General features: G+C 71.5%; 54 protein-coding genes and 2 pseudogenes (1 of these 56 running past the window's edge). 31 read left to right on the plus strand and 25 right to left on the minus strand.

The genetic code is table 11. The features are described from left to right. Nucleotides 1–239: biotin carboxylase N-terminal domain-containing protein (locus IE241_RS18640; RefSeq protein WP_308433712.1), on the minus strand; the 239-nt coding region annotated here is incomplete at its 3' end. A gap of 482 nt (nt 240–721) precedes the next feature. Here IE241_RS18640 and IE241_RS18645 point away from each other — a divergent pair. Then, a complete protein-coding gene (locus IE241_RS18645) occupies nt 722–1,162 on the plus strand; it encodes a hypothetical protein (protein ID WP_190022925.1) in 441 nt (146 codons plus the stop codon). A 14-nt stretch (nt 1,163–1,176) separates the two neighbouring features. On the opposite strand, the gene IE241_RS18650 is transcribed toward IE241_RS18645, so the two are convergent. The 4 genes from IE241_RS18650 to IE241_RS18665 form a co-directional block, all read right to left on the minus strand. Continuing rightward, nucleotides 1,177–1,932: an IclR family transcriptional regulator gene (locus IE241_RS18650; protein WP_190022926.1), complete on the minus strand. Its 756-nt coding sequence runs from the start codon at nt 1,930–1,932 to the stop codon at nt 1,177–1,179. Nucleotides 1,933–2,000: 68 nt separating this feature from the next. Continuing rightward, nucleotides 2,001–2,567, minus strand: a complete 567-nt coding sequence (locus tag IE241_RS18655) for a DJ-1/PfpI family protein (protein ID WP_190022927.1) — start codon at nt 2,565–2,567, stop codon at nt 2,001–2,003. A gap of 48 nt (nt 2,568–2,615) precedes the next feature. Then, nucleotides 2,616–2,873: a DUF397 domain-containing protein gene (locus IE241_RS18660; protein WP_190022928.1), complete on the minus strand. Its 258-nt coding sequence runs from the start codon at nt 2,871–2,873 to the stop codon at nt 2,616–2,618. Beyond that, entirely contained in the window at nt 2,870–3,703 is an 834-nt protein-coding gene (locus IE241_RS18665; protein ID WP_190022929.1) for a helix-turn-helix domain-containing protein, read from the minus strand. The genes IE241_RS18660 and IE241_RS18665 overlap by 4 nt, the downstream gene beginning before the upstream one ends. 123 nt (nt 3,704–3,826) lie before the next feature. Here IE241_RS18665 and IE241_RS18670 point away from each other — a divergent pair, with 123 nt between their 5' ends. Together IE241_RS18670 and IE241_RS18675 are read left to right on the plus strand one after the other, a co-directional pair. Then, nucleotides 3,827–4,255 carry a hypothetical protein gene (locus IE241_RS18670; RefSeq protein ID WP_190022930.1) on the plus strand — a complete coding sequence of 143 codons (429 nt, stop codon included), beginning with the start codon at nt 3,827–3,829 and terminating at the stop codon, nt 4,253–4,255. Between the two features lie 16 nt (nt 4,256–4,271). Beyond that, on the plus strand, nt 4,272–4,580 hold the full coding sequence (locus IE241_RS18675; protein ID WP_190022931.1) for a hypothetical protein: 309 nt from the start codon (nt 4,272–4,274) through the stop codon (nt 4,578–4,580). Here the strand turns inward: IE241_RS18675 and IE241_RS18680 are convergent. The 5 genes from IE241_RS18680 to IE241_RS18695 form a co-directional block, all read right to left on the minus strand. Then, a complete protein-coding gene (locus tag IE241_RS18680; protein ID WP_190023204.1) occupies nt 4,577–5,194 on the minus strand; it encodes a Maf family protein in 618 nt (205 codons plus the stop codon). The genes IE241_RS18675 and IE241_RS18680 overlap by 4 nt on opposite strands. Before the next feature lie 31 nt (nt 5,195–5,225). Then, a complete protein-coding gene (locus tag IE241_RS18685) occupies nt 5,226–6,689 on the minus strand; it encodes a peptidoglycan D,D-transpeptidase FtsI family protein (protein WP_190022932.1) in 1,464 nt (487 codons plus the stop codon). Nucleotides 6,690–6,787: 98 nt separating this feature from the next. Further along, entirely contained in the window at nt 6,788–6,916 is a 129-nt protein-coding gene (gene mmpB / locus IE241_RS34645; protein WP_268254417.1) for a morphogenic membrane protein MmpB, read from the minus strand. 127 nt (nt 6,917–7,043) lie between these two features. Next, on the minus strand, nt 7,044–7,253 hold the full coding sequence (locus IE241_RS18690; protein WP_190022933.1) for an acyl-CoA carboxylase epsilon subunit: 210 nt from the start codon (nt 7,251–7,253) through the stop codon (nt 7,044–7,046). A gap of 10 nt (nt 7,254–7,263) precedes the next feature. Beyond that, entirely contained in the window at nt 7,264–8,853 is a 1,590-nt protein-coding gene (locus IE241_RS18695; RefSeq protein ID WP_190022934.1) for an acyl-CoA carboxylase subunit beta, read from the minus strand. A 199-nt stretch (nt 8,854–9,052) separates the two neighbouring features. Here IE241_RS18695 and IE241_RS18700 point away from each other — a divergent pair, with 199 nt between their 5' ends. The 5 genes from IE241_RS18700 (at nt 9,053) to hutH (ending at nt 15,268) form a co-directional block, all read left to right on the plus strand. Further along, nucleotides 9,053–9,946 carry a biotin--[acetyl-CoA-carboxylase] ligase gene (locus tag IE241_RS18700; RefSeq protein WP_190022935.1) on the plus strand — a complete coding sequence of 298 codons (894 nt, stop codon included), beginning with the start codon at nt 9,053–9,055 and terminating at the stop codon, nt 9,944–9,946. Between the two features lie 91 nt (nt 9,947–10,037). Next, nucleotides 10,038–11,246 (plus strand): adenylate/guanylate cyclase domain-containing protein, encoded by a 1,209-nt coding sequence (locus tag IE241_RS18705; RefSeq protein ID WP_190022936.1) that lies wholly within the window; start codon nt 10,038–10,040, stop codon nt 11,244–11,246. Nucleotides 11,247–11,544: 298 nt separating this feature from the next. After that, nucleotides 11,545–12,339: an enoyl-CoA hydratase/isomerase family protein gene (locus IE241_RS18710; RefSeq protein WP_190022937.1), complete on the plus strand. Its 795-nt coding sequence runs from the start codon at nt 11,545–11,547 to the stop codon at nt 12,337–12,339. A gap of 157 nt (nt 12,340–12,496) precedes the next feature. Next, entirely contained in the window at nt 12,497–13,606 is a 1,110-nt protein-coding gene (locus IE241_RS18715; RefSeq protein ID WP_190023205.1) for a GGDEF domain-containing protein, read from the plus strand. Nucleotides 13,607–13,729: 123 nt separating this feature from the next. Next, nucleotides 13,730–15,268, plus strand: a complete 1,539-nt coding sequence (gene hutH / locus IE241_RS18720) for a histidine ammonia-lyase (protein WP_190023206.1) — start codon at nt 13,730–13,732, stop codon at nt 15,266–15,268. A 93-nt stretch (nt 15,269–15,361) separates the two neighbouring features. Here hutH and IE241_RS18725 read toward each other — a convergent pair whose 3' ends face one another. Further along, the gene (locus tag IE241_RS18725) at nt 15,362–15,646 is read right to left on the minus strand and encodes a hypothetical protein (protein WP_190022938.1); all 285 of its coding nucleotides are present in this window, start codon (nt 15,644–15,646) and stop codon (nt 15,362–15,364) included. 336 nt (nt 15,647–15,982) lie between these two features. On the opposite strand from IE241_RS18725, the gene IE241_RS18730 reads away from it, so the two are divergent. The 3 genes from IE241_RS18730 to IE241_RS18740 all read left to right on the plus strand — a co-directional run bounded on the left by IE241_RS18730 (nt 15,983) and on the right by IE241_RS18740 (nt 20,029). Continuing rightward, a complete protein-coding gene (locus IE241_RS18730; protein WP_190022939.1) occupies nt 15,983–17,263 on the plus strand; it encodes a L,D-transpeptidase in 1,281 nt (426 codons plus the stop codon). Between the two features lie 265 nt (nt 17,264–17,528). After that, a complete protein-coding gene (locus IE241_RS18735; protein WP_190022940.1) occupies nt 17,529–18,602 on the plus strand; it encodes a GNAT family N-acetyltransferase in 1,074 nt (357 codons plus the stop codon). A 176-nt stretch (nt 18,603–18,778) separates the two neighbouring features. After that, a complete protein-coding gene (locus IE241_RS18740; RefSeq protein ID WP_308433718.1) occupies nt 18,779–20,029 on the plus strand; it encodes a DUF2786 domain-containing protein in 1,251 nt (416 codons plus the stop codon). 78 nt (nt 20,030–20,107) lie between these two features. Here the strand turns inward: IE241_RS18740 and IE241_RS18745 are convergent, their stop codons facing one another. Further along, nucleotides 20,108–20,899, minus strand: coding sequence for an AraC family transcriptional regulator (locus IE241_RS18745; protein ID WP_190022941.1), 792 nt, complete (start codon nt 20,897–20,899; stop codon nt 20,108–20,110). A 54-nt stretch (nt 20,900–20,953) separates the two neighbouring features. On the opposite strand from IE241_RS18745, the gene IE241_RS18750 reads away from it, so the two are divergent. The 4 genes from IE241_RS18750 (at nt 20,954) to IE241_RS18765 (ending at nt 23,206) form a co-directional block, all read left to right on the plus strand. Beyond that, nucleotides 20,954–21,523 (plus strand): class I SAM-dependent methyltransferase, encoded by a 570-nt coding sequence (locus tag IE241_RS18750; RefSeq protein WP_190022942.1) that lies wholly within the window; start codon nt 20,954–20,956, stop codon nt 21,521–21,523. A 46-nt stretch (nt 21,524–21,569) separates the two neighbouring features. Next, nucleotides 21,570–22,082, plus strand: coding sequence for a hypothetical protein (locus IE241_RS18755; protein WP_190022943.1), 513 nt, complete (start codon nt 21,570–21,572; stop codon nt 22,080–22,082). A 140-nt stretch (nt 22,083–22,222) separates the two neighbouring features. Next, entirely contained in the window at nt 22,223–22,594 is a 372-nt protein-coding gene (locus tag IE241_RS18760; protein ID WP_190022944.1) for a DUF1330 domain-containing protein, read from the plus strand. 66 nt (nt 22,595–22,660) lie between these two features. Further along, a complete protein-coding gene (locus IE241_RS18765) occupies nt 22,661–23,206 on the plus strand; it encodes a hypothetical protein (RefSeq protein WP_190022945.1) in 546 nt (181 codons plus the stop codon). An 88-nt stretch (nt 23,207–23,294) separates the two neighbouring features. Here IE241_RS18765 and msrA read toward each other — a convergent pair whose 3' ends face one another. Both msrA and IE241_RS18775 read right to left on the minus strand, forming a co-directional pair. After that, nucleotides 23,295–23,957 (minus strand): peptide-methionine (S)-S-oxide reductase MsrA, encoded by a 663-nt coding sequence (gene msrA, locus IE241_RS18770; RefSeq protein WP_190022946.1) that lies wholly within the window; start codon nt 23,955–23,957, stop codon nt 23,295–23,297. A 38-nt stretch (nt 23,958–23,995) separates the two neighbouring features. Next, nucleotides 23,996–25,078: a hypothetical protein gene (locus IE241_RS18775; RefSeq protein ID WP_190022947.1), complete on the minus strand. Its 1,083-nt coding sequence runs from the start codon at nt 25,076–25,078 to the stop codon at nt 23,996–23,998. Nucleotides 25,079–25,221: 143 nt separating this feature from the next. Between IE241_RS18775 and IE241_RS18780 the strand changes: the two genes are divergently transcribed. Further along, a complete protein-coding gene (locus tag IE241_RS18780; protein ID WP_058045982.1) occupies nt 25,222–26,367 on the plus strand; it encodes a cystathionine gamma-synthase in 1,146 nt (381 codons plus the stop codon). A gap of 121 nt (nt 26,368–26,488) precedes the next feature. On the opposite strand, the gene IE241_RS18785 is transcribed toward IE241_RS18780, so the two are convergent. After that, nucleotides 26,489–26,989 (minus strand): MarR family winged helix-turn-helix transcriptional regulator, encoded by a 501-nt coding sequence (locus tag IE241_RS18785; protein WP_190022948.1) that lies wholly within the window; start codon nt 26,987–26,989, stop codon nt 26,489–26,491. 216 nt (nt 26,990–27,205) lie between these two features. On the opposite strand from IE241_RS18785, the gene ilvA reads away from it, so the two are divergent. From ilvA to IE241_RS18800, 3 genes are all read left to right on the plus strand, one after another. Then, nucleotides 27,206–28,498, plus strand: a complete 1,293-nt coding sequence (gene ilvA / locus IE241_RS18790) for a threonine ammonia-lyase (protein WP_190022949.1) — start codon at nt 27,206–27,208, stop codon at nt 28,496–28,498. A 126-nt stretch (nt 28,499–28,624) separates the two neighbouring features. Next, on the plus strand, nt 28,625–29,698 hold the full coding sequence (locus IE241_RS18795; protein WP_190022950.1) for an ATP-binding cassette domain-containing protein: 1,074 nt from the start codon (nt 28,625–28,627) through the stop codon (nt 29,696–29,698). Continuing rightward, nucleotides 29,695–30,555, plus strand: a complete 861-nt coding sequence (locus IE241_RS18800; RefSeq protein WP_190022951.1) for an ABC transporter permease — start codon at nt 29,695–29,697, stop codon at nt 30,553–30,555. The genes IE241_RS18795 and IE241_RS18800 overlap by 4 nt, the downstream gene beginning before the upstream one ends. A gap of 76 nt (nt 30,556–30,631) precedes the next feature. Here the strand turns inward: IE241_RS18800 and greA are convergent, their stop codons facing one another. Beyond that, nucleotides 30,632–31,129, minus strand: a complete 498-nt coding sequence (gene greA / locus IE241_RS18805; RefSeq protein WP_190022952.1) for a transcription elongation factor GreA — start codon at nt 31,127–31,129, stop codon at nt 30,632–30,634. Nucleotides 31,130–31,350: 221 nt separating this feature from the next. Then, nucleotides 31,351–31,761 carry a DUF4307 domain-containing protein gene (locus IE241_RS18810; protein WP_190022953.1) on the minus strand — a complete coding sequence of 137 codons (411 nt, stop codon included), beginning with the start codon at nt 31,759–31,761 and terminating at the stop codon, nt 31,351–31,353. A 125-nt stretch (nt 31,762–31,886) separates the two neighbouring features. Here IE241_RS18810 and mca point away from each other — a divergent pair, with 125 nt between their 5' ends. The 3 genes from mca to IE241_RS18825 all read left to right on the plus strand — a co-directional run bounded on the left by mca (nt 31,887) and on the right by IE241_RS18825 (nt 35,560). After that, complete coding sequence (mca, locus tag IE241_RS18815; RefSeq protein WP_190022954.1) at nt 31,887–32,756, plus strand: mycothiol conjugate amidase Mca; 870 nt, start codon at nt 31,887–31,889, stop codon at nt 32,754–32,756. Between the two features lie 4 nt (nt 32,757–32,760). After that, nucleotides 32,761–32,988 carry a hypothetical protein gene (locus tag IE241_RS18820; RefSeq protein WP_190022955.1) on the plus strand — a complete coding sequence of 76 codons (228 nt, stop codon included), beginning with the start codon at nt 32,761–32,763 and terminating at the stop codon, nt 32,986–32,988. A 508-nt stretch (nt 32,989–33,496) separates the two neighbouring features. Beyond that, the gene (locus IE241_RS18825) at nt 33,497–35,560 is read left to right on the plus strand and encodes a thioredoxin domain-containing protein (RefSeq protein ID WP_190022956.1); all 2,064 of its coding nucleotides are present in this window, start codon (nt 33,497–33,499) and stop codon (nt 35,558–35,560) included. A 182-nt stretch (nt 35,561–35,742) separates the two neighbouring features. Here the strand turns inward: IE241_RS18825 and IE241_RS18830 are convergent, their stop codons facing one another. The 3 genes from IE241_RS18830 to trhA form a co-directional block, all read right to left on the minus strand. Further along, a complete protein-coding gene (locus IE241_RS18830; RefSeq protein ID WP_190022957.1) occupies nt 35,743–36,366 on the minus strand; it encodes a TetR/AcrR family transcriptional regulator in 624 nt (207 codons plus the stop codon). Nucleotides 36,367–36,376: 10 nt separating this feature from the next. Then, nucleotides 36,377–37,915, minus strand: a complete 1,539-nt coding sequence (locus IE241_RS18835) for an MFS transporter (protein WP_190022958.1) — start codon at nt 37,913–37,915, stop codon at nt 36,377–36,379. A gap of 216 nt (nt 37,916–38,131) precedes the next feature. Beyond that, complete coding sequence (gene trhA / locus IE241_RS18840) at nt 38,132–38,899, minus strand: PAQR family membrane homeostasis protein TrhA (protein WP_373300712.1); 768 nt, start codon at nt 38,897–38,899, stop codon at nt 38,132–38,134. A 255-nt stretch (nt 38,900–39,154) separates the two neighbouring features. Between trhA and IE241_RS18845 the strand changes: the two genes are divergently transcribed. Further along, on the plus strand, nt 39,155–40,996 hold the full coding sequence (locus IE241_RS18845) for a phosphoenolpyruvate carboxykinase (GTP) (RefSeq protein WP_190022960.1): 1,842 nt from the start codon (nt 39,155–39,157) through the stop codon (nt 40,994–40,996). A gap of 186 nt (nt 40,997–41,182) precedes the next feature. Then, nucleotides 41,183–42,928: an Ig-like domain repeat protein gene (locus IE241_RS18850; protein ID WP_190022961.1), complete on the plus strand. Its 1,746-nt coding sequence runs from the start codon at nt 41,183–41,185 to the stop codon at nt 42,926–42,928. A gap of 47 nt (nt 42,929–42,975) precedes the next feature. On the opposite strand, the gene IE241_RS18855 is transcribed toward IE241_RS18850, so the two are convergent. The 4 genes from IE241_RS18855 to IE241_RS18870 form a co-directional block, all read right to left on the minus strand. Beyond that, entirely contained in the window at nt 42,976–43,395 is a 420-nt protein-coding gene (locus tag IE241_RS18855; protein WP_190022962.1) for an SCO4983 family protein, read from the minus strand. A 97-nt stretch (nt 43,396–43,492) separates the two neighbouring features. Continuing rightward, complete coding sequence (locus tag IE241_RS18860) at nt 43,493–44,704, minus strand: pyridoxal phosphate-dependent aminotransferase (protein ID WP_190022963.1); 1,212 nt, start codon at nt 44,702–44,704, stop codon at nt 43,493–43,495. Nucleotides 44,705–44,791: 87 nt separating this feature from the next. After that, nucleotides 44,792–46,429 (minus strand): N-acyl-D-amino-acid deacylase family protein, encoded by a 1,638-nt coding sequence (locus IE241_RS18865; RefSeq protein ID WP_190022964.1) that lies wholly within the window; start codon nt 46,427–46,429, stop codon nt 44,792–44,794. 220 nt (nt 46,430–46,649) lie between these two features. Continuing rightward, entirely contained in the window at nt 46,650–47,969 is a 1,320-nt protein-coding gene (locus tag IE241_RS18870; protein WP_229899491.1) for an amino acid deaminase, read from the minus strand. A gap of 286 nt (nt 47,970–48,255) precedes the next feature. On the opposite strand from IE241_RS18870, the gene IE241_RS18875 reads away from it, so the two are divergent. The 6 genes and pseudogenes from IE241_RS18875 to IE241_RS18910 all read left to right on the plus strand — a co-directional run bounded on the left by IE241_RS18875 (nt 48,256) and on the right by IE241_RS18910 (nt 52,762). Then, on the plus strand, nt 48,256–49,464 hold the full coding sequence (locus IE241_RS18875) for a sugar kinase (RefSeq protein ID WP_229899536.1): 1,209 nt from the start codon (nt 48,256–48,258) through the stop codon (nt 49,462–49,464). Next, nucleotides 49,461–50,231, plus strand: a complete 771-nt coding sequence (locus IE241_RS18880) for an IclR family transcriptional regulator (RefSeq protein WP_190022967.1) — start codon at nt 49,461–49,463, stop codon at nt 50,229–50,231. Before IE241_RS18875 ends, IE241_RS18880 begins: the two co-directional genes overlap by 4 nt. Next, on the plus strand, nt 50,228–50,632 hold the full coding sequence (locus IE241_RS18885; RefSeq protein WP_190022968.1) for a RidA family protein: 405 nt from the start codon (nt 50,228–50,230) through the stop codon (nt 50,630–50,632). The genes IE241_RS18880 and IE241_RS18885 overlap by 4 nt, the downstream gene beginning before the upstream one ends. Before the next feature lie 144 nt (nt 50,633–50,776). Continuing rightward, nucleotides 50,777–51,830: pseudogene (locus IE241_RS18890) on the plus strand (RNA-guided endonuclease InsQ/TnpB family protein). A gap of 124 nt (nt 51,831–51,954) precedes the next feature. After that, nucleotides 51,955–52,131, plus strand: a pseudogene (locus IE241_RS18905) (GntT/GntP/DsdX family permease); the annotation flags it as partial. A gap of 112 nt (nt 52,132–52,243) precedes the next feature. Continuing rightward, the gene (locus tag IE241_RS18910) at nt 52,244–52,762 is read left to right on the plus strand and encodes an RICIN domain-containing protein (RefSeq protein WP_190022970.1); all 519 of its coding nucleotides are present in this window, start codon (nt 52,244–52,246) and stop codon (nt 52,760–52,762) included. A gap of 66 nt (nt 52,763–52,828) precedes the next feature. Here IE241_RS18910 and IE241_RS18915 read toward each other — a convergent pair whose 3' ends face one another. Next, on the minus strand, nt 52,829–54,145 hold the full coding sequence (locus IE241_RS18915; RefSeq protein WP_190022971.1) for a M14 family metallopeptidase: 1,317 nt from the start codon (nt 54,143–54,145) through the stop codon (nt 52,829–52,831). A gap of 332 nt (nt 54,146–54,477) precedes the next feature. Here IE241_RS18915 and IE241_RS18920 point away from each other — a divergent pair, with 332 nt between their 5' ends. Further along, nucleotides 54,478–55,250: the 5' portion of a trypsin-like serine peptidase gene (locus IE241_RS18920; protein WP_190022972.1), read on the plus strand. It continues 100 nt past the right edge of the window; only the first 773 of its 873 coding nucleotides appear in the window; the start codon lies at nt 54,478–54,480; its stop codon lies beyond the right edge, outside the window.

Below are 55,250 nucleotides of genomic sequence, written 5' to 3' on the forward strand. Positions count from 1 at the left end.
CCGGGGTGAATGGCATCCGCCCCCGACTCGGCCGCCGCGGCAAGCACCTTGGCCACATCGAGGTAGCTCGTCGCCGGGGTGTCACCGCCCAGCGCATACGCCTCATCAGCAGCGCGGACATGCAGCGCGTCCCGGTCCGGATCCGCGTAGACCGCCACACTGGCAATCCCGGCATCCCGGCACGCGCGAGCTACGCGGACAGCGATTTCGCCACGGTTGGCGATGAGCACCTTGCGCACGATGGCTCCCTCCTTGAAACAAGGTGAGTTTAGGTACTGGCGACACTCTGTGCCGAGCCGACTCCCGAGGTGAGCTTGCCCACACGGAGCGTGAACCGGAGGCCGTGTGCGCGCCAAAGTCCCCAGTTCTCCCACGGTACGCCGGGTGTGAGGGTCTCTGCCGACCTTTGCATGTGGCAGAGCTCTCGACCCGCGGCGCCGGGCGGGAAAGAGCTTTCTTTGTCGAGTCCCTACGAAGGGGTGGCCCAAAGTTTGCGTGTGCGGGAACCGGCCCGGGGGCCGGTCGGCCGGGCTCGGGCCCCGAAGGGGGTCCGGAGGCGGATCCGGGCGGGCGTCCGGGCGGGCATCCGGCGCGGATCCGGGCGCGATCTCGCGCCGACCCCTTGCCCGTACTTCTACCCGTGAGTAGCGTCCTTCCAGACGTACGTACCCGCGGTAACTCGCGGCAATCGCCCGCGGAGGGGCGGGCGAGGGGGTGGCCGATGACCCGGTTCCGCAGACCTGTCGTCGGCCTCGCCGCGCTCGCCCTCGTCGTGGAGGGCCTGGGCATCGCCCTGATCAACTGGATCCTCGGCGTCGTCGTCCGCCGCCAGCACATGTCCGTCGCCGGCAGCGACCCCGGCCTGATGGCCCTCGCCGCCTGGATCGCCGGCGGGCTCTTCGCCCTCTACCTGCTCCTGTGCGCCGTCGTCGCCCTCCGCGCCGCCCTGTACGACCGCCCGCCGCGGGTCGCGGGAAGGATTCTGTTGATCACCTGCGGCGTCGTCCACGGCCTGCTGGGCGCCTTCTGCGTCGGCCTCGTCGGCTGGGGCGCGTTCGCGGCCGTCATGGTCGTCCTCGCCCTGATCGTGTGGACGCTGATGGCGTACGACCCGGACCGCTGGGGTCAGCCGCTGGAGGCGGCGGCCCCCGCCTCACGCTGACGCGCGGCCGACGTTCAGCGCCGGCGCGCCGCCAACTTCGCCGCCTCGGCCGCCACGTGGCGCAGCGTCTCCGTCAGCTGCCGTCTGCCCCGCCGGAAGTCCTCCAGCGGGAGGGCGGCCGACACGGCCGTCATGCCGCCGCCCGCGGCCCGCCCGCCCGGCAGGGCCGGTACGGGCACCGCCACGCAGGCCACTCCCGGCGCGCACTCCTCGACCTCCACGGCGACCCCCTCCCGCCGCACACGCCGCAGCTCCGCGTCCAGCCGGTCCGGCGAGGTGATCGTCCGCGGCGTGATCGCCCGCATCCCGGTGCCGGTCAGGTAGCGCATGCGGGCGGCCCGCGGCAGCGCCGAGAGCAGCACCTTGCCGTGGGCGGTCGCGTGCCCGTCCAGGTCCCGGCCCACGCTGAAGCCGCCTGTCGACGGCTCGGCGGCGTTCGCGGCGAGGACGGCGATGTCCCCGTTGCGGTACGTACTGAAGTACGTGTCCGCGCCCGCCTCGCGCCGCGCTTTGAGGAGAAGGGCGTGGACGGCGTCGTCCAGCTGCATCTGCCGGGAGAAGGCCTGGTGCAGGGCGGGGACGCGGTAGCCGAGGGTGTAGCCGCCCGCGGTACGGACCAGATGCCCGCGGGCGGTCAGCGTGCCGAGGATCTCGTACACCGTGGACAGGCCGCACTGCAGGCTTCTGGCCAGCGCCTTCGCCGTCACCGGGCCGGGGGATGCGGCGACGGCGTCCAGTACGTCGAGGGCGCGGTCCACGGACTGGGACATGGGAGGCTCGGGTTCCCTTCGAGGCTGGGCGGGCTGTCGGCGGACCTCCCAGCCTCGCACAGGAGTGGTCAGCTCTTGACCGGCGCCTTTTCGCGGAGCAGCTCCACGAAGGCCCGCATCCACGCGGGCTGGTCGTTCCACGCCCGCGCGGACACCATGTTCCCGTCGACGACGGCCTCGGCGTCCACGAAGGTCCCGCCCGCGAGCTGCACGTCGGGCCTGCACGCCGGCCAGGCCGCCGTGCGGCGGCCCTTGAGGACGCCCAGCGGCGTCAGGGCGATCACGGCGTGGCAGATGTGCGCGATGGGTTTGTTCTGCGCGAAGAACGACCTGATGATCCGCTGGAAGTCCGGATCCAGCCGCAGGAACTCCGGCGCGCGGCCGCCGGGGATGACGACCGCGGCGTAGTCCGACGGGTTCACGTTCGCCAGCGCGACGTCCGCGGGCCAGCTGTGACCGAGCTTCTCCGTGTACGTGTCGAAGCTCGCGACGAAGTCGTGCACGACGAACTGGAGCTGCTTCACGGTGGGGGCGGCGATGTCGACCTCGTAGCCCTCTTCCAGCAGGCGCTGGTAGGGGTAGAGGACCTCCAGGTCCTCGGCGGCGTCACCGGTGGTGATCAGGATTCTCGGCATGGCTGCGGGCTCCTCGGGGGTAGGAGACGTAGCCGGATGGCTTCCGGCCTACACCGGAATATGCGCCTTGACATGTCCGAGGAAACTTGCCCAGGTGGAGTGGTTGAGGATGAGGGTGGGTCCAGTGGGGTTCTTGGAGTCCCGTATGTGGACCGGCGCGCGGTCGGGACGTCTGCCGACTTCGACGCAGTCCCCGCCGCTGTCGTCGCTGTGGCTTGACTTGCGCCAGTCGAGGGCAGCTTCCAGGCAGTTGCCGCCACTGGAGTCGCTGTAGCTGGACTTGCGCCAACGCAAGGTTGCTCTCATAGCTCTCCCGCCAACCGCTCGATAAGGCCCAGCGATTCGTCCGGGCCGAGGGCTTGTGCGCGGATCTTCGCATAGCGGTGGAAGCGGCGGGTCACCTCGGGCGGGTCGCTGATCAGGTTGCTTGTGCCCTCCACCTCCAAATAGACCAACATGCGGTGGTCCGGAGTCTGCACGAGCTTCATCGGCCCTTCGGCGCCCGCGTGCTGTCCCCGCAGCCCGCGGTCCATGGGCAGTATCTGAATGTTGACATTGGGGCGTCGCGCGTACTCGGCGAGATGGTTCAGCTGCCCGCGCATGATGTCCCAGCTCCCAAATGGGCGGCGCAGCACGGACTCTTCGAGGACCATCTCGATCAGTGCCGTCGGATCGCGGTCGAATACCGCTTTGCGCTCCATGCGAGCCTCGACCAACTCGGACACGACGACCTCCGGCAGTGGTGGATATCCGCCGCCAATGAGCGCCCGGGCATACTCCTCGGTCTGGAACAGCCCGTCGACCACGAAGTTCTCGTACGTGCAGAGCGTCAGCGCCTCCCGCTCAAGGCGCGCGAAGTCTTTGAAATGCGTCGGGTACTTGTCCAGCCGCACATACTTCTTCGCCGCCGTGAAGATGCCCATGCCGCAGCCGATGACGCCCTCTAGGCGGTCCAGCATCTTCTCGTTCGCAGGCTGGGCGCCCGTTTCCAACGCACTGACCGCTGAGCCGGTGTAGCCGATCTGAGTAGCCAGCTCTTCCTGCGTCATGCCCGCCAGCTTGCGCAGCAACCGCACGATGTCGGACGTCAGTTGTGCCGCCGTTGACGCCCGGTCCTTGTTCTCCTGGCTCGCCATTCCCCGGCCCCCGCCTTCCACTTGACTCAACTACGGTCAAGGAACGTTCGACTGCGGCGCACTGTTAACAACAGTCCACGCTCCGTGATGGAAAACCTAGCGGCCATCAGTGATGCTCGTCACATGAACCAGCAAGGTCATGTGACCGAAATCGACTGGCTGCCTGCCACCGGTCACCAACTCCGCAAGACAGGCGTCCACTTCGACGCCATCCGCATCCGCGGCAACGACGGCCGCCGTCTGGCCAATGCCATGGCCATGCTCACCCGCGGCCGGCCCGGTCCGATCATCGCGGAAGCGAACAACGGCAAGGCCATGTGCTTCCTCATGAACCCCGGAAGCATCTCCGGCCGCTCGTGGCCGGAAGGCGTCGAACGGCTCGACTACGTACTCATTCCCGCGCTTTACGGGGCCACATGGCCCCTCTCGTGGTACTGCGTACCCACCCCGGACGGGCGACTCGTGCACACGCTTCTTCTGCTCAGTACCGCCCGTGCATTTCTGGGGTGCGCCCCCCGAGTGGCGGAAGGAATGGTGACCGAGGCGCCATGACCTCGTTGGGGCGGTCATGATGAAGCGCATTGTTGCCGCCGCCGCTCTGACCGGAGCCGCGTTCGCCCTGACCGCCACCGCCGCCACGGCTGCTCCCATGCCGCAACCGCCCACCTCGAACGCGGGACCCGTCATCGCCCCGCCGGCACCGGCGCCCGGCCCGCCCGGGGAGGAACCGGCGACCAGCATCTACCCCGGGGCCACGAATCAGCTCGGCAAGCTCGATCAGCTCAACCAGCTGAACCAGCTGGGTCAGGCCGGCCAGGCCCTCGACCCGGTCCTCGGGCTCCTCGCGCCGGTCACCGGGCTGCTGCCGGGGCTCTAGGCGCTCGCCCACAGCTCCGTGATCGACATCCCCAGCTCGGCGAGGAGCTTGCGGAGCAGGGGGAGGGAGAGGCCGATGACGTTGCCGTGGTCGCCGTCGATGCCCTCGATGAAGGGGGCGGAGCGGCCGTCGAGGGTGAAGGCGCCCGCGACGTACAGCGGCTCACCCGTCGCGACGTAGGCCGCGATCTCGGCGTCGGAGGGCTCCCCGAAGCGCACGGTCGTGGAAGCGGTCGCCGACACCCGGCGGCCCGTGGCCGTGTCGATGATGCAGTGGCCGGTCCGGAGGATCCCGGACCGGCCCCGCATCGACTTCCAGCGGGCGATGGCGTCCTCGGCGTCGTCCGGCTTGCCCAGGGCCTGGCCGTCCAGCTCCAGGACGGAGTCGCAGCCGACGACCAGTGCCCCGGCCGCCTCCGGCCGGGCGGCGACCGCGTCGGCCTTGGCCTCGGCGAGGACGCGGGCCAGCTCGGCGGGGGTCGGGGCGGTGAGCGCGTCCTCGTCCACACCGCTGACGATCACCTCGGGCCGCAGCCCGGCGGCCTTGAGCAGGCCGAGGCGGGCGGGGGACTGGGAGGCGAGGACGAGGCGGCGCTGAGGGGTCATGCCCGCCATCGTAGACAACCGCCGTCCCTCTTCCCCGGCGCTACTTGGTGATCACGGCCTGCATGACCTTCTTGGCGATCGGGCCGGCGAGGCCGCCGCCGGAGATCTCGTCGCGGTCGATGCCGGAGCCCTCGGGGTCGATGAAGACGGCGACGGCGACGGGGGAGCCGTCGGCCTGCTTGGCGTAGGAGACGAACCAGGCGTACGGGAGCTTCTCGTTGTTGACGCCGTGCTGGGCGGTGCCGGTCTTGGCGCCGACGGTGACGCCGTCGATGAGGGCCTTCTTGCCGGTGCCGTTCTGGGCGGTGTTCTCCATCATCTGCTGGACCTTCTTCGCCGTGTCGGCGGAGACGGCCTGCGACATGACCTCGGGCTTGTGCTTCTCCAGGGTGTTGAGGTTGGGGTCGCGGAGCTCCTCGACCAGGTACGGCTTCATGAGCTTGCCGTCGTTGGCGAGGGCGGCGGTCATCATCGCGATCTGCAGCGGGGTGCTGTCGAGGCTGCCCTGGCCCATGCCGGTGAGGGCGGTCTGCGGGCGGTCGAGGTTCTTGGGGTAGATGCTCTCGACGGTGCCGTTGGGGATGAAGATGTCCTTGTTGTTGAAGCCGAACTTCTCGGCGGTCTCGCGCATCTTGTCCTTGCCCAGCTTGTCGGCCAGGTCGAGGAAGACGTTGTTGCAGGACCACTGGAGGCCGGCCTTGAGCGAGCCGTTGACGCACTCCTCGGTCTGGACGTCGTTGCGGACCTTGGTCGTGCTCAGCGGCAGCGGGTACGGGACCGGGGCGCTGCCCTTGGCGTTGATGTCGGTGACGATGCCGTGTTCGAGGGCGGCCGCGGCGGTGAGGATCTTGAAGGTGGAGCCCGGGGGGTAACGCTCCTTGATCGCCCGGTTGACCAGCGGCTTGTCCTTGTCGGCCTCCAGCTTCTTGTACGCCTCCTGGTCCTTGAGCGTGTTGCCCGCGAAGACCGAGGGGTCGTAGGAGGGCGTGGAGGCGAGGGCGAGGATCTTGCCGCTGCGGGGGTCGAGGGCGACGACGGCGCCCTTGTACTTGCCGAGGCCCTCGAAGGCGGCCTTCTGCGCCTTGGGGTCGATGGTCGTCACCACATCGCCGCCGTGGGGCTTCTTGCCGGTGAGCATGTCGGTGGTGCGCTGCAGGAACAGCTTGTCGTCGGTGCCGCTGAGCAGCTTGTTGTTGACGTATTCGAGCTGGCTGTTGCCGTAGAGCTGCGAGGAGTAGCCGGTGACCGGGGCGTACATCTCGCCGTCCTTGAACGTGCGCTTGTACTTGTAGTCGCCCGTGGTCTCGCTGGAGCCGGTGACGGGCTGGCCGCCGACGATGATGTTGCCGCGGGGCTGGGCGAAGGAGGCGATCTTCACCCGCTTGTTGTCCTTGTGGTTGGACAGCTCGTCGCTGCGGACGAACTGGACCCAGGTCGCCTGGACCAGCAGGGCCAGGACCAGCACTCCGACAAAGACGGATATATGGCGCACGGGCTTGTTCATGGTGTGACGCACTCCCCGGTTCGCGGCATTTCACTAGCGATGATGCGGGTGGGGAGGGTTTGGTTGCAGAGGGCCCGTAACTGTGCGTTTCCTGTGGCTCAGCCCACGCCGAGGATGATGAAGGCGATCACCATGCCGATCGCGAGCACGAGACCGGCCCGGCGGAGCATCGCCTGCGCCTCGCGCAGCTCCTCGGGGGGTTCGTCGGACGGGTCTGACCACAGCATCCCCACCATGGTCCCGCCGGGGGGTGCGGCGCGCCTGAGTACGCGTACTCAATCGCCGGGGGCGGTGTGCCGCAAGGGCGCGTACGGGGAGCGGGCCGCTACTGCGGCCCGCTCCCTTCCGTACTTCTTATGCAGGCCAGTACGTCGTGCGCCACGCCCGCGGGCCCGCCTGCGGCATGCGCGTCGCGGTCAGGCGTCGCGCCGGCGTCGACCACTCCGGGCGGGCCTCGCCCGCCTCGGGCGCGGCAGCGCTCCCCGCTGCCGCGCGGGCCTGGACCACCGCCAGGGCGGCGGCGAGCTCCTCGGGGGTCGGGTTGCCCCGGACTACCTTGATCACCGACAGCCTCCTAGAGGGGGATGTTGCCGTGCTTCTTCGGCGGCAGTGCCTCACGCTTGTCGCGCAGCGCCCGCAGGCCCCGCACGATGTGCCGGCGCGTCTCGTGCGGCATGATCACCGCGTCGACGTAGCCGCGCTCGGCGGCCGCGTACGGGTTGAGCAGCGCGTCCTCGTAGTCCGCGATCAGCTTCGCCCGCAGCTCCTCCTGCTCCTGCGGGCTCTCCGCCGCGGCGATCGTGCGGCGGTGCAGGATGTTGACCGCGCCCTGCGCGCCCATGACGGCGATCTGGGCCGTGGGCCAGGCGAGGTTGAGGTCGGCGCCGAGGTGCTTGGAGCCCATGACGTCGTACGCGCCGCCGAAGGCCTTGCGGGTGATCACCGTGATCAGCGGGACGGTCGCCTCCGCGTACGCGTAGATCAGCTTGGCGCCGCGGCGGATGATGCCGTTGTACTCCTGGTCGGTGCCGGGGAGGAAGCCGGGCACGTCGACGAAGGTGAGGACCGGCACGTTGAAGGCGTCGCAGGTGCGGACGAAGCGGGCGGCCTTCTCGCTGGCGTTGATGTCGAGGCAGCCGGCGAACTGCAGCGGCTGGTTGGCGACGATGCCGACCGGACGGCCCTCGACGCGCCCGAAGCCGGTGATGATGTTCGGCGCGAACAGGGCCTGGGTCTCCAGGAACTCGCCGTCGTCCAGCACGTGCTCGATCGCCGTGTGCATGTCGTACGGCTGGTTGGCCGAGTCCGGGATGAGGGCGTCGAGCTCGCTGTCGGTGGGCGAGACCTCCAGGTCGGCCTCCTCGGGGAAGGCCGGGGGCTCGGAGAGGTTGTTCGAGGGGAGGTAGGACAGGAGCGCCTTGACGTACTCGATGGCGTCCTTCTCGTCCCCCGCCATGTGGTGCGCCACGCCCGAGGTGGAGTTGTGCGTACGGGCGCCGCCGAGCTCCTCGAAGCCCACGTCCTCGCCTGTGACGGTCTTGATGACGTCGGGGCCCGTGATGAACATGTGCGACGTCTGGTCGACCATCACCGTGAAGTCGGTGATCGCGGGGGAGTAGACCGCACCGCCCGCGCAGGGGCCGACGATCAGGGAGATCTGCGGGACGACGCCCGAGGCGTGCACGTTGCGGCGGAAGATCTCGCCGAAGAGGCCGAGGGCGACCACGCCCTCCTGGATGCGGGCGCCGCCGCCGTCGTTGATGCCGATGATCGGACAGCCGGTCTTCAGCGCGAAGTCCATGGCCTTGCCGATCTTCTCGCCGTAGACCTCGCCGAGCGAGCCGCCGAAGACCGTGAAGTCCTGGGAGTAGACGCAGACCGTGCGGCCGTCGACGGTGCCGTAGCCGGTGACGACGCCGTCCCCGTACGGGCGGTTCTTCTCGATGCCGAAGTTGGTCGAGCGGTGCCGGGCGAATTCGTCCAGCTCGACGAAGGAACCCTCGTCCAGGAGGAGTTCGATGCGCTCGCGGGCGGTCAGCTTGCCCTTGGCGTGCTGCTTCTCCACGGCACGCGCGGAGCCGGCGTGCGTGGCCTCCTCGATCCGGCGTTGCAGATCCGCGAGCTTGCCCGCGGTGGTGTGGATGTCGTATTCCGGCTCGGACATCGGGATGCGGCTCCTGCTCGTCCAGAGGTGGGCTGGCTGAGGATGAACTGAGGCTGATGAACTGAGGCTGGCTATGGGCTGAACGGTGTTATCGGCGCTATCGGTGCTACCGGTCCGTAGCGTATCCGCGCGGGTGCGCTGCGGCAGTGCGTCGTTGGCCACACCGTTTTGCCTCCACTTCCCTCCTATGGTGGCTCTTATGACGCCTCCTGATTCCTCTTCCGACACCCCGGGTTCCGGCTCTCCGGGCTCCGCCGGCGGCCGCTGGTCCGATCTCGACCGGCCGCCGCTCAACGCCACCGCGCTGCGGCGCGGGCTGCTGCGGCCCGGCGCGCTGTGGTCCTCGGTGGACGTGGTGGGGCGGACGGGCTCGACGAACACCGACCTCGTGGCCGCCGGCGGGCCGGAGGGGGCCGTCCTCGTCGCCGAGGAGCAGTCCGCCGGGCGCGGGCGGCTCGACCGGACCTGGACGGCGCCGCCGCGGTCCGGCCTCTTCTTCTCCGTCCTGCTCCGGCCCGGCCCGGACGTGCCCGTCGAGCGGTGGGGCTGGCTGCCGCTGCTCGCCGGCGTCGCCACGGCGGCCGCGCTGTCCCGGGCGGCCGGCGTCGACACGGCGCTGAAGTGGCCCAACGACCTGCTGGTGAACGTGGGCGGGGAGGAGCGGAAGGCCGGAGGGATCCTCGCCGAGCGCAGCGGTGACGCGGTCGTCGTCGGCATCGGGCTGAACGTCTCGCTGCGGGCCGACGAGCTGCCCGTACCGACGGCGGGGTCGCTGGCCCTGGCCGGAGCGCAGGTCCTGGACCGCGATCCGCTGCTGCGCGCCGTACTCCGTTCGCTGGAGGAGTGGTACGGCCGGTGGCGCGACGCGGCGGGCGATCCGGCGCAGAGCCGCCTGCAGGAGGCGTACGCGGCCGGGTGCGCCACGCTCGGGCGCCATGTGCGGGCCGAACTTCCCGGTGGCCGTGAGCTGGTCGGGGAGGCCGTGGCCGTCGACGGGGACGGGCGGCTGGTGCTCGCCACGGCCGACGGGGTGCAGCAGCCGGTGGGCGCCGGCGACATCGTTCACGTACGCCCCGCGCCGTCAGAAGAGTGAGCTACGGCACACCTGTCGTATCGTTGTGCCCAGAACCTAAGCGAGCAGTGATCGGCAGGGCAGTGCGCACGGATCGGACAGGGGGCGGGCGGTGACCGCCGACGGTGGGGGAACCTCCCGTGCCGTGAGGGCTACGGGCGAGGACGGTGCCGGGGCCGGCGCTGGTGACGGTGCCGTAGCTGGTGACGGTGCCGGAGCCGGGCCTCGTGCCGAGGCTGCGCCCGACGGCGTCGAGGAGGAGTACGGCGACGAGGGCGCCGACGAGGGCGGCGACCCGATCGCGCTCCAGCTCGAATCGCTGATCCTCGGCGCGGAGCGTCGTTACACCCCCTTCCAGGCCGCCCGCGCGGCCGGCGTGTCCATGGACCTCGCCTCGCGCTTCTGGCGGGCCATGGGCTTCGCCGACATCGGGCAGGCCAAGGCGCTGACCGAGGCCGACGTGCTGGCGCTGCGGCGGCTGGCCGGTCTCGTGGAGGCCGGGCTGCTCAGCGAGCCGATGGCCGTGCAGGTCGCCCGGTCCACCGGGCAGACCACGGCGCGCCTCGCCGACTGGCAGATCGACTCCTTCCTGGAGGGCCTGACGGAGCCCCAGGAACCCGGCATGACGCGGACGGAGATCACGTACCCGCTCGTCGAGCTGCTGCTGCCCGAGCTGGAGGAGTTCCTTATCTACGTGTGGCGGCGGCAGCTGGCCGCGGCCACCGGGCGGGTGGTTCAGGCCCAGGATGATGCGGAGATGGTCGACCGGCGGCTGGCGGTCGGGTTCGCCGATCTGGTGGGTTTCACGCGTCTGACGCGGCGTCTGGAAGAGGAGGAGCTCGGCGAGCTCGTCGAGGCCTTCGAGACCACTGCGGCCGATCTGGTGGCTGCGCACGGCGGGCGGCTGATCAAGACGCTGGGCGATGAGGTTCTTTACTCGGCGGATGACGCCGGGACCGCCGCCGAGATCGGGCTGCGCCTCATCGAGACCATGACGCACGACGAGACGATGCCGGAGCTGCGCGTCGGAATCGCGTTCGGGACGGTGACGACGCGGATGGGCGACGTCTTCGGCACGACGGTGAACCTGGCGTCGCGGCTGACGTCGATAGCGCCGAAGGATGCGGTGCTGGTCGACCAGGCGCTGGCGGAGGAGCTGACCCGGAGCGGGGATGCGCCGAAGTCGGAGGCGGATGTGGGTGAGGGGGACGAGGCGGCTGCGGGGTACCGGTTTGCGCTGCAGCCGATGTGGCAGCGGCCTGTTCGGGGGCTGGGGATGGTCGAGCCCTGGCTTTTGAGCCGTCGGGGCGGCCAGTCGTAGGGGCCGGCTGACGGCGCATGGTGCCGGTGCCGGGGGCTCCGGGGTGGGGGTCCGGGGCCGTATATTTACGGCGCCCTCAGCCCCGCCGCATGCGCACCCGGCACCAGGCGCCACAAATACACGTCAGCGCCCCGGACCCCCACCCCTGCGCCCCCGTCACCTCCCGCCGTCGTTCGCCCTCAGCCTGTGTGTTCCTTGCGTTCCTTGACGGGTGAGCGGGTGGGTATGGCTCTGCCGGGTGGCGCACGGCATGATCGGGTCCGGCACGTTTACCTGTGTTAACCCCGGAGGGTGAGCCATGAGTGAGCAGCGTTTCGGAGAATGGGTCGTCGTCCGGCGGCATGACCATGTGGCCGAGCTCGTACTTGACCGGCCCAAGGCCATGAACGCGGTCTCCAGTGAGATGGCTTCCCGGATCGCCGAGGCCACGGCTGTTTTGGCTGCCGATGATTCCGTGCGGGTTGTCGTTCTTACTTCCACCCATGAGCGGGCCTTCTGTGTGGGGGCCGATCTGAAGGAGCGCAACTCCTTCACCGATGCCGATCTGGGGCGGCAGCGGCCGCATGCCCGGGCTGCTTATACGGGTGTGCTGGAACTGCCGATGCCCACGGTCGCTGCCGTGCACGGGTTCGCGCTGGGCGGTGGGTTCGAGCTGGCTCTTTCCTGCGATGTGATCGTGGCGGACGCGACCGCTGTGGTGGGGCTGCCCGAGGTTTCGGTGGGGGTGATTCCGGGGGGTGGGGGGACACAGCTGCTGCCGCGCCGGGTGGGGGCTGCCCGTGCTGCCGAGTTGATCTTCAGTGCGCGGCGTGTGGAGGCCGAGGAAGCGCGGGACTTGGGGCTCGTCGATCAGCTGGTGGACGAGGGGCAGGATCGTGCGGAGGCGCTGGCCCTCGCCGCGCGTATCGCCGCCAACTCCCCCGTCGGGCTGCGGGCGGCGAAGCGTGCGCTGCGGCTCGGGCAGGGGCTGGACCTGCGGGCCGGTCTGGAGGTCGAGGACGCGGCCTGGCGCACGGTGGCCTTCTCCGCCGACCGGGCCGAGGGCGTGGCGGCTTTCAACGAGAAGCGTCGGCCGGAGTGGCCGGGTTATTAGGCGCGTGCCTGGTCATTGAGCACGTAAAGCGGAATGAGTCCAACATTCTTACGCTGGAGTGCAGGGTCCGTGCCCAGTAACGGAATGTGAGGCTCTGGTGGCAGCAGGCGGGGAGTGTGACGGTCGGCTGCGCGCCGTGGTGGAGCTCGCGCAGGCGATGGCGGCCGCGCGCACCCCGCTGGAGACCGTGTCCGCCGCCGCGGAGCGGGTGATGTCCGCGCTGGACGGCAGCTTCGCCGCGGTCTCCGTGTGGGAGCGCGAGCGCGGGCGGCTGCGCGTGCTGGTCAATGCGGGGGAGCTGACCGCGGGCGAGGAGCGCTTCCCCGAGGACGAGTCGTACCCGGTGCACGACTTTCCCGAGATCGTCGAGTTCCTCCATGAGGAGTGGGTCGGTGGTGGCGCCGAGCCCCGTGCGTGGGTCGAGGACATGGCCGCGGAGGGGAACGGCGTGGGCTCGGGGGTCTACCGGCACGAGCGGGTGGCGGCGCTGCGCCGCCGGGGCCGGGGCTGCTGCGTGGTCGCTCCCGTCGTGCTGCACGGGCGGGCGTGGGGGGAGCTGTACGTGGCCCGGCCGCCCGGCGCGCCCGCCTTCTGCCGTGCGGACGCCGATTTCGCGACCGTGCTCGCGGCCGTGGCGGCGGCGGGGATCGCGCAGACCGAGCGGCTGGAGGAGGTCCGGCGGCTGGCCTTCACCGATCCGCTGACCGGGCTGGCCAACCGGCGCGCGGTCGATGCGCGGCTGGACGAGGCCGTGGAGCGGCACCTCGCGGACGGTGTGGTGGTGAGCCTTGTGGTGTGTGATCTCAATGGGCTCAAACGCGTCAACGACACCCTGGGGCACGCTGTCGGCGACCGCCTGCTGGAGCGGTTCGGCTCGGTGCTGTCGCTGTGCGGCGCGATGCTGCCGGGGGCGCTGGCGGCGCGGCTGGGCGGTGACGAGTTCTGTCTGCTGACGGTGGGTCCGCCGGCGGACGAGGTGGTGCGCGTCGCGGGCGAACTGTGCCGCCGGGCGGCCGGGTTGGAGCTGGGCGAGGGCGTCGCGTGCGGCGTCGCCTCCACCGGGGACCCGATCGGGGCGGTGGGTACGGCCCGCCGGCTCTTCCGGCTCGCGGACGCCGCGCAGTACCGGGCGAAGGCGGCGCGGGCGGCCGGGCCGGTCGTCGCCGGGCGGGCCGGTGGTCCGGCCGACCCCGTGGTCAGGCTCGCGGACCATCCGCCGGCCGTGCCGGTGGCCGAGCGGCGGCGTTTCCGGGGGCGTCGGCCGTGACGGACACCGGGATCACGGCCCCGGTCCGGCATGCGGAACGGGTCCCTACGCGTTGTACCTGACAGGCCACCCATCGGCTATGTACAGGCAGCGATTCAGTCTCTAGGGTGCCTGAATATGGATATGCACACTGTGGTGGTGGGGACGGCCGGGACGACCGCGGAAGACGTGATCGCCGTGGCGCGGGGCGCCGCGCGCGTCGTCGTCTCGGACGAAGCGCTGGCCGCGGTTGCGCAGTCGCGCCGCGTCATCGACGACCTCGCCGCCAAGCCCGACCCCGTCTACGGCGTCTCCACCGGCTTCGGAGCCCTCGCCGTCCGCCACATCAGCCCCGAGCTGCGCGCCCAGCTCCAGCGCAACATCGTGCGCTCCCACGCCGCCGGCATGGGCCCGCGCGTCGAGCGCGAGGTCGTCCGCGCGCTGATGTTCCTGCGCATGAAGACCCTCGCCTCGGGCCGCACCGGCGTGCGCCCGCTCGTGGTCGAGACCATGGCCGCCATCCTCAACGCGGGCATCACCCCTGTGGTGCACGAGTACGGGTCGCTGGGGTGTTCGGGCGACCTCGCACCGCTGTCGCACTGTGCGCTCACGCTCATGGGCGAGGGCGACGCCGAGGGGCCCGACGGCACCGTCAGGCCCGCCGGTGAGCTGCTCGCCGAGCACGGCATCGAGCCCGTGGAGCTGCGCGAGAAGGAGGGCCTCGCCCTCCTCAACGGCACCGACGGCATGCTCGGCATGCTGGTCATGGCCTGCGCCGATCTGGGACGGCTGCTGACCTCGGCCGACGTCACCGCGGCCCTGTCGCTGGAAGCCCTCCTCGGTACCGAGAAGGTGCTCGCGCCCGAGCTGCACGCCATCCGGCCCCACCCGGGCCAGGGCGCCAGCGCCGGCAACATGCTGCGCGTGCTCGCGGGCTCCGGGCTCACCGGGCACCACCAGGACGACGCGCCGCGCGTCCAGGACGCGTACTCCATCCGCTGCGCCCCGCAGGTCGCCGGCGCCGGCCGGGACACCCTCGCGCACGCCCGCCTGGTCGCCGACCGCGAGCTCGCCTCCGCCGTGGACAACCCGGTGGTGCTGCCCGACGGCCGCGTCGAGTCCAACGGCAACTTCCACGGTGCGCCCGTCGCCTACGTGCTGGACTTCCTCGCCATCGCCGCCGCCGACCTCGCCTCCATCGCCGAGCGCCGCACCGACCGGCTGCTCGACAAGAACCGCTCGCACGGGCTGCCGCCGTTCCTGGCGGGAGACGCAGGTGTGGACTCGGGTCTGATGATCGCGCAGTACACGCAGGCCGCCCTGGTCAGCGAGATGAAGCGGCTGGCCGTCCCCGCTTCGGTGGACTCCATCCCGTCCTCCGCGATGCAGGAGGACCACGTCTCCATGGGCTGGTCGGCGGCGCGCAAACTGCGCACGGCCCTGGCCGCCCTCGCGCGCGTCATCGCCGTCGAGCTGGTCGCCGCGACCCGGGCCGTCGAGCTGCGCGAGGGCCTGACGCCGTCGCCCGCCACGCAGGCGGTGCTGAAGGCCGTGCGCGCGGCGGGTGTGGAGGGTCCCGGCGCGGACCGGTTCCTCGCCCCGGACCTGGCCCGGGCGGAGGAGTTCGTACGGGCCGGGAAGCTCGTGGAAGCGGTTGAACCCGTAACGGGTCCGCTGGCGTAGCAGGGTTGGCGTAGCCGGACAGGCCTTCGGCAGAAGACCGGACAGGCCTTCGGTAGAAGAGAAGGCGAAGAAGGTAAAGAAGGTAAAAGTTGGTCAGCGGTCCGCCGTGCGCGTCCTGCGCACGGCGACCGTCACCAGCGCTCCGCCCGCCGCCAGGAAGGCAACTCCCCCGAATACGTAGGGAGTGGTGTCGACACTGCCCGAGTCGGCCAGGGAAAGCTGCTGCTCAGAGCCCTGCGCGGCGGGTGCCGCGAGACGGGATTCCGGGGCGGGCCGGTCTGTTCGTTCGACCGTCGCGTTCGCGGTCGGCATGAACCACACCGCACACAGGAGCGACCCTGCGGCGACGGCGGTCAGCAGCGGTCGGCGTGCGGTCACGGACGAATCCCCCTCGGCGCGGCTGAATTTGGGGGCACGGCACGTCCGCCGCTCCCGGGCTGACCCGATGTCAGTGACCTGATGGTAGTGATACGAACGGCCCTGAGGAAGTCACGGGTTCCCGTCGGTCACCGCCGCGCCCCGCACCTCGCAACGGCCCCGTCCCTACCAGGACCCCCGCTATCATGGCGCCCCTCCGAGGGGCTCTGCAGGCGTGGCCTTCCCCACATTCTCCAAGGGTGTGGAACGGACGAACCGGTGCAGGCGTTCCTTGAAGTAGTAGCCGGGAATCGTGCTGCCCCACGGTTCGGCTCGGGGATAGGGGCCGCAGGAGCAATGGAGAAGCGTGTGATGACGTACGGCAAGCGCCGCAAGGCTGTCGTGGCCGCGGCCGCTGTGCTCGGCGGTGTACTGACCCTCGCCGCCTGCGGCGGCGGCGATGACGACGGCGGCGGCAAGAGCAGCTCCAGCAGCAGCGGCAAGGAGCAGAACAAGGTCGACGCCGCAGCTGCGAAGGAAGCCTCCAAGGCGCAGATCAAGATCGCCCAGAAGGACGGCTCCACCAACGCGGGCATCGCGGCGGACAACGCCAAGGTCACCGTCAGTGACGGTACGCTCACCAGCGTCAAGATGACGACGGACAAGGGCACCCCGGTCGAGGGCACGATATCGCCGGACAAGACGTCCTGGCAGCCCAAGGCGCAGCTCGAGCGCTCGACCAAGTACAAGATCGTGGTCGAGGCGGTCGACTCCGACAAGCGCAAGGCCACGGAGAACTCCTCGTTCACCACCGTCTCGCCGACCAACAGCTTCATCGGCGCCTTCACGCCGGAGGACGGCTCGACCGTCGGCGTCGGCATGCCCGTGTCGATCAACTTCGACAAGCCCATCAAGGACCGCAAGGCCGTCCAGTCGCACATCACGGTGAATTCGAGCAGCGGCCAGAAGGTCGTCGGCCACTGGTTCGGTGACCAGCGCATCGACTTCCGCCCCCAGGACTACTGGAAGGCCAACTCGGACGTCACCCTGAAGCTCGACCTCGACGGCGTCGAGGGTGCCCCGGGCGTCAAGGGCGTGCAGAAGAAGACCGTCTCCTTCAAGATCGGTCACTCCCAGGTCTCCACGGTGGACACCAAGTCCCACCAGATGACGGTCGTCCGGGACGGCAAGACCATCAAGACCATCCCGATCTCGGCCGGCAGCCCCGAGAACCCCACGTACAACGGCAAGATGGTGATCTCCGAGAAGTTCAAGGAGACCCGGATGGACGGCTCGACCGTCGGCTTCACCAAGGGCGACGGCAAGGGCGAGTACGACATCAAGGACGTGCCGCACGCCATGCGCCTGTCCACCTCCGGCACCTTCATCCACGGCAACTACTGGGGCAGCGGCATCTTCGGCACGGCCAACACCAGCCACGGCTGCATCGGCCTGCAGGACAAGCAGGGTGCCGACGACCCCAACACCTCGGGTGCCTGGTTCTTCAGCAACTCCCAGATCGGCGACGTCGTCGAGGTGAAGAACTCGCCCGACAAGACCATCGCCCCCGAGAACGGCCTCAACGGCTGGAACATGGACTGGAACGCGTGGGTCGCGGGGAGCGCGACGGGCGCCTAGGCGCTCCGGGCCCGTAAACGGCTTTTCCAGGGCGGCGGCCCCCACGGAAGTGGGGGCCGCCGCCTTTTCGCCGCCGCATGCCGTGCGGCGGGAGCCGTAAATCCGCAGGACAAGCGGCATCGAGGTCCGTACCGTGCGCTGGATGAGCGAACTTCTGCGATCGGGCGGCGATCGCTCGAACGGCCGGCGCGTGACGGACGCGCATGCGGGTGTCCGGCGCGATACGGACGCGAATGTGAGTGTCCAGCGCGATACGGAAGCGCATGTGAGTGTCCGGCGTCTGAGCGCCACCCCGGCCGAGGACGAGATCGACGCCTGGCACGCCGTCGTCACGGCCGCCCACACCCACGACCTGCCGGCCGGGGTGCCGGGGCCGGGGCGGGTGGAGACGGCCGGGCTGCTGCGCATCGATGCCCCGCGCAGCCGGATCGTCCGGCTGGCCGTGCCGTCGGAGGGCGGCGGGCCCGGGTACGCCGGCGTCGCCCTCCTGCGCCTCTTCGAGGACGAGGCGAACCGCACCACCGCCTGGATCGGGCGCCTCGCCGTCCGGCCGGACCAGCGGCGGCGCGGCATCGGCACCCTGCTGTGGCAGGAGATACAGACGATCCTGGAGCGTGAGCAGCGCCAGTCGGTGAGCCTGGAGCTCGAAATCGGCGGGGAGGGTGAGCAGTTCGCCAAGAACCGCGGGTTCGTGTGTGGGCTGCAGCTGGTCCTGTACGTCCAGCGGATCGACGACGAGGCTGCCGATGAGGCCGCCGCGCCCGAGCTGCCCGACGGCTACCGCTTCGTGGAGTGGCAGGGGACGGTTCCGGCGGCCAACGCCACGTGTTACGCCGGTGTCAGGAACGCCATGGCCGACACCCCCATGGGCGAGCTGGACCAGGAGCCCATGCGCTGGGACGAGGAGAGCGCCACTGCCGCCCAGAGCCGCTTCGTGGAGCGCGGCGGCGTCCTGCTGACCGTCGCCGTCGCCGCCCCGGACGGCACGTATGCGGCCTTCACCGAGGTGGGCGTCCGCTCGCCCGGCGACGTCCGCGCGCAGCAGTACGAGACCGCCGTGGCGCCCGCCCACCGGGGGCTCGGCCTCGGACGCGCCGTCAAGTTGCGCATGCTGCAGCTGCTGCGCGAGCAGGAGGGGCAGGAGGGGCTGGGGCTGTCCGTACGGGAGATCGCCACGCACGTCGCCGACGACAACGGCCCGATGCGCGCCGTCAACAAGATGCTGGGCTACCGGCCGGAGCGGTCGGTGGGGATCTTCCAGGCGCGGGTGCCGGGGCCGGTGCTGCAGGCGCTGCGCGATGGCGCAGGGGACTCCCCGGAGCAGCCCACGGAATGGTAGCCTCCGCGCGCTGACCTGGGCGGTAACCCCTGGCGACACAGCTGTTACGGACAATGTCACGGACAATGGGCCGTATCGGCGTGCCGCTCGGGGTACCGCCGTAGCGCCGTACGCCGTATCGCAGTGACCCGCCGGTCGCGGTGATCCGTCGTGCGTCATGCAAGGAAGAGAGTTCCGTGGCCGAACGCAGGAAGCAGCAGGACCGGCAGCAGGACCGGCAGGAGGACACCGACCTCCTGGAGTCCGTCGAGGCGGCCCTGGCCTCCCTGCGGACGCACGGCCCCGAAACCCTCGACGACGCCGTCTACGCCGCCGCCTCCGCGCTGACCGCCGCCCCCGCCGGCTGGGAGGCCCTCAGCCGCGCCGTGGTGCGCACCGCCTCGGCGACCGTACGGGGCTGCTGGGAGCGCGGCTGGCAGCCCGCCGACGTCATCCGGCTCGCGCGGCGCGAGCTCACCCCGGTGGAGGTGCGCTTCGCCGTCGCGGCGCTGGCGGCCGAGGCGCGGCGGTATGCGCCCGACACCCTCGACGCACGCTGGACCGCGCAGCTGCACGAGCTGCAGGCGCACGTGTGGTGGGACGACGACGCGGCCTTCCTGGAAGGCTTCGCGCAGCGCGAGCGCCTCAGCCGCTTCGAGACGGTCGCGTGCGCGCTCGGTGCGCTGCGGCTCGCCGCCGGCCTGCCGCGGACCGGGCCGGTCGGGCCGATGCCCGGCGCCGCGTACTCCCGGCCGGGCGTGCACGTCGAGCCGCGCGTCCTGGGCCGTATCCGCGCGCTGCTGGCCAAGGCCGAGTCCACGGACTTCCCCGAGGAGGCCGAGGCGCTCTCCGCCAAGGCCCAGGAGCTCATGGCCCGGCACTCCATGGACGAGGCGCTGCTGGCCGCCCACGCGGACGGGGCCGCCGCCGACGGGCCCGGGGCCTGCCGGATCGGCGTCGAGGGCCCGTACGAGTCGGCGAAGGCGCTGCTGCTCGACGCGGTGGCCGGCGCCAACCACTGCCAGGCCGTGTGGTCCGCCGACCACTGCTTCTCCACCGTCGTCGGCTTCGACGCCGATCTGGAGCTGGTGGAGCTCATGTACACCTCCCTGCTGGTGCAGGCCACCACCGCGATGCACCGCGCGGCCGACGCCCACCACGCGGGCGGGCGCTCGCGCCGTACCCGCGACTTCCGCGAGTCGTTCCTGATCGCCTACGCGTCCCGGATCGGCGAGCGGCTCGCGGCGGCGGTGCGCGACGCGACGGCCGAGGCCGTCGCGCAGGAGGCACGGCCCGAGGTGCTGCCCGTGCTCGCCGCGCGCGACCTGGCGGTCGGCGAGACCGCCGAACGGCTCTTCCCGCAGACGACCTCGCACCGGCTGAAGGGGCGCGACGCGGACGGCTGGGCGCGGGGGGCGGAGGCGGCGGACGCGGCGGAGCTGGGGTGAGGCCGGTTTACGGCCGGGGCATGGTTACGGCCGGGGTTCTGCTTGAGGCCGGGGTTCCGCAGGCGGTTGCTGCCGGGGTCACGGCCGGGTTTCCGCAGGCGTGAAATAGGCACCCGGTGGCACCCCCACCCCCCGCCGGAACGCCGCCACGAACGCGCTCGGCGACCCGTAGCCGACGCGCCGGGCCACGGCCGAGACCGTGGAGCCCGCCGCCAGCATCGGCATCGCCGCCTGCAGCCGCAGCTGCGTGCGCCACTGCCCGTACGTCATGCCCGTACCGGAGACGAAGGCGCGCGCGAGGGTCCGCGCGCTCGCGCCCACGACCTCGCCCCACTGCGCCAGCGACCGGCCGTCGGAAGGGTCCGCGCGCAGGGCCTGCGCGATGCGGCGGGCGCGCGGGTCGGCGGGCATCGGGGCCCGCACGGTCGTCACGGAGACGGGGCGCAGGAGGTCGAGGACGACGCCCTCGGCGCGGTGACGGGCCTCCGGGCCGAGGGTCTCCGGGTCCTGCGCGAGGTAGTCGATCAGCTCGCGCAAGAGGCCGGAGACGGGGACGACTTGGGGCTCGTCCCAGGTCAGGGGGCAGCGGTCGGGCCAGAAGTAGAGGCTGCGCAGGAGCGCGGACGAGGTCGCGCCGGTGGAGTGCGGGACGCCCGCCGGGATCCACAGGGCGACGGTGGACGGCAGCACCCACGTACGGCCGCAGGCGCGCACCGCCAGGACGCCGTGGGGCGCCCATGCGAGCTGGTGCGCCGCGTGCTGGTGGCGGCCGAACCACTCGCTGCCGCCGAGGGGGAAGCTGCCGACGGCGACGGCGGCGCCGGGAGGAGCCACGACATGGGAAGCGGGTCGCTGTCCGTCTGGCGACATGAGTTGACCTCCTGGCCCGTATACGACAAGTCTCCTCCTTCCTGGCCTCGAACCATGCCGATGAACCTCATCCACCGCCGCCTCTGCTCCTCCGACCGCTGGGCCCGCGCGATCCGCGACGAACTCCTGCCCTGGGCCCTGGAGGACGTCCCGCTCGGCGCGGACTGCCTGGAGATCGGGCCGGGTTACGGGGCGACGACGCGCGTACTGGTACGCAAGGTCGAGAAGCTGAGCGTCGTCGAGACGGACGCGTCGTACGCGGCGCGGCTGCGCCTGCTCTTCGGGGAGCGCGTCGACGTCGTCTACGGCGACGGGGCCGACATCCCCTTCCCCGAGGGCCGGTTCGACTCGGTCGCCTGCTTCACGATGCTCCACCACGTACCGTCCATCGCCGACCAGAACAGCCTCTTCACCGAGGCCCACCGCGTCCTGCGCCCCGGCGGCACCTTCACCGGCTCCGACGCCCTGGACAGCAGGGCCTTCCGCCTGATCCACCTCGGCGACACGTGCGTCCCGGTCCCACCGGAGACACTGGAGGCACGGCTGCGGATGGCGGGCTTCGCGGAGTGCACGGTGACGGTGGGGAAGGGGAGTTTCCGCTTTGTGGCGAGGCGGGGGGAGTGAGGGGTGAGGAGGGGCGGTGAGGCGGCTGTGGGGCTAGGGTCGGTGCGTGAGCGCCGTCATAGCCTCGATGGTCACCGCCGTCGTCGGTGTCCTGGGTACCCTCTTCGCCCCCTTGCTGTCCCAGCGGTTGACGGCCCGACAGCGGGCGGCGGAGTGCGCGGCAGAGGCGCAAGCGCGCCGCTTCGAGGAGCGCCGGGCCGCGTACACGGCCATGAACCGAGCCTCGCGGCAGTTCCACACCCTCCTCAAGGACACGCTGCACCGCCTGCGCGACAGCGTCTACACCGACCAGGAACGCGCTCAGCTGGAAGAGGCCCGGCTCGACCACCGCGACCGGTACGCCGAGGCCCAGATGATCGCCCCGGAGGTGATCCTGACGGCGTCGCGCAACGTCAACAGCGTGCTTGCGGCAGTGGACGCGGCGGCCAAGCGGATCGACCGCGGCCATGCGCGGGAGGGCGAGACCCCGGAACGGGCGCTCGTCGCACTGAAGGAAGCGGAGCCGCGGTTGTCGGAGATGCGGCGGCTGATGCGACGCGATCTGGGAGTGGAGGACTGAGGTCGATGACCTGACAGGTAATCGACCGGGCGGGAGCCTCAGGGAAGACTGAAGTGCACCGGAGATCACAGGACTTCGCAGGAGTTCGCTGGAGTTCACCGGAGCCGCTGGAGAAACGCCCCCCTGGAAGGTGAGACATCATGACCGCGTACGCCCTGGGCAGCTTCCGTGACATCGTCGCCGCGCCTCACGCCGGCGCCGGCACCCACCGCGACATCCTCGAGTACATCGACCGCATCCAGGCCACCCTCGACCCGTTCGACGGCCGTTTCCTCGTCCACGGCGCGGAGGTCCACGTCATGGAGGGCGCCTGGCCCGGCAACATGGTCCTGATCGGCTTCCCGGACCTCTCGCAGGCCCGCGCCTGGTACGCCTCGCCTGCTTATCAGGCCCTGATCCCCCTGCGCACGGAGCACGTGGAGGGCGTGATCATCCTGGTCGACGGCGTCGCCCCGGGCTACGACCCGTCGGAGCTGGCGGCGAAGCTGCGGGGGACGACGGCCGGAGCGTGAGCCCTGCGCGTGCCGTACGGGGGTCGGCGCGCGCAGCTCCGGACCGGCCGGGTCACACTGACGGGCGTGCCCCGCGACCGCGACCTCGACCTCCCCTTCGCCTCCCGGCTGGCCGCCGCCGAGGACTGGCTGGACTTCGCGATAGAAGCCTGGCAAGAGGGCCACTGGACGCCGCAGGACACGGAGCGCCGCGTCCTCGCCGACCTCGTGGCCGCGACCAACCCCCTGCACGGCGGCAGCCTGCCGCCCCACACCGGGGACTCCCTCTACGTCCGCATCGGCCGCATCACCAACTGGGCCGGCGCCCTCCGCCTCGCCGCGCGCGCCGGCGGCTGGGAACTCTTCCCGGTGACGGGCCGGGACCCCGCGGCCCTCACCCGCCCCGCCGGCATGGCCGACCTGCTGTCGGCCGTCTACGCCCTGGCCGAACAGGGCGAAAAGTGGCAGAAGAGCCTCCTGGCCGCGGCCGGAACCGTGGACCGGGACCGGGGCCGGTCCCTGACGCAGGCGGTCGAGGACCGCCACCCGGGTTTGGAGAGGGAGTTGGCGGCGGCCGAGTGCTTCTTCAACGGCCCGGGCTCCTTGGACGACCTCCCCCTCTTCCTCTCTTGAGCCGCGCCCTAAGGTGCCTCGGCATGAACAGCCTTGCCTTGGGGCTGCTACGAGGCGGCGGGCTACACGGTCGTGGGCAGCGGTTCGGTCACCGGCCGTCCGTCGTGGCCACGCCGATCGGGCATGACACGCCCGTGCCGCCGATTCCGCAGTAGCCCGACGGGTTCTTGTCCAGGTACTGCTGGTGGTACGGCTCCGCGTAGTAGAACGGGCCCGCCGGGAGGATTTCCGTGGTGATGGGGCCGTAGCCCGAGCCGCGCAGGACCTGCTGGTAGGACTCGCGGGAGGATTCCGCCGCGGTCTGCTGGGCGGGGGAGTGGGTGTAGATCGCCGAGCGGTACTGCGTGCCGCGGTCGTTGCCCTGGCGGAAGCCTTGCGTGGGGTTGTGGGATTCCCAGAAGAGCTTCAGGAGGGCGGCGTAGGAGACGACCGACGGGTCGAAGACCACGCGGACGACCTCCGTGTGGCCCGTCAGGCCGCTGCAGACCTCCTCGTAGGCGGGGTGCGGGGTGTGGCCGCCCTGGTAGCCGACGAGGGTGGTCCAGGCGCCGTCCGTCTGCCAGAACTTGCGCTCTGCGCCCCAGAAGCAGCCGAGGGCGAAGTCCGCGACCTCCAGGCCCTGCGGGTACGGGCCGGCCAGCGGGGTGCCCAGGACCGTGTGGCGTTCCTGCAGGGGGAATTCCGGCTCCGGGCGGCCCTTCAGGGCCTCCTCGGGGGTGGGGAGGCGGGGTTCTCGGGTGGGGAAGAGCATGGCGGCGGCCTCCGGGAGTCGGTGGGGAAGATCCGGCCTCAGGACCAACGGTTCGCCGCTCCCGGCGATTCCCGGCCCGCCACCGCCATCGCCCGGTACGCCACGTACGCCGCGACCGGATCCGCCGTGTACGTCCAGGGGACGGCGCCGATGTGCCCGTCGACGCGCTGCAGCTGCTCCAGGGCCTCGGGGTAGCGCTCGGCGTTGACCAGGAACCACACCAGCAGGTGGCGGACGTGCGGGGCCACGGGGTGCTCGGACGGGGCGTGCGCGACCGCGTACTGGGCGGCCTGGATCGCGCGGGAGACGACCTCGCTGCGGTAGAGGCTCTGGACCAGGTTCACGTCGGGCAGGTGGTCGTGGACGGCGAAGAGCGGCAGGGCGGGCAGCAGGCTGCCCTGAGGCGCGCCCGCGGCGGCGCGCTGCGCGAAGGCGTCGGCCTTCTCGCGGGAGCCGTGCCACTTCGCGCTCCAGTAGCGCAGCGCGGCCAGATGCGCGCCCATGTGCTGGGGGGCGCGGGAGACGACCCGCTCCCACACCGACTGGAACTCGGCCTCGCCGGCACCCGCGCCGCGCGCCACGCCCAGCTCGACGATCACCGGCACCACATCCTCCGGCGCCAGCCGGGCGGCCTCCGCGCAGACCGTGCGGGCCTCCTCCAGGATCATGCGGTAGTCCTCGGAGGAGGGGTCGCGCAGGGCCTGCTGGACGAGGAACTCGGCCTGGACGGCCGCGCCGCCCGCATCCTCGGGCGCGACCACGCGCCAGTGCCGCAGCCACATCCCGCCCGTGCCGGGGGCCTCGGTGAGCTCGCGGACCGCCGCGCCCGCCAGGGTCTGCACGCGCTGCCAGCGCTGCTCCGCGTCATGGGTGCGCGAGAGCAGCTCGGCGGCCGGCTTCCAGTCCTGGGTGCGGCGGGCCTCCTCGACGGCGGACAGCAGCTCGGGGTCGGGGCCGGGCAGGCGGACGTCCAGCTGCTCGGGCGGCAGGAAGCCGTACGACGAGGCCGCCGCGCCGGGGGCGGCGGCGAGCCCCGCGGCCGCCCGCCTGCGGCGCAGCGCCGGCCCGGCGAGGACGGCGCTGATCGCGACGACGGCCAGCAGGATGAGCAGAAACTCCATGAGCGGTCCTGAACGTGGGTGGGGCAGCGTAGTGCTACGAATAGGCCTGTGTGAGGAACAACGCGCGGGGTCCGCGGATCGTTCATGCTCCGGTTACAAGTGAACACGGGTGTTCGGGTGTGCGGAGTACTAGGCTCGGGAAAATGAGCGATCAGCATGCATTCGAGACCCTTGCCATTCACGCCGGGCAGGAGCCGGACCCGCTGACCGGGGCTGTCGTGCCGCCGATCTACCAGGTGTCCACCTACAAGCAGGACGGCGTCGGCGGCCTGCGCGGCGGCTACGAGTACAGCCGCAGCGCCAACCCCACCCGTACCGCTCTGGAGGAGAACCTGGCGGCGCTGGAGGGCGGCGTCCGCGGCCTCGCCTTCGCCTCCGGCCTGGCAGCCGAGGACACCCTGCTGCGTACGCTCCTGGCGCCCGGTGACCACGTGGTCATCCCGAACGACGCCTACGGCGGCACGTTCCGCCTCTTCGCCAAGGTGATCAGCCGCTGGGGCGTGGAGTGGTCGGTCGCCGACACCTCCGACCCGGCCGCCGTGCGCGCCGCCCTGCGGCCCACGACCAAGGTCATCTGGGTCGAGACCCCCTCGAACCCGCTGCTGGGCATCAGCGACATCGCCGCCCTCGCCGAGGTCGCGCACTCGGCCGGGATCCGCCTGGTCATCGACAACACCTTCGCGAGCCCTTACCTGCAGCAGCCGCTCGCGCTCGGTGCGGACGTCGTCGTGCACTCGACCACCAAGTACATGGGCGGTCACTCCGACGTCGTCGGCGGCGCGCTGGTCACCGCCGACGCGGCCCTCGCCGAGGAGCTCGCCTACCACCAGAACGCGATGGGCGCCGTCGCCGGCCCCTTCGACTCCTGGCTGACGCTGCGCGGCATCAAGACCCTGGCCGTGCGCATGGACCGGCACAGCGCCAACGCCGAGCGCGTGGCCGAGCTGCTCGTCTCCCACCCCAAGGTCACCCAGGTCTACTACCCGGGCCTGCCCGAGCACCCGCTGCACGAGGTCGCCGCCAAGCAGATGAAGGCCTTCGGCGGCATGGTCTCCTTCCGCGTCGAGGGCGGCCAGGAAGCGGCCGTGGAGATCTGCAACCGCACCGAGGTGTTCACCCTCGGCGAGTCCCTCGGCGGCGTGGAGTCGCTGATCGAGCACCCGGGCCTGATGACGCACGCGTCCACCGCCGGCTCGCAGCTGGAGGTCCCCGCGGACCTGGTGCGCCTGTCGGTGGGCATCGAGTCCGTCGACGACCTGCTCGCCGACCTCACGCAGGCGCTGGGCTAGTCCCCCCTCAGCACCCGCCTCGGCACCCGCCTCAGCACCCGCAACTGCTGTTCCGCGCCGGGCGGGCCGGATCCTTCCGGCCTGCCCGGCGCAGCTGTGCTGCGGGCCGGCTGCGGGCCGGTCAGGCCGTCGGGGCCACCGGCGGCAGGGCGTTGTGGACCTCGGAGAGCGCCGTGTTGAAGCGCGTGAGCAGGGAGCAGAACGCGTCCCGCTCGTCCTCGCTCCAGCCGTCCGTCACCAGCGCCATCAGCGCGCGCCGCGACGCCCGCACCTCCTCCAGGCGGGCCTTGCCGCGCGGGGAGAGCTGGAGCACGACGGCACGGCCGTCCTCGGGGTGGGAGGTGCGCTTGACCAGGCCGGTGTCGACCAGCGGCGCCACCTGGCGGGTGACGGTCGAGGAGTCGATGCCCATGCCGGCGGCGAGCGCCTTCACCCCCATCGGACCTTCCTGGTCCAGGCGGTTGAGCAGCAGATAAGCGGCGCGGTCCATCGAGTTGCGGACCTGGCCCACGCCGCCGAGCCGCGTCTGTTCGGCGCGGCGTGCGAAGACGGCCACCTGGTGCTGGAGCGCGTCGAGGACACCTGGGGCGAGGTCGGTCGTCATGTCCGAAGGGGTGGGCATGGCCTGGGGCTCACTTCGTGCGTCGGGCAGGGAAGATTGGGGGACAGAGTACGCGGCCCGGAGGGTGCCTGGGCCGGTGCCGGGCAATCCGCTCCGCCGGTACCGAACAATCCGCTCGGTATGCATCGATATGCGCTGCGATGCGTTCCGGAATCGCCCGGGCGATATGCGTCCGTTACGACGGTCGTTACGCAAACGAGCTGCAAGACTGGCCTTATGGCCGCACGTGCAGCGGGCGGAACGGATGGCGCGGACCGGGACGGACCGGACGGGGCCGGCCCCCTGGCGGAGCCCCCTCGCGCGGTCGCACCGGTCACCCTGGACGACGTCCTCGGCGCCCGGAAGATCCTCTCGGGGGTCGTCCGCGCCACGCCCCTGGAGGGCAGCCGCCACCTCTCCGGCCTGATCGGCGCGCCCGTCCACCTCAAGTGCGAGAACCTCCAGCGGACCGGCTCCTTCAAGGTCCGCGGGGCGTACGCGCGGATCGCGGGGCTGGCGCGCGAGGAGCGCGCGGCGGGGGTCGTGGCCGCCAGCGCGGGCAACCATGCGCAGGGCGTGGCCCTGGCGGCCACGCTCCTGGGCGTGCGCGCCACGGTGTTCATGCCGGTCAACGCGCCCCTGCCGAAGATCGCCGCGACCCGTTCGTACGGCGCCGGGGTGCGCCTCTACGGACAGGTGCTGGACGAGGCGCTGAGCGCCGCCCGGCAGTACGCGCGCCGCACGGGCGCAGCCCTCGTCCACCCCTTCGACCACCCGGACGTCATCGCAGGTCAGGGCACGGTGGGCCTGGAGATCCTGGAGCAGTGCCCCGAGGTGCGCACGATCGTGGTGGCCATGGGCGGCGGCGGCCTCGCGGCCGGGATCGCGGTGGCGGTCAAGGCGCTGCGGCCGGACGTGAAGATCGTGGGCGTGCAGGCGGCCGGCGCCGCCGCGTACCCGCCGTCGCTGGCCGCCGGGCGCCCCGTGGCGGTCGCGGAGCCCGCGACGATGGCCGACGGCATCCGGGTGGCCCGCCCCGGCGCGGTGCCCTTCGCCCTGGTCCGGGAGCTGGTCGACGAGGTCCGGACGGTCTCCGAGGACGCGCTCGCCGCAGCGCTGCTGCTCTGTCTGGAGCGGGCCAAGATGGTCGTGGAGCCGGCCGGGGCCGCGCCGGTGGCGGCGCTGCTGACCGGACCCGACTCGTTCGAGGGACCGCTCGTCGCCGTGTTGTCGGGCGGCAACGTCGACCCGCTGCTGCTGCAGCACGTCCTGCGGCACGGCATGGCGGCGGCCGGCCGCTATCTGAGCCTGCGCCTGCGGCTGGCCGACCGGCCGGGGGCGCTCGCCGCCCTCCTGGAGGTGCTCTCCGCGGCCGACGCCAACGTCCTGGACGTCGGGCACATCCGCACCGACCCGCGGCTCGGCCTGACCGAGGCGGAGGTGGAGCTGCACCTGGAGACCAAGGGGCCGGGCCACTGCGAGGAAGTGCGGGCGGCCCTGCGGGCTGCGGGGTACCGGGTGACGGCCTGAGGTCCCGGTGCCACTTGACCCCTGAGGCCCCGGTGCCACTTGAGCGTGGGGTACGGCGTTCACAGGGCACGACGGCTGCGCCGAACGTAAAATCGGGCAGTACGTCACCCAGCGGGGAGAACTTCCATGCCAGGCGCCATCTATGCCGAAGGCCTGGTGAAGACCTTCGGCGACGTCAGAGCTCTGGACGGGGTCGATCTCGATGTGCCGGAAGGAACCGTTCTGGGGCTGCTCGGCCCCAACGGCGCCGGCAAGACCACCGCCGTACGCGTCCTGACCACTCTGCTCAAGCCCGACCGCGGTTCGGCCTTCGTGGCCGGCATCGACGTCCTCAAGAAGCCCGACGCGGTCCGCCGCTCCATCGGGCTGTCCGGCCAGTTCGCCGCCGTCGACGAATATCTGACAGGCCGTGAGAACCTGCGCATGGTCGGCCAGCTCTACCAGATGAGCGCCCGCGACGCGAAGGTGCGCGCGGGCGAGCTGCTGGAGCGCTTCGACCTCGCGGAGGCCGCGGACCGCATCGCCAAGACCTACTCGGGAGGCATGCGCCGCCGCCTCGACCTCGCCGCGGCCCTCGTCGTCAGCCCGCCCGTCATGTTCATGGACGAGCCCACCACCGGACTGGACCCGCGCAACCGGCAGGGACTGTGGGAGGTCATCCAGGAACTGGTGGCCGGCGGCACCACCCTCCTGCTCACCACCCAGTACCTGGAGGAGGCCGACCACCTCGCGCACGACATCTGCGTGGTCGACCACGGAAAGGTCATCGCGCGCGGCACTTCCGACCAGCTCAAGGCCCGCACGGGCGGCGAGCGCGTCGAGGTCGTCGTGCGCAGCCCCGAACACATCGCCACCGCCGACGAGGTCCTGCGCGGCTTCGGCAAGGGCGCGTCCTCGGTCGAGAAGCACACCCGCAAGGTGACCGTGCCGGTCTCCGGCGGCGCGAAGCTGCTCGCCGAGGTCATCAGGGAGCTCGACGCCCGCGGGATCGACATCGACGACATCGCCCTGCGCCGCCCCACGCTGGACGACGTCTTCATCTCGCTCACCGGGCACGCCGCGGAGACGGACGCTACGGAGACGGGCGACGCGGAGACGGGCGACGCGGGCGCGGAGACCGGCGACGGCGGGGCGTCCGGGGTCGCCGGGGCGTCCGGAGCCGCGGGGGACGCCGGAGCGCAGCAGGAGGCCAGGCCATGAGCGTCATCGGAACCCCAGCCTCCAGGGAGGCGGCCCTGCGGGTGCACGGCGGCATCGGCCGCTCCGTGCGCGACTCCCTGGTCGTCGCCAAGCGCAATCTGATCCGGATGGCCCGGATCCCCGAAGTGGTCATCTTCGGGCTGATCCAGCCGATCATGTTCGTGGTGCTGTTCAGCTATGTCTTCGGCGGCTCGATCGCCGTCGGCGGCAACACGGACCCGAGCACGTACCGCCAGTTCCTCATGGCGGGCATCTTCGCCCAGACCGTCACCTTCGCCACGGCCGGCGCCGGCGCGGGCATCGCCGACGACATGCACAAGGGGCTGATCGACCGCTTCCGGTCCCTGCCCATGGCCCGCGGGGCCGTCCTCACCGGCCGCACCCTCGCCGACCTCGTCCAGACCGCGCTCACGCTCGTCGTGCTCGCGATCGTCGCCGTGATCGTCGGCTGGCGGGTCTACAACGGCATCCCCAAGGCCCTCGCGGGCTTCGCGCTGCTGCTCCTGCTCGGCTACGCCTTCTCCTGGATCGGCGCGCTGATCGGGCTGTCGGTGCGCACCCCGGAGGCGGCCACCTCGGGCGGGCTGATCTGGCTCTTCCCGCTCACCTTCATCTCCAACGCCTTCGTGCCCGCCGACAACATGCCCACCGTGCTGCGCGTCATCGCCGAGTGGAACCCCTTCAGCGCCACGGTGCAGGCGGCGCGCGAGCTCTTCGGCAACCTGCCGGAGGGCTATCCGGTGCCGGGGGCCTGGCCGATGCAGCACCCCGTGTGGGCGTCGCTGATCTGGTCGGTGCTGATCATCGCGCTCTTCCGGACGCTGTCGGTACGGAAGTTCCGGTCGGCGACGGCCTGAGGGCGTTCACCGCCCGGAAAGCACCGTGCCCCGTACTCCCGGGAGGGAGTACGGGGCACGGTCACGTCCGTGGGGCTCAGCCGCTGTACGGCTTGGCCTCCAGGATGCGCACCATGGCCTTCTTGCCGTTCGGCAGCTCGTACTGGGCGTCCTCGCCGATCTTCTTGCCGTTGACGCCGGAGCCCAGCGGGGACTGCGGGGAGTACGTCTCGATGTCCGAGCTGGCGTACTCGCGGGAGGCGAGGAGGAAGTCCAGGGTGTCGTCCGCGTCGCCGTCGAAGGCGATGGTGACGACCATGCCGGGCGCGACGACGCCGGTGGCCGCCGGGGCCTCGCCGACCTTCGCGCTCTCCAGCAGCTGGGTGAGCTGGCGCACACGGAGCTCCTGCTTGCCCTGCTCCTCCTTGGCCGCGTGGTACCCGCCGTTCTCTCGCAGGTCACCCTCCTCGCGGGCCGCCGCGATCTTGGCCGCGATCTCGGTGCGAGCGGGACCAGACAGGTACTCCAGCTCGGCCTTGAGCTGGTCGTACGCCTCCTGAGTCAGCCAGGTGACGTTGTCGCTGGTCTGGGTCACAGGTGCTCCTCGTCGGTACTGGGGAATGCTTGGGGATACATCGCGATAACAAATGAACGCCCTACTCAGAAGGGTGCACCTTCAAAGCGGGGCGAAACCACGAGCCTAACAATTGGGTCGTGAAAGGGGGAAGAAGTAAACGGGACGAATCGCGCAAGAATCGCGTCAATGCAGGTCAGCGCGGTAAGGCGGAAGTGGGTGGAGCCCGCGTCGGCCGTGCGTCAGCGGCCGGAGGCGGCCCGGCAGCCCTCGAGCTCGGTGGCGGCGGCGTGCTTGGTGGTGCGCAGGGTGACCCGCTCGGTGAAGTGGTCCTCGCGGCGGTCGAAGGCCACGTCCTTGCGGCCGACCTCGGAGCCGTCGCTGCCGAGCGAGCGCAGGGTGCACACCCCGGCCTGATCCTTCCCCTTGCGGATCTCCACGACCGCCTGCACGGTGTCGTCCGAGATCGTCTTCGAGCGGATGAGCTGGCCGCTGACGTCCGTCTTCGTCATGTAGTGAATCCCGGACCAGGCGATCACGCCGAGCAGCCCGGCGCCGAGCACGGCACCGACGATCTTGAGCTTGCGGTCCGCACGCGCGTCCGCCGAGCGGCCGTAGCGACCGTCGGGCAGCCCTTCGCGCGCCGCAGCCATGATCTTTCCTCCGGGTCGGTGCTGGTCGGGAGAAGAGGAATGAAACGACTCCCGCTTCGGTCACTATAGGAGGCGCCCCGACACACCGATAAGACGGGCCATGACCAGTGACCGAGGACGAAGTCTTGACTGAGCAGCTGCGACTGATGGCCGTGCATGCCCACCCCGACGACGAGTCGAGCAAGGGCGCGGCCACGATGGCCAAGTACGTGTCCGAGGGGGTGGACGTGCTGGTGGCCACCTGCACGGGCGGCGAGCGCGGCTCCATCCTCAACCCCAAGCTCCAGGGCGACCCGTACATCGAGGAGCACATCCACGAGGTCCGCGCCAAGGAGATGGCCGAGGCGCGCGACATCCTCGGCGTGAAGCAGGAGTGGCTGGGCTTCGTCGACTCCGGCCTGCCGGAGGGCGACCCGCTGCCGCCGCTGCCCGAGGGCTGCTTCGCCCTGCAGGACGTGGACGAGGCGGCCGGGCGGCTGGTGAAGCTCATCCGCGAGTTCCGTCCGCACGTGGTGACCACGTACGACGAGAACGGCGGCTACCCGCACCCCGACCACATCATGACCCACAAGATCACGATGGTGGCCTTCGAAGCGGCCGGCGACCCCTCGCGCTACCCCGAGGCGGGCGAGCCGTGGCAGCCGCAGAAGCTCTACTACAACCAGGGCTTCAACCGGCAGCGCACGCAGGCGCTGCACGACGCCCTGCTGGAGCGCAGCATGGAATCCCCGTACGGGGAGTGGCTGGAGCGCTGGCACACGATGGGGCGCGAGCGCACGCTGACCACGTTCGTGCCCTGCGGCGACTTCTTCGAGATCCGCGACAAGGCGCTGATCGCGCACGCCACGCAGATCGACCCGGACGGGGGCTGGTTCCGCGTCCCGCTGGACCTGCAGCGGGAGGTCTGGCCGACGGAGGAGTACGAGCTGGCGAAGTCTCTCGTCGGCACGTCCCTCCCCGAGGACGACCTCTTCGCGGGCATCCGCAACAATTGACCCCATGATGAGCTCCCTCGCCGCCACCCAGCTGGTGCCGCTCGCCGAAGAACTCGACAAGAACAAGGTCACCCCCGGTGTCCTCGGCTTCATCGTCTTCGCCGTCATCGGCGTGGCGGTGTGGTTCCTGATGAAGTCCATGAACAAGCACATGAAGCGAGTGGACTTCGAGGAGGCGCCGGACGCCTCCGGCGCGGTCCGCGCCGACGAGGCGGCGGCCCCACGGGCTTGACGCTGCGCGCGGCTTCGACGGCTTCCTTGGCTGACGCCTGGCGGGTGCGGTCCGGCCCGGGCCGGTTCGGCCGGGGCCGGTTCGGCCGGGGTGGGCCCGGCACCGCCGGCGGCCGCCGTTGTACGTCTCGCCGTTGCGGCGGGAGGGATTTTGCCGCCGCAACGGTGATGAGCCATGTGCGTGCGCTTCGGCGGTGCCGAGCTGTCGCCGGCGGGCGGGTGGTGTCCGGCCTGGGCCGGTTCGGCCGGGGTGGGCCCGGCACCGCCGGTAGCCGCCGTTGTACGTCTCGCCGTTGCGGCGGGAGGGAGTCTGCCGCCGCAGCTGGGGGAGATCAGCCATGTGGGCGCGCTCTGGCGGTGGTGCCGAGCTGACGTCGGCCGACGGGGGCGTTCAGCCCGGTCGGTTCGGGGCCGGGCCCAGGCCCGGTGGTCGGCGAGGGCACCGTAGGGCCGGACACGGCCCCACGGCCACCCGCCCGGGAGGGCGCACCGTGCGCAAGGATGGGCGCATGCCCAACCGCCTGGCGCACGAGACGTCCCCTTACCTCCTCCAGCACGCCGACAACCCGGTCGACTGGTGGCCGTGGTCGCCCGAGGCCTTCGACGAGGCGCGGCGCCGGAACGTGCCGGTGCTGCTGAGCGTCGGCTATTCCAGCTGCCACTGGTGTCATGTGATGGCGCACGAGTCCTTCGAGGACGACGCCACCGCGGCCCTCCTCAACGAGCACTTCGTCTCCGTCAAGGTCGACCGCGAGGAACGGCCCGACATCGACGCGGTGTACATGGAGGCCGTCCAGGCCGCCACGGGCCAGGGCGGCTGGCCCATGACGGTCTTCCTCACCCCCGAGGCCGAGCCGTTCTACTTCGGCACCTACTTCCCGCCCGCCCCCCGGCACGGCATGCCGGGCTTCCAGCAGGTCCTGGAGGGCGTGCGGGCCGCGTGGCGCGACCGCCGCGAGGAGGTCGGCCAGGTCGCCGGCCGCATCGTGCGGGAGCTGTCCGAGCGCACCCTCGCCCTGGGCGTCCCGGCGGACAAGGACGCGCCGCCGCAGGCGCCCTCCGCCGAGGACCTGCACGCCGCGCTGCTGGCGCTGACCCGCGACTTCGACGCCGTGCGCGGCGGCTTCGGCGGGGCGCCGAAGTTCCCGCCGTCCATGACGCTGGAGTTCCTGCTGCGCCACCACGCCCGTACGGGCTCCGAGGGCGCCCTGGAGATGGTGCAGGCGACCTGCGAGGCGATGGCCCGGGGCGGCATCTACGACCAGCTGGGCGGCGGATTCGCCCGCTACTCCGTCGACGCCGAGTGGGTGGTCCCGCACTTCGAGAAGATGCTCTACGACAACGCCCTGCTCTGCCGCGCCTACGCACACCTGTGGCGGGCCACGGGCTCCGAGCTCGCCCGCCGCGTCGCCCTGGAGACCGCGGACTTCCTGGTCCGCGAGATGCGCACCGACCAGGGCGGCTTCGCCTCGGCGCTGGACGCGGACAGCGACGACGGACAGGGGCGGCACGCCGAGGGCGCCTACTACGTGTGGACGCCGCAGCAGCTGCGCGACGTGCTCGGCGAGGAGGACGCCCTGCTCGCGGCGGCCCACTTCGGCGTCACCGAGGACGGCACCTTCGAGGAGGGCGCCTCCGTCCTCCAGCTGCCCGACTCCGAGCAGCTCCTGGACGCCGGCAAGCTCGACTCCGTGCGCCGCAGGCTCCTCGCGGCGCGCGAGCAGCGGCCCCGCCCCGGCCGCGACGACAAGGTCGTGGCCGCCTGGAACGGGCTCGCGATCGCCGCGCTGGCCGAGACCGGCGCCTACTTCGACCGGCCGGACCTCGTCCTGGCCGCCACCGACGCCGCCGACCTGCTGGTCCGTACGCACATGGACTGGCACGCCCGGCTCTTCCGCACCTCCCTGGACGGCACGGCCGGTGCCCACGCGGGCGTCCTGGAGGACTACGGCGACGTCGCCGAGGGCTTCCTCGCGCTCAGCGCCGTCACCGGCGAGGGCGTCTGGGTGGACTTCGCGGGCCTGCTCCTGGACACGGTCCTCACCCGCTTCACCGGCGCGGACGGCACGCTCTTCGACACCGCCGACGACGCCGAGGCGCTCATCCGCCGCCCGCAGGACCCCATGGACAACGCCACCCCCTCGGGCTGGACCGCCGCCTGCGGAGCGCTGCTGACCTACGCCGCGTACACCGGCAGCAACACCCACCGCGAGGCCGCCGAGCGGGCGCTCGGCGTCGTCCGGGCGCTGGGCCCGCGCGCGCCGCGCTTCATCAGCTGGGGCCTGGCGGTGGCGGAGGCCCTGCTGGACGGGCCCCGCGAGGTCGCCGTCGTGGGGCTGCCCGACGACCCGGCCACGGCCTCCCTCCACCGCACGGCCCTGCTGTCCACGGCTCCCGGCCTCGCCGTCGCCGTCGGCGCCCCGCCGCCGGCGGGCGAGCCCACCGCCGTGGAGGTGCCGCTGCTGGCGAACCGGCCCCTGGCGGACGGACGCGCGGTCGCGTACGTCTGCCGGGGCTTCGTCTGCGACGTGCCGGCGACGGACCCGGGAACGCTGACCCAGCGCTTGAGCTGAGGGATTCCCATGCACCTCTTCGCGACGGCCTCTCCTGGCCGGGGCAAGGGGCTCGCAGGTCCTTGAATCCGCCGCCGCGGTGCGCAACCACGACAGTGGAGTCCGGCGGTGCCGTGCAGGCCGCAGGCCGTGCGTGGCGCGCGCCCGCATAGCCGAACGGCCCGCATCGCCCGCCGCGAGGCCTACAGCGTCAGGCCGCGGCCCAGGACGTCCAGCGTGCGGCCGACGAGCGCGATGACGTCCTCCTGCTGGCCCTGCTCGACCCAGTGCAGGAGGGCCTCGTTCATCGCGGCGAAGATCGCGACGACGACGATGCGCACCTCGACGTCGCCGGCCGCGCGCCCCGTGCGCTCGGCCAGGACGGCGCAGAGCATGGGCCCCGACTCGCCCATGCCCTCGGCCGCCCGGCGGCGCAGCGCGGGCACCTCGCTCATGAGCCGGGCGCGCTGGCGGAACTCGTCCATGTCGTGGGCGAGGATGTGCCGCATCGAGGCCATGGCGGCATGCCGGAAGGCCTCGACCGGGGGCTCCTCCGCGGGGCGCGCCCGGAGCGCGGCCTCCAGGGCCGGGTCGTACTCGTCGGTGAGGACGATGTCTTCCTTGGTGGGGAAGTAGCGGAAGACGGTGCTGGGGGAGACGTCGGCGGCTTCCGCGATCTGGTCGACCGTCGTCGCGTCGTACCCCTGCTGCCCGTAGAGGCGGTAGGCGGCGCGGCGGATCGCCTGACGGGTCTGGATCTTCTTCCGCTCGCGCAGGCCGAGCCGGGGCCCGGTCTGCGCGACGGAAGGCGTTTCTGCGGAGGCCATGGCTGCATTCTCAGGCATCGGCCTTGAGGGGAACCACTTCGCGGGTGTCCGTGGGCGGCGGCGCGGCGGCGGGCCTGCCGGGCAGGAAGGCGGCGGTGAGCAGCGCGGCGGCGACGGCCCCGATGCCGCAGGCCAGCAGGGCGAGGTCCATGCCGTGGACGAAGGCGGCGTCCGCCGACCGGGCGAGGGCCGTGTCGCCGAGCCGCGCGGCCACCGCGTGCGCGGCGACCACGGAGTCGCTCGCGGCCTCGGCCGCGGCCGGCGGCAGGCCGCGGGTGTCGAGCCGGCCGGCGAACGAGCCGGCGATCAGGCTGCCGAGCACCGCGACGCCGACGGCCCCCGAGAGCTGACGCAGCGTCATCAGCAGGCCGGAGCCGCTGCCCGCGCGGTCCCGCGGCAGGGCGCCGAGCGCGCCGTCCATGGCCGGGATGATCCCGAGGCCGAACCCGAAGCCGGCGAGCGTCAGCCACAGGGCCGCGAACCCGTAGCCGTCGTGGGCGTCCGTACGGCTGCCGGTCAGGGCGGCGACGGCCAGGACGAGCAGGGCGCCGGGGATGACCACGCGGGATCCGAGGCGTTTGACGAGGGGCCCGGCGGCGCGCGAGGCCACGAGGAGGCCGCCCATCATCGGCATCATCCGCAGCCCGGTGCCGAAGGCGTCCTGGCCCTGGATCGTCTGCAGGTACTGGGGCACGACGAACAGCAGGCCGGTGAGGGCGAAGGTCACCAGGGCGGCGGCCAGCGTGTTCCACCGGAACGCACGGTGCTGCAGCAGCGTGACGTCCAGGACGGGCCGGTCCGCGCGCCGCTCGCGCAGCACCAGGGCGGTGATCAGGACGACGGACGCGGCGAGCGCACCGATCACGAGGGGCGAGGACCAGCCGCGCGACGGGCCCTCGTTGACGCCGGAGACGAGGGCGGCGAGGCCGGTGACGGTGAGGGCGGTGGACAGCGCGCTCAGCCGCGGCGAGGCGGGGTCCCGGGTCTCGGGGAGCAGGAAGAGGCAGGCGGCGATGCCGAGGACGACGAGCGGGACGTTGACGAGGAAGACCGACCCCCACCAGAAGTGGTCCAGCAGCCAGCCGCCGACGAGCGGCCCGAGCGGCAGGCCGAGCGCGGAGGCGGCGGAGACCGCCCCGAGCGCCTTGGAGCGCTCCTCGGCGGGGAACAGCGACGGCAGTACGGACATGGCCAGCGGCATGATCAGCGCCGCGCCGGCGCCCAGGACCACGCGGGCGGCGATGACCTGGCCGGGGCTGGTGACGAAGGCGCCGAAGAGGGAGCCCGCGAGGAAGATCCCGAGGCCGGCGAGGAGCATCCGGCGGCGCCCGAAGCGGTCGCCGAGCAGGCCCGCGGGGAGCATCAGGGCGGCGAAGACGACGAGGTAGGAGTCGGCGATCCAGGTCTGTTCGGCGGCGTCGGCGCCGAGCTGGGCGGCCATCGCCGGCAGGGCCACGTTGAGGATCGTGCCGTCGAAGCCGAGGACGAGCATGCAGGCGACGAGGGCGCCGAGCGCCCACCAGCGGCGCGGGTCGGGACGGGTGCTCATGGCACACCTCCGGTAGGGAAGAGTTGGAGTCAAGTGACAGTAACTCTCAAAAGAGAGGGGCTGTCAATCAAGAGCTCCCTTCGGTAGGGTGAGAGGCGCCCGGAAGGCCACGGGGGTGTCGTCCGGGTGTGGCCGCGACCTGGGGGCGGACATGAAAAATGGCCGCGACCTCTGCGGTCGCGGCCATCCTGCGAAGGCGGGTGACGGGTGACGGGCTCAGGCGTGGGTGTAGGCCACCAGCGAGATGCCGACGTAGTGCACGATGAACGCCGCCAGCGTGAGCGAGTGGAAGACCTCGTGGAAGCCGAACCAGCGCGGTGAGGGATTCGGCCGCTTGATCCCGTAGATCACGCCGCCGGCGCTGTAGAGCAGCCCCCCGATGACCACCAGCACGAGGACGGCGATGCCGCCCTTGCGCAGGAAGTCGGGGAGGAAGAAGACCGCGGCCCAGCCCATGGCGATGTAGCAGGGCGTGTAGAGCCAGCGCGGGGCGCCGACCCAGAAGACGCGGAAGGCTATGCCCGCCGCGGCGGCCGCCCAGACGGCCCACAGTAGCACCTGCCCGCGGCCGCCGGGGATCAGCAGCATCGTCAGCGGGGTGTACGTGCCGGCGATGATCAGGAAGATGTTCGCGTGGTCGAGGCGGCGCAGCACGGCGCTGACGCGCGGGCTCCAGTCGCCCCGGTGGTAGAGGGCGCTGATGCCGAACAGCGACCCCGCGGTGAGGACGTAGACGGCGCACGCGATCCGGCCGCGCGTGCTGTCGGCGAGTGCGGTCAGGAAGACGCCGGCGATCAGCACGGCGGGGAACATCCCCGCGTGCAGCCAGCCGCGCAGACGCGGCTTGGCGGGGACCGGCGTGTCGGCGGGCACGGGGGCGGCGGAGGGCGCAACGTCGGCGGGGACGGCTGCTGCAGCCGCGGCGCCGGCGGGCGCGGGGGGCGCGGAAGGCGCTGCGTCGGGCGCGGGAGTCATGGCCGACATGCTACCTACGCCACCGTAGGTTACGGATCAGTATCGCGTGGCGATGGTCACGGGAGCGCCCCCTGGACAGAATGTCAGCGGAGTCGGATGATCAAATGAGTGCGGGCGGCACCGGATGAGCGGTCACGAAGTATCTGGGTCGCAGCCCCCAAGGGGCACCATCCAATGAAGCGGATTCGCGTGCGCGGCAGGCGAATCCGTTCAACCCTCAACATCTACGCCGGCCAGTGTGGATTCCGGCGGGACGGAGCGATCGTGGCGCGCAGCAGTGCGGCTCCCACCACCCCCACCCAGCACCAGGAGCTGATCTCCTGGGTCGACGAGATCGCCGCCCTCACCCAGCCGGACCGCGTGGTCTGGTGCGACGGTTCCGAGGCGGAGTACGAGCGCCTGTGCGAGGAGCTCGTCGCCAAGGGCACCTTCAAGAAGCTCGACCCGGTCAAGCGCCCCAACTCGTACTACGCCGCCTCCGACCCCAGTGACGTGGCCCGCGTCGAGGACCGCACGTTCATCTGCTCCGAGAAGGAGGAGGACGCCGGTCCGACCAACCACTGGAAGGCCCCCGCCGAGATGCGGGAGATCTTCGCAGGCAAGGACGACCAGGGCGGCATCTTCCGCGGCTCCATGCGCGGCCGCACCATGTACGTCGTGCCCTTCTGCATGGGCCCGGTCGGCTCCCCGCTGTCCGCCATCGGCGTCGAGATCACCGACTCGGCCTACGTCGCCGTCTCCATGCGCACCATGACCCGCATGGGCCAGGCCGTGCTCGACGAGCTCGGCACCGACGGCTTCTTCGTCAAGGCCGTCCACACCCTCGGCGCGCCGCTCGCCGAGGGCGAGGCCGACGTCCCGTGGCCGTGCAACACCACCAAGTACATCTCGCACTTCCCCGAGGACCGCGAGATCTGGTCCTACGGCTCCGGCTACGGCGGCAACGCCCTGCTGGGCAAGAAGTGCTACGCCCTGCGCATCGCGTCCGTGATGGCCCGCGACGAGGGCTGGCTCGCCGAGCACATGCTCATCCTCAAGCTCACCCCGCCTCAGGGCGAGTCCAAGTACGTCGCCGCGGCCTTCCCGTCCGCCTGCGGCAAGACCAACCTCGCCATGCTGGAGCCCACCGTCTCCGGCTGGACCGTCGAGACCATCGGCGACGACATCGCCTGGATGCGCTTCGGCGAGGACGGCCGCCTCTACGCCATCAACCCCGAGGCGGGCTTCTTCGGCGTCGCCCCCGGCACCGGCGAGCACACCAACGCCAACGCCATGAAGACCCTGTGGGGCAACTCCGTCTTCACCAACGTCGCCCTCACCGACGACGGCGACGTGTGGTGGGAGGGCATGACCGAGGAGCAGCCCGCCCACCTGACGGACTGGAAGGGCAACGACTGGACCCCGGCCTCGGAGACCCCGGCCGCCCACCCCAACGCCCGCTTCACCGTCCCCGCCTCGCAGTGCCCGATCATCGCGCCCGAGTGGGAGGACCCCAAGGGCGTGCCGATCTCGGCCATCCTCTTCGGCGGCCGCCGCGCCTCCGCCGTCCCGCTGGTCACCGAGTCCTTCGACTGGCAGCACGGCGTCTTCCTCGGCGCCAACGTCGCCTCCGAGAAGACCGCGGCCGCCGAGGGCAAGGTCGGCGAGCTGCGCCGCGACCCGTTCGCCATGCTGCCCTTCTGCGGCTACAACATGGGCGACTACATGGGCCACTGGGTCAACGTGGGCAAGGCTGCAATCTCCAAGGGGGACCAGTCCAAGCTCCCGAAGATCTACTACGTCAACTGGTTCCGCAAGGACGCGGACGGCCGGTTCGTGTGGCCGGGCTTCGGCGACAACAGCCGCGTCCTGAAGTGGATCGTAGAGCGCCTCGACGGCAAGGCCGAGGGCGTGGAGACCGCCATCGGCGTCCTGCCGACCCGCAAGGCGCTCGACACCGAGGGCCTGCGGATCTCCGACGAGGACCTCGACCTGCTGCTCTCGGTGGACGAGGAGGTCTGGCGCGAGGAGGCCTCGCTGATCCCCGAGCACCTGAACACCTTCGGCGACCACACCCCGAAGGAACTGTGGGACGAGTACCGGGCGCTGGTGCAGCGCCTGGGCTGATCCGGCCGGTCCGCGCCGCCCTTTCCCGGGTCCCCGGGGGAGGGCGGCGTTCGCCATGTGGCCCGGTGACCGGGGAAATTGATGCACCGTCGGCAGAAGAGTGCCCCCTGCATGCTGTTACCGTTCCGGTAAGCGTGTCCGGAAATACCGTCAATGACACGCACTTCTGCCTGTGGGGGGCTTTTCATGTCGTTGTTCAGACGTTGTGCATCCGTCCCGCTCGTCCTCGCGCTCGGTGCGAGCGCGCTCACCCTGGCCGCCGCGCCCGCGCAGGCCGCACCGGCCGGCCCCGCGGCCGACACCGTGACGAAGCTGCCGGTCCGGTCGTTCGGCCGGATGGTCGTCGACGAGGCGCACCAGCGCGTCTTCATCACCGAGAGCAGCAACTCCGGCACCACGGCGGAGAAGCTCCTCGTCTACGACTTCCGCGGAGAGCTGGTCAAGACGCTGGACGACGTCACGTCGGCCACCGGGATGACGCTCGGCGAGGACGGCCGGACCCTGTACGTCGCCGTGTCCGGCGGGGTCTACGAGTACGACACCGAGACGCTCACGAAGAAGATCAAGAATTCCTTCCCGTGGGCGGGGTGCGACCGGGAGATCGCCTTCTCCGGCGACAAGCTCTGGTACACCCACCACAAGTCCGGCGACTGCAACGGCGGGAACGAGGAACTGTGGAACGTGACCGGGCCCGCCGACGACGAGACCCGTAACCGGGACTTCGTCTACGGCATGCCCGGCCCCTGGCGCCTGGCCGCCTCGCCCAAGCTGCCCGGCAGGATGGTCCTCGGCACGGACGCCGGCCCGGCCAGGCCCAACCCGTCGCTCTACCTCCTCGACACCTCCGGCGAGAAGGTCAAGCTCCTCGCCGACCGGTCTTTCGCGCTCCCCTCGTCCGGGGCGGGACTCGACCTGAAGGACATGGCGTTCACGCCCGACGGCACCCGGCTGGCCGTCGCCGACGCCAAGGGCGGCCACCACCTCCTCAACAGCGCGGACCTCTCCGACGTCAAGACGGGCTACCGGCCGATGGCCGACGGATCCGTGCCCACGGCGGTGGCGTTCAGCAGCGACGGCAGGCTCGTCGCCCGTGGGGCGGCCACGCCCGGCGACGGCGCCGACCTCGTCGTGCAGAACGCCGACCCGGCCACCGGCACCCAGCAGCGCACCTACGCATTCGACAAGGCCGACCAGGGCGACCAGGTGGCCCAGCACGGCCTGGCCTGGGGCGAGAAGTCCGGCGCCCTCTTCGCCGTCACCACCAACGCCGAGCGCAGCGGCTACTGGCTGCGCGTGCTGCACAACCCGCAGCCGCTCCACGACGCGCGCTTCGCCGGAGAGCTCGGCATCGGTACGCAGAAGCCCGTCGCCGGGGGCCGGTTGAAGATCACCGGGCGGCTGGAGCTGGACGGTCCCGCGTCCGGCACTCCCGCCAAGGTGAGCGCGGTGCGCGAGGACGCCGACGGCAAGCACGCGGTGGGCGAGGCGACCGTGGCGGAGGACGGGACGTTCACCGTCGAGGACACGCCCTCACGCGTCGGGCAGGCGGTGTACACCGTCTCCTTCGCCGGTGACGCGACGCACAGGCCCGGCAAGGACGCCACGCTCACCGTCCAGGTGGCCAAGGCGGCGTCGGCCGTCACCCTGTCCGCGCCCGGGCGCGCGCGGATCGGCCACGCCCTGGACTTCACCGGGAAGCTGACCTCGAACGGCGCAGCGATCCCGGAGGGGCAGCTCGTCACCGTGACCCGCAAGACCCCGCTCGGCACCAAGATGCTGGGCGCGGCGCCGGTGGCGGCGGACGGGACGTTCCACATCGTCGACACGCCCTGGACGGCCGGCTCCACGACGTACACCGTCACGTGGAACGGCGACGGCACCCACGAGGGCTCTTCGGCGGCGGCCACGGTGAAGGTCGGCCTCCGCGACTGAGACACCTCTTGAGGTCACTCCTCCGGCCCCGGACATCCGGCCCCGGATCACTCCTCGCCGGAGATGCCGAGCGCCGTCGCGTGAACGCGAAGGCGCTCGGCGGCGAGGGCCTCGCCGGGGGCGTCGCCCGCGGTCGTCGCGACGACCAGCGCCTGCCCGGCGAGCGTGTGGGCCCGCTGGTGCAGGGCGGTGACGCGGGCGGGGGTGGCCTCGCCCGCGGAGGGGGCCGCACGGAGCGGGCCGTGGCCGCGCATGCGCGTGATCCGGTCGGCGAGCCGCTCCGCGGCCTCGTCCAGCGCACCGGAGGGCGCGAGGGCGCGGAGCTCGTCGGTCACGGTCAGCAGCGCGGTGAGATGCCCCGCGAGGCGGATGTCCAGCTCCTCCTCGCGGGAGCGGTGCAGGCCGCGCATGCTGCAGTTCTGTGCGGCCATGGTGTGGACCGATTGCGTCCGGATCGGCTCGTACATGGATGGCCTCCTGGGAATGCCTCAGAAGGCCATCCTAACTTGGACGGCGTCTAAAGTTGTCTTGCTTATAGAAAGATGCCTGCGGGAAGGCGATCCGCTACGGCTGCCCGTACCCGTCCAGGAAGTTCCCGATCCGGGTCACCGCGTCCGCCAGGTCCTTGGCGCTGGGCAGGGTGACGAGGCGGAAGTGGTCCGGCTCGGGCCAGTTGAAGCCCGTGCCGTGGACGACCATGATCTTCTCGGCGCGGAGCAGGTCCAGCACCATCTGCCGGTCGTCCTTGATCTTGTAGACCTTGGGGTCCAGCCGCGGGAAGGCGTACAGCGCGCCCTTCGGCTTGACGCAGGTCACGCCCGGGATCTGCGTCAGGAGGTCGTGCGCGACGTCGCGCTGCTCCAGCAGCCGGCCGCCGGGCAGCACCAGGTCGTTGATCGACTGGCGGCCGCCGAGGGCCGTGGCCACCGCGTACTGCGCGGGCATGTTGGCGCACAGACGCATGTTCGCCAGGATCGTCAGGCCCTCGATGTAGCTGTCGGCGTGGGCCTTGGGGCCGCAGACCGCCATCCAACCGCTGCGGTAGCCGGCCACCCGGTAGGCCTTGGACAGGCCGTTGAAGGTGAGCGTCAGCAGGTCGGGGGCGATGGCGGCGGTCGGGGTGTGCGTGACGCCGTCGTAGAGGATCTTGTCGTAGATCTCGTCGGAGCAGACGATCAGGTTGTGGCGGCGGGCGATCTCGGTGAGGCTGCGCAGCATCTCGTCGTCGTACACCGCACCCGTGGGGTTGTTCGGGTTGATGATGACGAGGGCCTTGGTGCGGTCGGTGATCTTGCGCTCGATGTCGGCGAGGTCCGGCATCCAGTCCGCCTGCTCGTCGCAGCGGTAGTGCACGGCGGTGCCGCCGGCCAGGGAGACCGAGGCCGTCCACAGCGGGTAGTCCGGCGCCGGTACGAGGACCTCGTCGCCGTCGTCGAGCAGGGCCTGCATCGACATCTGGATCAGCTCCGAGACGCCGTTGCCGAGGTAGACGTCCTCGACGGACAGGTCGATGCCCTTGGTCTCGTAGTGCTGCACCACCGCGCGGCGGGCCGAGAGCAGGCCCTTCGCGTCGCCGTAGCCGTGGGCGTCGCCCACGTTGCGCAGCATGTCCTCAAGGATCTCCGGCGGGCACTCGAACCCGAAGATGGCGGGGTTGCCGGTGTTCAGCTTGAGGATGCGCTCACCTGCCGCTTCCAGCCGCATGGCCTCCTCGAGCACCGGGCCACGGATTTCGTAGCAGACGTTGGCGAGCTTCGTTGACTGGATCACCTGCATGACGGCCACCATACGGGGGCCGCGGGCGGCGTGCGCGCCCTTTGCGGGCGCGCCGGAGCCGCCGCGAAGGCGCCGCGAAGCCGCTGATCACGGCGCCGCGGTGCGCCGGACGGTCCGGCCGGCCAGGACGTCCGTCCGCCGCCCGTCTTCCATCACAAAGCGTCCGGCAATCAGGACATAAGGAATGCCGGTCGGAAGCGTCCGAGGGGCTTCGAAAGTGGCACCGGCGGCGACCGTCTCCGGATCGAAGAGAACGAGGTCGGCACGGTGCCCGACGCGCACGAGGCCCCGGTCGGGCAGCCTGAGACGGGCTGCGGGGCGTGACGTGAGATGCGCCACGCACTCCTCCAGGGAGAGCACGCCGAGCTCGCGCACGTACCGGCCCAGGTAGTGCGGAAACGTGCCGTAGGCGCGCGGGTGCGGCTTGGCGCCGTGCAGGATGCCGTCGCTGCCGCCGGTGTGCACGCGGTGCCGCATGATCGTGCGGACGTTCCCCTCGTGGCCCACGTGCTGCAGGATCGTCGGCCCCAGCCGGTCCGCGATCAGCAGCCGGCGGGCGGTGGCCCACGGCTCCTCGCCGCGCTCGCGGGCGGCGCGGGCGACCGTCCTGCCGACGTGGGCCGCGGCGAGGGCCGGATCGGTGACGCCCGAGATCTCGATCGCCTCCCAGTCGATGGGCACGCCGTGGCAGCCGTCCGCGCCCTCGACTTCCATGGCGTGCCGGATCTTCTCGGCCGTCGCTTCGTCCCGGAGCCGGGCCAGGACCGCCTCCGGGCCGCCCTCGCCCGCCCAGCTCGGCAGCATCGCCACGAGCGTGGTGCAGCCGGGGGTGTAGGGGTAGGTGTCGAGGGAGATGTCCGCGCCGTCCGCGAGCGCCGCGTCGAGCAGGGCCAGCAGCTCGGGGGCGCGGCCCTCGTTCACGCCGAAGTTCATGGTGGCGTGGGCGAGGTGCAGGGCGCAGCCGGCGGCGCGGCTGAGGGCGATCATCTCCTCGTACGCGGCGAGGGCGCCCGCGCCGTACGAGCGGTGGTGCGGGCAGTAGTAGCCGCCGTACGCGGCGACGACGCGGCAGAGCTCCGTCAGCTCGGCGTCGGTCGCGTACATGCCGGGCGTGTAGGTCAGCCCGGAGGAGAGCCCGACCGCGCCCTGCGCCAAGCCCTCGGCGACGAGCCGCTTCATACGGCCGAGCTCGCCGGCGGTGGCGGGCCGGTCCTCCCAGCCGACGGCCAGCGCGCGGACGGTCCCCTGGGGGAGGAGGTAGGCGGCGTTGACGGCGATGCCCTCGCCCAGGCCCTCGTCGGCGAAGCCGCGGTCGAGGCGGTCCAGGTACTCGCCGACGGTGCGCCAGGAGAAGTCGACGTCCGAGCCGTCACCGTTCCAGCCGGTGATCTGGGCGCGGACCCCGGCCAGCGTGCGGTCGTCGACGGGCGCGTACGACAGGCCGTCCTGGCCGATGACCTCCAAGGTCACGCCCTGGGCGGCCTTGGCCTCGTGAGAGGGGTCGCGCAGGAGGGCGAGGTCGCTGTGCGCGTGCATGTCGATGAAGCCGGGGGCGAGGGCGAGGCCGTCCGCGTCCACGACGCGGTGAGCGGCGGCGGTGGGCCGGGGGCCCTCGCCCGGGCGCCGGATCTCGGCGATCCGGCCTCCGGCCAGGCCGACGTCGGCCCGGTAGGAGGGCCCGCCGGACCCGTCGATGACGCGCACGTTGCGAAAGACGGTGTCCATGAGCGGGTCCCTTCGGCGGTCGGCGTTCGGCAGCCGTTGCGGTGGGAGTTTGTGCCCGGTGCCGGGAGGTGTTGAGAGGCTGCGCCTCTCTTTTCCGCCGCGGCGGTGATCAGCCACGACGGGCCGGTTCGGCGGTGCCGTTCCGGCCTGTCGTGCCGACCCGGCCCGTCGGGCTGAGCCGCGCAGCGCCCGGCACGGGCAGGGGCAGCCCGGCCCGGGGCTAGAAGAACGTGCGGACGTAGTCCGTGACCGTGCCGTCCTCCGTGGCGAGCGGAATCAGCTGCCACTTGTCGAACACCGTGCACGGGTGCGACAGCCCCAGCCCCACCCAGTCCCCGACCTCCAGCTCCACGCCCTCCTCCAGCTCCACGAACGCGTGCTGGTCGGCCAGCCCGATCACGGTCATGCCCCCGGCCTCCCGCACCGGCCGCACCGAGCCGTCCCGCGCCGAGCGCACCGCCCGCACCACCGGCAGGTCCAGGTCGTAGGGGACGTCGCGCTTGCCCGCGTTGAGGTAGGCGCGCCCCGGCTCCGGGCGGGAGACGACCTGGGCCCAGAGGCGGAAGGCGGGGCGCAGCTCGCCTTCCTCCGGATGCCGGTTGAACGGCGTCTTCCGCCGGTACGCACCGTCGTCGTGCGTGATGTACGCCCCCGACCGCAGCAGCCTCAGCACCGGGACCGACAGCTCCGGCAGTTCCGCGAAGACCTCGGCGACCGCGTCGAACCACGCGCTGCCGCCCGCGCTGACGACCACCTCTTCCGCATCCGCGAACCGCCCCGCCTCGTCGAACCCGACGGCCAGCGCGGTCAGCCGGCGCAGCCACGCGCGGACGAGGTCGCCGTCGGCGCCCGGGATCTCCGCCTCGTAGCCGCCGACCCCGGCCAGCCGCAGGGTGCTCACGGAGGCCACGGCGTCGGCCACGGCCGTGCACTCGGCCTCGGTGCGGGCGCCCGTGCGGCCGCCGACGGCACCCAGCTCGACGACGACGTCGAGCGGACGGGAGGCCCCGGCCTCGCGGAGCGCGGCGTCCATCAGCTCGACGCCGCGCACGGAGTCGACGTAGGTGAAGAGGCGGAACTCCGGGTCGGCATCCAGCTCGGCGGCCAGCCAGCGCAGGGCGGCGGCGTCCACGACCTCGTTGGCGAGGAAGACGCGGCGTATGCCGTAGGCGCGGTAGACGCGGACCTGGGAGACCGTAGCGGCGGTGATCCCCCACGCGCCGTGCGCGATCTGACGCTCCAGCAGCTGCGGGGCCATGGTGGTCTTGCCGTGCGGGGCGAAGGCCAGGCCGTGGCCGGTGGACCAGCGCTCCATGAGGGCGAGGTTGTGGTCGAGCGCCTCGGCCGAGAGGGCGAGCACGGGCGTGGTGAAGCCGCCCGTGAACAGCGAGCGGCGCTCGGCGGCCAGCGCACCGACGGTCAGGCCCTCGGCGTCCGGGGGCAGGCCCTTGAAGCGGTGGTCGACGCGGGTGTCCGCGAGGCGGGTGACGGCGTCGGTGGTCGCGTCGGCAGCGGCAGCGGTGGCGTCGGCGGTGGCCATGGAGCCTCCCGGGGAGTCGTGTGTACGTGTGGTGCGTGTGTACGCGTCGTGCGTCGCGCCTGTTGCGCATTGTGCAATGCCCATTGCGCACAGCGCTGGCTGCTGTCTAACATCCGGCCAAGTACGGGGTCAACGGTCGTCTCACGCCCCGGGAGCGACCGTGACAGGACGCGTACACAACCGGACGCGTACACCACCGGACCGAGGAGCGAGGCCGACCGTGACCGCAGCCGCCGCCCCGCCGCCCGTCCGGGAGGCCGCCGACGTCGTATGCCTCGGCGAGTCGATGGTCGCCTTCCGCCCCGCGCGGCCGGGGCCGGGCCCGCTCGCCGACGTGCCGTCCTTCGACCGGGGCATCGGGGGAGCGGAGTCCAACGTCGCCTGCGCACTGGCCGCCGCCGGGCACCGGGCGAAGTGGGTGGGCCGGGTCGGCGCGGACGCCTTCGGAGACCACCTGGTCGCGGCGATCGCCGCGTACGGCGTGGACGTCTCCGCGGTCCAGCGCGACCCCGGACGGCCGACGGGCGTGTACTTCCGTACGGCGGGGGAGCGGGGCGTGGGGCTCCCTGCGCCGCGGGGATCCCTGCCCGGGCCTCTCCCCGGGCCTCTGTCCGCACCCCAGCCCGCACCCCTGTCCGGGCCCCTCTCCGAAGTCCTCTACTACCGTTCCGGATCCGCCGCCTCCGCCATGTCGCCGGACCTCGTCCGCCGCGCGAGCGCATGGTCCGGCCGCATCCTGCACCTCACCGGCATCACCGCCGCGCTCTCCGCCGGCTGCCTCGCCCTCGTACACGACCTCACCGAGCGCGCCCCCGGCCGCCCCCTCGTCTCCTTCGACGTCAACTACCGCGTGGCGCTGTGGCGGGACGCCCCCGGCGACCCCGCCCTCCTGGCCGCCCTCGCCCGCCGGTGCGACCTCGTCTTCGTCGGCGAGGACGAGGCCGAGGCGGCCTGGGGCGTCCGCGGTGCCGCGGCGATACGGGCCGCGCTGCCGGAGCCGCGGGTACTCGTCGTCAAACACGGAGCCGCGGGGGCGACGGCGTACGTACGGGCTGCCGACCCCTCGTGCCACGGCGCCGGTGCCGGCGCCGCGTACGCCGCGTACGCCGACGCAGTCGTCTTCGTCCCCGCCCTCTCCGTCGACGTCGTCGCACCCGTCGGCGCCGGGGACGCGTTCGCCGCCGGCTTCCTCTCCGGCACCCTGCGCGGGCTGAGCGTCGAGCGGCGGCTGCGCCACGGCCACCTCATGGCCGCCGCCGCACTGGCCTCCCCCGGCGACCTGGCCGCCCCGCCCCCGCGCGACCTCGCCGACCGCCTCGCGGCCCTCGGCCCCGAGGCGTGGGGGAGGCTGCGTCTCGGCCCGGGCTGGACCACGGACCGGCCGGCGGCCGCCCGCACCGGACCAGCCACACCCACCGGGCCAACCACACCCGCCAGCCCTACCGACCTCAGCCCCACCGACCCCGGCCCCACCGGCGCGAAGGAACGCACATGAGCCAGACCGTCGACCGCGCCCTGCGGATCCTGCCGCTGCTCGCCGAGGGGCCGGCCAACCTGGAGCAGGTGGCGGCCCGCCTCGACGTCCACAAGTCGACCGCGCTGCGCCTGCTGCGCACCCTCCACGAGCACGGCATGGTCTACCGGCAGCAGGACCAGCGCTACCGCCTCGGCACCCGCCTGTTCGCCCTCGCCCAGCAGGCCGCCGAGAACCTCGACGTCCGCGAGATCGCCCACCCGCACCTCGTCGCGCTCAACGAGCGGTGCGGGCACACCGTGCACCTCGCCGTGCACGAGGACGGCGAGGTCCTCTACATCGACAAGGTCGAGAGCCGCTACCCCGTACGGATGTACTCGCGCATCGGCAAGCCCGTCGCGATCACCGTCGCCGCCGTCGCCAAGCTGCTCCTCGCCGACCTGCCCGAACCCGAGCGGCGCGCCGTCGCCGAACGGCTCGACTACCCCGCCTACACCGCCCGTTCGACGCCGGACGCCGGTGCGTTCCTCAAGGAGCTCGCGACCGTGCGCAAGCAGGGCTGGGCCACCGACTTCGGGGGCCACGAGGAGTCCATCAACTGCGTCGGCGCGCCGATCCGCGGTACGGACGGGCGCGTCGTCGCCGCCTGCTCGATCTCCGCGCCCAACGTCGTCGTCGGCTCGGGGGAACTCCTCGAACTCCTCCCGCTGCTGCGCCGCACCGCCGACGCCATCAGCGCGGAGTACTCCGGCACCACACCGCCACCCCTGCAGAAAGCGAAGCCATGACCGAGAAGACCGCCGTCACGCCCGCCACCCACACCGCCCCGCCCGCGAAGTTCTCGCACGGGGTGAAGAAGGGCAACATCCTGCAGGTCGCCGGGCAGGTCGGCTTCCTGCCGGCGGTGGAGGGGCAGCCTCCGACGCCCGCCGGGGACACCCTGCGCGCCCAGACCCTGCAGACGCTCGCCAACGTCAAGGCGGTCCTGGAGGAAGGCGGCGCGACCTGGGAGGACGTGATCATGATGCGGATCTACCTCACCGACACCGCCCACTTCGCCGAGTTCAACGAGATGTACGACGCGTACTTCGCCGACCTGAAGTCCGTCCCCGCCGCCCGTACGACCGTCTACGTCGGCCTCCCCGCCGGCCTGCTCGTCGAGATCGACGCACTCGCCGTCCTCGGCTGACGGCCGATCGCAGATCTTGCGCGTGCTCTCTTGGCAGTGCGGGATTATCTCATCGTTGAAGGCGTTCTGCCGGTATTTAGCCAATGTGGTGATAGGCGCCAACGGCATGGTCTTGACTGTCTTCGGATCGAGGGGGTGGGCCAGGTGATCCGTGCATACAAGTTCCTTATGCGGCCCACCGTGGGTCAGCAGGGTGCGCTTGCCGCGATGCTGCGCCATCATTGCTCGTTCTACAACGGCGCGTTGCAGGAACGCCGTGATGCCTACCAGCACGTCTCGAAGACGACGGTCCGTTACGGGCAGCAGTCTGCACAGCTCAAAGAGATCCGGGCGTTCGACCCGGAGTGTCAGGGCCGCTGGTCGTTCAGTTCCCAGCAGGCGACGCTACGGCGTCTGGATAAGGCTTTTTCCGCATTCTTCCGCCGTGTCAAGGCCGGGGAGAAGCCTGGATATCCGCGCTTTCGTGGCGTAGGCCGGTTCGACACAGTGGACTTTCCCAGGGACGGGGACGGCTGCCGGTGGGACTCCACTCCGCACGACCCGGTCACCCGCGTCCGGTTGCAGGGTGTCGGGCACGTCAAGGTGCATCAGCACCGGGCTGTGGCCGGCAAGGCGAGTTCGTGCCCAACCCCCGTCACGGCCAGCAGGTCGCCGCGCAGCTCGAAACCGCACAGCAGGCGCTCTCCCGGTGCAAGCGCGGATCGAACCGCCGCTGCAAGATCGCCCAGAAGCCGGCACGGCTGCACCGCAAAGTCCGCCGCCGACGACTCGACCACGCCCACAAGACCGCGCTCACTCTCGTGCGTGAGCACGACTTCATCGCGCATGAAGACCTCAAGATCCGCAATATGAGCCGGGCTCCCGCACCGAAGCCCGACCCCGGCCAGCCGGGCAGTTTCCTGCCCAATGGGGCGGGCGCAAAGGCCGCGCTCAACCGCTCAATCGCCGATGCCGGATGGGGGTGTTCCTCGCGATCCTTAACGCCAAGGCGGAAGGCGCCGGACGGGTAGTGATGGCGGTGGACCCCCGCAATACCTCCCGGCGGTGCCCCGAATGCGGGCACACCGCCAAGGAGAACCGGCCCACCCGGGAGAAGTTCCACTGTGTTTCGTGCGGCCACACCGCGCACGCGGACACAGTGGGCGCGATCAACGTTCTACGGGCCGGGCTGGTCCGTCGCGAAGCCCAACCGGCATAGCGAGAAGCCACCCTCCTTTAAGCGGGTGGAGGAGTCACGACGCACGCCTTCCTGCCGCCGCGCCCCGGCCTGGTGGCCGCCGCCGGGCTGCTGCACGTGGATCTGGGCCGGATGATCCTCACGGGCGGTCTCGGTATTCGCCTCGCACGTCAACGACGGAGGCTTCTGGATGGTGGCCAAGTACTTCGGCATACCGGAGCGGGAGACGCTGAAGTCGTGGACGGTGCTGGAGTCGGTGCTGTCGGTGCTGTCGGTGGCGGGGTTCGCGATGGCGGGGATATTGAGTGTGGTGGTGGGATGAAGGGCGATATATCCTCAAGATCGACTTAATCGACTTAGGGGCATGCCCGCACCACGGGCATGGCGTCGGGGATATGGGGGCAGAAGTGAAGATCTTTGCCAAGCTTGCGACCGTGGCCGCAACCGGTGCGGCGCTCGTGCTGACGGCGCCGGGCACCGGCCAGGCGGCCGACCGGGGCGACCTGCTCGTCAACTCGATGAGCCGCAAGTGCCTGGAGATCGAGAACTCGAGCAAGAGCAACGGCGCCCTGGCCCAGCAGTGGACCTGCAAGGGCCAGCCGGGCTCCGTGTGGAAGTTCGTGAAGGTGGCCGGCTCCGGCGCGGGCACCCAGTTCCAGGTCGTGAACGCCAACAGCGGCAAGTGCCTGGAGATCGCCGACTCCCGTAAGGACAGGGGCGCCCCGATCCAGCAGTGGACATGCGTCAAGGGCGTCGCGACCCAGCTCTGGTACGAGGAGAACGGCTTCCTCGTCAACAAGAACGCCTGGCAGGCCGTGTCCATCCCCGTGTCGGAGACGGGCGGGCCGAACCTGAAGGACGGCGTCAAGGCCGAGGCGGGCCCCGGCCGGTCGTGGGACCACTGGGACCCGGCGTTCCCGCCGGCCCCCGCCGAGCTCCGCCGGGCTCGCTGACCCGGCGGAGCCGGTCGTCCACCGGTCATCCGTCCACCGGTCATCCAAGGGGCGCCGTACCGCAGGCTACTGCTTGCAGTACTGCGCCTCCTTGCCGATGACCCGGTACATGCAGTCCGACGCCTCCAGCAGCTGCAGCACCGCGTCGCGGTTGCGCGCGGTCTCCCGGTCGATCACCTCGTCGGGCGGGTAGAAGCCGCCGCCGGACCCGCTCTCGTTCGGATACATCTCGAAGGTGTACGAGAAGATCCGCTGGTCTCCCCAGAGCCAGTCGTCGATCGTCCCGTCGGTGATGTAGAGGTCGCTCGACTGCTCGGGCGTGTAGCCGTTGCTGGCGGCCATGGACTTGCCGAGGGTCGCGTAGACGTCGTGCTCGTCCTGGGTCATGCCGGGCCCGGTGTCGTCGTAGGTGTAGCCGAACGGCCACAGCACCAGCTCGCTGTACGTGTGGAAGTCGATCCCGGCCTTGATCTGCTGCTTGCCGCCGACGATCCGGCTGCGCGCGAAGTCGGCGACGACCTTCACCTCGGGCGCGGACTCGGGTGCCGAGCCGCGGTAGGTCTCGGAGCCGGTGCTGCCGGAGGAGCCGTTGCAGCAGCCCCACTTGAAGTTCCAGTTGCGGTTGAGGTCGGTGCCCCGGCTGCCGGATCCGGCGTTGGGCTGGCGGTTCTTGCGCCAGCTGCGGTACGAGCCGGTGGCGATGTCGTATTCGCCGCCGTCGGGGTTGACGTCGGGCACGACCCAGATCTCGCGGCTGTCGACCATCTTGGTGATCCGCGGGTCGCTGCCGTACTTGGAGCCGAACTCCTTGAGCAGGTAGAGGGCCATCTCGACGGTGAGGTGCTCGCGCGCGTGCTGGTGCGCGGTGAAGAGGACCTCGGGTTCGTCCTCGTCGGTGGCCACGTTGTCGCTGATCTTGACGGCGACGATGTCGCGGCCCTCGTAGGACTTGCCGATGACCTTCTTGCTCATGATGGAGGGGTGTGCGGCGACGTCGGCGTCGATCTCCGCCATCGCCTCCCGGTAGTTGTGGTAGCCGGCGTCGGCCGGAGGGAAGTCGTACGGCTCGGGGGAGCGGCCCTCCGAGCGGTCCGGCGGCCCGGGCAGCAGGCTGACCTTGTAGCCCATCCGGCGGATGCGCTCGGCCTGGGAGGCGTCCGCGGTGATCACGACGGAGCCCCGGCGCACGGCGTCGATCGCGACGCCGGTCGCGGCCAGGGCCGTGCGCTGGGCGGCGGTACGAGGGCCGGTGACCTCGTACGCCCGGGACCTTCCCTCGGTGGTCTTCTCCTCCGTGTCCCGCGAGGCGGCGGGGACGGCCAGGGCCAGGGTGAGCACGGCGGCGAGGGCGGTGGCCCATCTGCCGTGCGAGCGGGGTCGCATGCGGTCTCCTGGGGGGTTCCGGAAGTGCGACGGGTGGGGGGTGTGCGGGAGCTGTGCGGGGGTGCGTGGTCAGTGTCGGGGGGTGTCATGAACCGGTCAACGCGCCCGGACGGGGGGAATCAGGCCAACTTCCCTTTCACTTGCGGCCGGTTGATTGCGCGCGCCCTCAGGGGCACCAACAATGCACACGTCAAAACCGAACGGAGCTACGGGAAACGACTGATCGAACGCAAGCGATCTACAGCAAGCGACCGACAGCACGCGATCGACGTAACTTAGGCCCGGATCCGGCCCGGGCGGCCCGGATCCGTCCCAGAGAGGAACCACCCCCCATGAGAAGACCTCTCCTCGGCGCGCTCACCACCCTCCTCCTCACCGGAGCGACCGTGGCCGGTGCAGGAACCGCCACCGCCGCTTCCGCGGACGCAGGAGCCGGCGCGGGCGCGGGCGCGGACGCCAAGGCCAGACCAAGGGCGGTCGACTTCGCCGGCACCGTGGCACTCAGCAACTGCTCCGGCTCCCTGATCCGCCTGCCGAGCTCGTCCGACAACGACCCCGGCCTCGTCATGACCAACGGCCACTGCCTGGAGAGCGGCATGCCGGACCCCGGCGCCGTCATCACCGACCAGCCGTCCACCCGCACGTTCAGCCTGCTCAACTCCAGCGGGAACAAGGCCGCCACACTGCGCGCGACCAAGGTCTCGTACGCCACGATGACCGACACCGACGTCACGCTGTACGAACTGAACACAACATATGCGCAGATCAAGCAGCGCTACGGGATCAACGCGCTCAACCTGTCGGCGGACCACCCGGTGAGCGGTACGCCGATCAAGGTCGTCTCCGGCTTCTGGAAGCGGATCTACAGCTGCAACGCCGACGGCTTCGTCTACCGCCTCCGCGAGGCCGACTGGACCTGGAAAGACTCGCTCCGCTACACGCCGTCCTGTAACACGATAGGCGGCACGTCCGGCTCGCCGGTGATCGACACGAACACCGGGAAGGTCATCGCCATCAACAACACGGGCAACGAGAGCGGCGAGCGCTGCACGATGAACAACCCGTGCGAGGTCGACGAGAACGGCCAGGTCACCGTGCGGCAGGG

The organism is Streptomyces hiroshimensis (assembly GCF_014650335.1).
GTDB lineage: Bacteria > Actinomycetota > Actinomycetes > Streptomycetales > Streptomycetaceae > Streptomyces > Streptomyces hiroshimensis.

Coding starts and splice junctions, on each gene's coding strand:
- IE241_RS18645 (WP_190022925.1), top strand. CDS start 722: ATGACCCGGTTCCGCAGACCTGTCGTCGGCCTCGCCGCGCTCGCCCTC.
- IE241_RS18650 (WP_190022926.1), bottom strand. CDS start 1,932: ATGTCCCAGTCCGTGGACCGCGCCCTCGACGTACTGGACGCCGTCGCC.
- IE241_RS18655 (WP_190022927.1), bottom strand. CDS start 2,567: ATGCCGAGAATCCTGATCACCACCGGTGACGCCGCCGAGGACCTGGAG.
- IE241_RS18660 (WP_190022928.1), bottom strand. CDS start 2,873: ATGAGAGCAACCTTGCGTTGGCGCAAGTCCAGCTACAGCGACTCCAGT.
- IE241_RS18665 (WP_190022929.1), bottom strand. CDS start 3,703: ATGGCGAGCCAGGAGAACAAGGACCGGGCGTCAACGGCGGCACAACTG.
- IE241_RS18670 (WP_190022930.1), top strand. CDS start 3,827: ATGAACCAGCAAGGTCATGTGACCGAAATCGACTGGCTGCCTGCCACC.
- IE241_RS18675 (WP_190022931.1), top strand. CDS start 4,272: ATGATGAAGCGCATTGTTGCCGCCGCCGCTCTGACCGGAGCCGCGTTC.
- IE241_RS18680 (WP_190023204.1), bottom strand. CDS start 5,194: ATGGCGGGCATGACCCCTCAGCGCCGCCTCGTCCTCGCCTCCCAGTCC.
- IE241_RS18685 (WP_190022932.1), bottom strand. CDS start 6,689: ATGAACAAGCCCGTGCGCCATATATCCGTCTTTGTCGGAGTGCTGGTC.
- mmpB (WP_268254417.1), bottom strand. CDS start 6,916: ATGCTGTGGTCAGACCCGTCCGACGAACCCCCCGAGGAGCTGCGCGAG.
- IE241_RS18695 (WP_190022934.1), bottom strand. CDS start 8,853: ATGTCCGAGCCGGAATACGACATCCACACCACCGCGGGCAAGCTCGCG.
- IE241_RS18700 (WP_190022935.1), top strand. CDS start 9,053: ATGACGCCTCCTGATTCCTCTTCCGACACCCCGGGTTCCGGCTCTCCG.
- IE241_RS18710 (WP_190022937.1), top strand. CDS start 11,545: ATGAGTGAGCAGCGTTTCGGAGAATGGGTCGTCGTCCGGCGGCATGAC.
- IE241_RS18715 (WP_190023205.1), top strand. CDS start 12,497: ATGGCGGCCGCGCGCACCCCGCTGGAGACCGTGTCCGCCGCCGCGGAG.
- hutH (WP_190023206.1), top strand. CDS start 13,730: ATGCACACTGTGGTGGTGGGGACGGCCGGGACGACCGCGGAAGACGTG.
- IE241_RS18730 (WP_190022939.1), top strand. CDS start 15,983: ATGGAGAAGCGTGTGATGACGTACGGCAAGCGCCGCAAGGCTGTCGTG.
- IE241_RS18745 (WP_190022941.1), bottom strand. CDS start 20,899: ATGTCGCCAGACGGACAGCGACCCGCTTCCCATGTCGTGGCTCCTCCC.
- IE241_RS18750 (WP_190022942.1), top strand. CDS start 20,954: ATGCCGATGAACCTCATCCACCGCCGCCTCTGCTCCTCCGACCGCTGG.
- IE241_RS18760 (WP_190022944.1), top strand. CDS start 22,223: ATGACCGCGTACGCCCTGGGCAGCTTCCGTGACATCGTCGCCGCGCCT.
- msrA (WP_190022946.1), bottom strand. CDS start 23,957: ATGCTCTTCCCCACCCGAGAACCCCGCCTCCCCACCCCCGAGGAGGCC.
- IE241_RS18775 (WP_190022947.1), bottom strand. CDS start 25,078: ATGGAGTTTCTGCTCATCCTGCTGGCCGTCGTCGCGATCAGCGCCGTC.
- IE241_RS18780 (WP_058045982.1), top strand. CDS start 25,222: ATGAGCGATCAGCATGCATTCGAGACCCTTGCCATTCACGCCGGGCAG.
- IE241_RS18785 (WP_190022948.1), bottom strand. CDS start 26,989: ATGCCCACCCCTTCGGACATGACGACCGACCTCGCCCCAGGTGTCCTC.
- ilvA (WP_190022949.1), top strand. CDS start 27,206: ATGGCCGCACGTGCAGCGGGCGGAACGGATGGCGCGGACCGGGACGGA.
- IE241_RS18795 (WP_190022950.1), top strand. CDS start 28,625: ATGCCAGGCGCCATCTATGCCGAAGGCCTGGTGAAGACCTTCGGCGAC.
- IE241_RS18800 (WP_190022951.1), top strand. CDS start 29,695: ATGAGCGTCATCGGAACCCCAGCCTCCAGGGAGGCGGCCCTGCGGGTG.
- IE241_RS18810 (WP_190022953.1), bottom strand. CDS start 31,761: ATGGCTGCGGCGCGCGAAGGGCTGCCCGACGGTCGCTACGGCCGCTCG.
- IE241_RS18820 (WP_190022955.1), top strand. CDS start 32,761: ATGATGAGCTCCCTCGCCGCCACCCAGCTGGTGCCGCTCGCCGAAGAA.
- IE241_RS18825 (WP_190022956.1), top strand. CDS start 33,497: ATGCCCAACCGCCTGGCGCACGAGACGTCCCCTTACCTCCTCCAGCAC.
- IE241_RS18830 (WP_190022957.1), bottom strand. CDS start 36,366: ATGGCCTCCGCAGAAACGCCTTCCGTCGCGCAGACCGGGCCCCGGCTC.
- IE241_RS18835 (WP_190022958.1), bottom strand. CDS start 37,915: ATGAGCACCCGTCCCGACCCGCGCCGCTGGTGGGCGCTCGGCGCCCTC.
- trhA (WP_373300712.1), bottom strand. CDS start 38,899: ATGTCGGCCATGACTCCCGCGCCCGACGCAGCGCCTTCCGCGCCCCCC.
- IE241_RS18850 (WP_190022961.1), top strand. CDS start 41,183: ATGTCGTTGTTCAGACGTTGTGCATCCGTCCCGCTCGTCCTCGCGCTC.
- IE241_RS18855 (WP_190022962.1), bottom strand. CDS start 43,395: ATGTACGAGCCGATCCGGACGCAATCGGTCCACACCATGGCCGCACAG.
- IE241_RS18860 (WP_190022963.1), bottom strand. CDS start 44,704: ATGCAGGTGATCCAGTCAACGAAGCTCGCCAACGTCTGCTACGAAATC.
- IE241_RS18865 (WP_190022964.1), bottom strand. CDS start 46,429: ATGGACACCGTCTTTCGCAACGTGCGCGTCATCGACGGGTCCGGCGGG.
- IE241_RS18870 (WP_229899491.1), bottom strand. CDS start 47,969: ATGGCCACCGCCGACGCCACCGCTGCCGCTGCCGACGCGACCACCGAC.
- IE241_RS18875 (WP_229899536.1), top strand. CDS start 48,256: ATGGTCGCCTTCCGCCCCGCGCGGCCGGGGCCGGGCCCGCTCGCCGAC.
- IE241_RS18880 (WP_190022967.1), top strand. CDS start 49,461: ATGAGCCAGACCGTCGACCGCGCCCTGCGGATCCTGCCGCTGCTCGCC.
- IE241_RS18885 (WP_190022968.1), top strand. CDS start 50,228: ATGACCGAGAAGACCGCCGTCACGCCCGCCACCCACACCGCCCCGCCC.
- IE241_RS18915 (WP_190022971.1), bottom strand. CDS start 54,145: ATGCGACCCCGCTCGCACGGCAGATGGGCCACCGCCCTCGCCGCCGTG.